Source organism: Granulicella mallensis MP5ACTX8 (genome assembly GCF_000178955.2).
Lineage (GTDB): Bacteria > Acidobacteriota > Terriglobia > Terriglobales > Acidobacteriaceae > Granulicella > Granulicella mallensis.
Genome location: NC_016631.1, coordinates 5,637,535 through 5,695,205 on the forward strand (window position 1 = coordinate 5,637,535; position 57,671 = coordinate 5,695,205).

General features: G+C 60.3%; 49 protein-coding genes (2 of these 49 only partly in view). 18 read left to right on the forward strand and 31 right to left on the reverse strand.

The features are described 5' to 3' along the window. A protein-coding gene (locus tag ACIX8_RS21810; protein WP_014267561.1) for a TetR/AcrR family transcriptional regulator crosses the window boundary here: on the forward strand, window positions 1-194 show its final stretch. It extends 379 nt beyond the left edge of the window; 194 of the gene's 573 nt are visible here — the last part of the coding sequence; its start codon lies beyond the left edge, outside the window; the stop codon is at window positions 192-194. A 13-nt stretch (window positions 195-207) separates the two neighbouring features. Here ACIX8_RS21810 and ACIX8_RS21815 read toward each other — a convergent pair whose 3' ends face one another. Next, window positions 208-726 carry a hypothetical protein gene (locus ACIX8_RS21815; RefSeq protein ID WP_014267562.1) on the reverse strand — a complete coding sequence of 173 codons (519 nt, stop codon included), beginning with the start codon at window positions 724-726 and terminating at the stop codon, window positions 208-210. A gap of 190 nt (window positions 727-916) precedes the next feature. Here ACIX8_RS21815 and ACIX8_RS21820 point away from each other — a divergent pair, with 190 nt between their 5' ends. Next, window positions 917-1,156: a FitA-like ribbon-helix-helix domain-containing protein gene (locus ACIX8_RS21820; protein ID WP_014267563.1), complete on the forward strand. Its 240-nt coding sequence runs from the start codon at window positions 917-919 to the stop codon at window positions 1,154-1,156. Next, window positions 1,153-1,572 (forward strand): type II toxin-antitoxin system VapC family toxin, encoded by a 420-nt coding sequence (locus ACIX8_RS21825; RefSeq protein ID WP_014267564.1) that lies wholly within the window; start codon window positions 1,153-1,155, stop codon window positions 1,570-1,572. Before ACIX8_RS21820 ends, ACIX8_RS21825 begins: the two co-directional genes overlap by 4 nt. Window positions 1,573-1,874: 302 nt before the next feature. On the opposite strand, the gene tgt is transcribed toward ACIX8_RS21825, so the two are convergent. The 7 genes from tgt to ACIX8_RS21860 form a co-directional block, all read right to left on the reverse strand. Continuing rightward, window positions 1,875-3,011 (reverse strand): tRNA guanosine(34) transglycosylase Tgt, encoded by a 1,137-nt coding sequence (gene tgt / locus ACIX8_RS21830; RefSeq protein WP_014267565.1) that lies wholly within the window; start codon window positions 3,009-3,011, stop codon window positions 1,875-1,877. Between the two features lie 420 nt (window positions 3,012-3,431). Continuing rightward, entirely contained in the window at window positions 3,432-4,004 is a 573-nt protein-coding gene (locus ACIX8_RS21835) for a DUF4252 domain-containing protein (RefSeq protein ID WP_014267566.1), read from the reverse strand. A 22-nt stretch (window positions 4,005-4,026) separates the two neighbouring features. Continuing rightward, on the reverse strand, window positions 4,027-4,416 hold the full coding sequence (locus ACIX8_RS21840) for a hypothetical protein (protein ID WP_190273719.1): 390 nt from the start codon (window positions 4,414-4,416) through the stop codon (window positions 4,027-4,029). Continuing rightward, on the reverse strand, window positions 4,403-4,927 hold the full coding sequence (locus ACIX8_RS21845) for an RNA polymerase sigma factor (RefSeq protein WP_014267568.1): 525 nt from the start codon (window positions 4,925-4,927) through the stop codon (window positions 4,403-4,405). Before ACIX8_RS21845 ends, ACIX8_RS21840 begins: the two co-directional genes overlap by 14 nt. 270 nt (window positions 4,928-5,197) lie before the next feature. Continuing rightward, on the reverse strand, window positions 5,198-6,004 hold the full coding sequence (locus ACIX8_RS21850; protein ID WP_150110710.1) for a hypothetical protein: 807 nt from the start codon (window positions 6,002-6,004) through the stop codon (window positions 5,198-5,200). Between the two features lie 441 nt (window positions 6,005-6,445). After that, window positions 6,446-7,939, reverse strand: coding sequence for an outer membrane beta-barrel protein (locus tag ACIX8_RS21855; protein ID WP_014267570.1), 1,494 nt, complete (start codon window positions 7,937-7,939; stop codon window positions 6,446-6,448). Between the two features lie 197 nt (window positions 7,940-8,136). Beyond that, entirely contained in the window at window positions 8,137-11,556 is a 3,420-nt protein-coding gene (locus ACIX8_RS21860) for a TonB-dependent receptor (RefSeq protein ID WP_223295414.1), read from the reverse strand. A 693-nt stretch (window positions 11,557-12,249) separates the two neighbouring features. On the opposite strand from ACIX8_RS21860, the gene ACIX8_RS21865 reads away from it, so the two are divergent. Beyond that, complete coding sequence (locus ACIX8_RS21865; protein ID WP_014267572.1) at window positions 12,250-12,828, forward strand: SRPBCC family protein; 579 nt, start codon at window positions 12,250-12,252, stop codon at window positions 12,826-12,828. A 140-nt stretch (window positions 12,829-12,968) separates the two neighbouring features. Continuing rightward, the gene (gene prmC / locus ACIX8_RS21870; protein WP_014267573.1) at window positions 12,969-13,811 is read left to right on the forward strand and encodes a peptide chain release factor N(5)-glutamine methyltransferase; all 843 of its coding nucleotides are present in this window, start codon (window positions 12,969-12,971) and stop codon (window positions 13,809-13,811) included. Window positions 13,812-13,920: 109 nt separating this feature from the next. Here prmC and ACIX8_RS21875 read toward each other — a convergent pair whose 3' ends face one another. From ACIX8_RS21875 to ACIX8_RS21910, 8 genes are all read right to left on the reverse strand, one after another. Then, the gene (locus ACIX8_RS21875; protein ID WP_014267574.1) at window positions 13,921-14,418 is read right to left on the reverse strand and encodes a DUF7670 domain-containing protein; all 498 of its coding nucleotides are present in this window, start codon (window positions 14,416-14,418) and stop codon (window positions 13,921-13,923) included. A gap of 239 nt (window positions 14,419-14,657) precedes the next feature. Next, window positions 14,658-15,920, reverse strand: a complete 1,263-nt coding sequence (glyA, locus tag ACIX8_RS21880) for a serine hydroxymethyltransferase (RefSeq protein WP_014267575.1) — start codon at window positions 15,918-15,920, stop codon at window positions 14,658-14,660. A gap of 451 nt (window positions 15,921-16,371) precedes the next feature. Further along, window positions 16,372-17,571 (reverse strand): alpha/beta hydrolase family protein, encoded by a 1,200-nt coding sequence (locus ACIX8_RS21885; protein ID WP_014267576.1) that lies wholly within the window; start codon window positions 17,569-17,571, stop codon window positions 16,372-16,374. Between the two features lie 177 nt (window positions 17,572-17,748). Continuing rightward, a complete protein-coding gene (locus ACIX8_RS21890; RefSeq protein WP_014267577.1) occupies window positions 17,749-18,123 on the reverse strand; it encodes a helix-turn-helix domain-containing protein in 375 nt (124 codons plus the stop codon). 18 nt (window positions 18,124-18,141) lie between these two features. Continuing rightward, on the reverse strand, window positions 18,142-18,489 hold the full coding sequence (locus tag ACIX8_RS21895; protein ID WP_014267578.1) for a type II toxin-antitoxin system RelE/ParE family toxin: 348 nt from the start codon (window positions 18,487-18,489) through the stop codon (window positions 18,142-18,144). Window positions 18,490-18,569: 80 nt separating this feature from the next. Further along, complete coding sequence (alr, locus tag ACIX8_RS21900; RefSeq protein ID WP_014267579.1) at window positions 18,570-19,727, reverse strand: alanine racemase; 1,158 nt, start codon at window positions 19,725-19,727, stop codon at window positions 18,570-18,572. A gap of 426 nt (window positions 19,728-20,153) precedes the next feature. After that, on the reverse strand, window positions 20,154-21,746 hold the full coding sequence (locus ACIX8_RS21905) for a metallopeptidase TldD-related protein (protein WP_150110711.1): 1,593 nt from the start codon (window positions 21,744-21,746) through the stop codon (window positions 20,154-20,156). Between the two features lie 380 nt (window positions 21,747-22,126). Beyond that, window positions 22,127-24,001: a metallopeptidase TldD-related protein gene (locus ACIX8_RS21910; protein ID WP_014267581.1), complete on the reverse strand. Its 1,875-nt coding sequence runs from the start codon at window positions 23,999-24,001 to the stop codon at window positions 22,127-22,129. Between the two features lie 275 nt (window positions 24,002-24,276). Between ACIX8_RS21910 and ACIX8_RS21915 the strand changes: the two genes are divergently transcribed. The 4 genes from ACIX8_RS21915 (at window position 24,277) to ACIX8_RS21930 (ending at window position 29,523) form a co-directional block, all read left to right on the forward strand. After that, window positions 24,277-25,644 (forward strand): M48 family metallopeptidase, encoded by a 1,368-nt coding sequence (locus ACIX8_RS21915; RefSeq protein WP_014267582.1) that lies wholly within the window; start codon window positions 24,277-24,279, stop codon window positions 25,642-25,644. A gap of 57 nt (window positions 25,645-25,701) precedes the next feature. Continuing rightward, window positions 25,702-26,043, forward strand: coding sequence for a histidine triad nucleotide-binding protein (locus ACIX8_RS21920; RefSeq protein WP_014267583.1), 342 nt, complete (start codon window positions 25,702-25,704; stop codon window positions 26,041-26,043). A 142-nt stretch (window positions 26,044-26,185) separates the two neighbouring features. Beyond that, window positions 26,186-26,812 (forward strand): peptide-methionine (S)-S-oxide reductase MsrA, encoded by a 627-nt coding sequence (gene msrA / locus ACIX8_RS21925; protein WP_014267584.1) that lies wholly within the window; start codon window positions 26,186-26,188, stop codon window positions 26,810-26,812. Between the two features lie 416 nt (window positions 26,813-27,228). Continuing rightward, window positions 27,229-29,523 (forward strand): patatin-like phospholipase family protein, encoded by a 2,295-nt coding sequence (locus ACIX8_RS21930; RefSeq protein ID WP_014267586.1) that lies wholly within the window; start codon window positions 27,229-27,231, stop codon window positions 29,521-29,523. 409 nt (window positions 29,524-29,932) lie between these two features. Here ACIX8_RS21930 and ACIX8_RS21935 read toward each other — a convergent pair whose 3' ends face one another. The 3 genes from ACIX8_RS21935 to ACIX8_RS21945 all read right to left on the reverse strand — a co-directional run bounded on the left by ACIX8_RS21935 (window position 29,933) and on the right by ACIX8_RS21945 (window position 33,406). Beyond that, a complete protein-coding gene (locus ACIX8_RS21935) occupies window positions 29,933-30,682 on the reverse strand; it encodes a metallophosphoesterase family protein (protein ID WP_014267587.1) in 750 nt (249 codons plus the stop codon). A 137-nt stretch (window positions 30,683-30,819) separates the two neighbouring features. Beyond that, the gene (locus tag ACIX8_RS21940) at window positions 30,820-31,671 is read right to left on the reverse strand and encodes an ATP-binding cassette domain-containing protein (protein WP_014267588.1); all 852 of its coding nucleotides are present in this window, start codon (window positions 31,669-31,671) and stop codon (window positions 30,820-30,822) included. 46 nt (window positions 31,672-31,717) lie between these two features. Next, window positions 31,718-33,406, reverse strand: coding sequence for a hypothetical protein (locus ACIX8_RS21945; protein ID WP_014267589.1), 1,689 nt, complete (start codon window positions 33,404-33,406; stop codon window positions 31,718-31,720). 278 nt (window positions 33,407-33,684) lie between these two features. Between ACIX8_RS21945 and ACIX8_RS21950 the strand changes: the two genes are divergently transcribed. The 4 genes from ACIX8_RS21950 (at window position 33,685) to ACIX8_RS21965 (ending at window position 38,032) form a co-directional block, all read left to right on the forward strand. After that, entirely contained in the window at window positions 33,685-34,851 is a 1,167-nt protein-coding gene (locus ACIX8_RS21950) for an LLM class flavin-dependent oxidoreductase (protein ID WP_014267590.1), read from the forward strand. Between the two features lie 39 nt (window positions 34,852-34,890). Further along, on the forward strand, window positions 34,891-35,838 hold the full coding sequence (locus ACIX8_RS21955) for a DUF2167 domain-containing protein (RefSeq protein ID WP_014267591.1): 948 nt from the start codon (window positions 34,891-34,893) through the stop codon (window positions 35,836-35,838). A gap of 23 nt (window positions 35,839-35,861) precedes the next feature. Continuing rightward, window positions 35,862-36,428, forward strand: coding sequence for a hypothetical protein (locus tag ACIX8_RS21960; protein ID WP_014267592.1), 567 nt, complete (start codon window positions 35,862-35,864; stop codon window positions 36,426-36,428). A 404-nt stretch (window positions 36,429-36,832) separates the two neighbouring features. Continuing rightward, entirely contained in the window at window positions 36,833-38,032 is a 1,200-nt protein-coding gene (locus ACIX8_RS21965; protein WP_014267593.1) for a geranylgeranyl reductase family protein, read from the forward strand. A 55-nt stretch (window positions 38,033-38,087) separates the two neighbouring features. On the opposite strand, the gene ACIX8_RS21970 is transcribed toward ACIX8_RS21965, so the two are convergent. Beyond that, window positions 38,088-41,471 carry a TonB-dependent receptor gene (locus ACIX8_RS21970; RefSeq protein WP_014267594.1) on the reverse strand — a complete coding sequence of 1,128 codons (3,384 nt, stop codon included), beginning with the start codon at window positions 41,469-41,471 and terminating at the stop codon, window positions 38,088-38,090. 600 nt (window positions 41,472-42,071) lie between these two features. On the opposite strand from ACIX8_RS21970, the gene obgE reads away from it, so the two are divergent. Beyond that, the gene (gene obgE / locus ACIX8_RS21975; protein WP_014267595.1) at window positions 42,072-43,172 is read left to right on the forward strand and encodes a GTPase ObgE; all 1,101 of its coding nucleotides are present in this window, start codon (window positions 42,072-42,074) and stop codon (window positions 43,170-43,172) included. Between the two features lie 370 nt (window positions 43,173-43,542). Here the strand turns inward: obgE and ACIX8_RS21980 are convergent, their stop codons facing one another. Further along, entirely contained in the window at window positions 43,543-44,925 is a 1,383-nt protein-coding gene (locus tag ACIX8_RS21980) for an aryl-sulfate sulfotransferase (protein WP_014267596.1), read from the reverse strand. 40 nt (window positions 44,926-44,965) lie between these two features. Then, complete coding sequence (locus tag ACIX8_RS21985; protein WP_014267597.1) at window positions 44,966-45,865, reverse strand: MBL fold metallo-hydrolase; 900 nt, start codon at window positions 45,863-45,865, stop codon at window positions 44,966-44,968. Between the two features lie 406 nt (window positions 45,866-46,271). Between ACIX8_RS21985 and ACIX8_RS21990 the strand changes: the two genes are divergently transcribed. The 3 genes from ACIX8_RS21990 to ACIX8_RS22000 are packed head-to-tail and all read left to right on the forward strand — an operon-like array spanning window position 46,272 to window position 49,201. After that, window positions 46,272-46,949, forward strand: a complete 678-nt coding sequence (locus tag ACIX8_RS21990) for a TetR/AcrR family transcriptional regulator (RefSeq protein WP_014267598.1) — start codon at window positions 46,272-46,274, stop codon at window positions 46,947-46,949. 30 nt (window positions 46,950-46,979) lie between these two features. Next, on the forward strand, window positions 46,980-47,927 hold the full coding sequence (locus tag ACIX8_RS21995) for an SRPBCC family protein (RefSeq protein ID WP_014267599.1): 948 nt from the start codon (window positions 46,980-46,982) through the stop codon (window positions 47,925-47,927). Beyond that, window positions 47,924-49,201 (forward strand): methyltransferase family protein, encoded by a 1,278-nt coding sequence (locus tag ACIX8_RS22000; RefSeq protein ID WP_014267600.1) that lies wholly within the window; start codon window positions 47,924-47,926, stop codon window positions 49,199-49,201. Before ACIX8_RS21995 ends, ACIX8_RS22000 begins: the two co-directional genes overlap by 4 nt. Window positions 49,202-49,217: 16 nt before the next feature. Here ACIX8_RS22000 and ACIX8_RS22005 read toward each other — a convergent pair whose 3' ends face one another. The 8 genes from ACIX8_RS22005 to trpB all read right to left on the reverse strand — a co-directional run bounded on the left by ACIX8_RS22005 (window position 49,218) and on the right by trpB (window position 56,813). Beyond that, a complete protein-coding gene (locus ACIX8_RS22005) occupies window positions 49,218-49,715 on the reverse strand; it encodes a hypothetical protein (RefSeq protein ID WP_014267601.1) in 498 nt (165 codons plus the stop codon). 105 nt (window positions 49,716-49,820) lie between these two features. Further along, window positions 49,821-50,693 carry a prephenate dehydrogenase gene (locus tag ACIX8_RS22010; protein WP_014267602.1) on the reverse strand — a complete coding sequence of 291 codons (873 nt, stop codon included), beginning with the start codon at window positions 50,691-50,693 and terminating at the stop codon, window positions 49,821-49,823. Window positions 50,694-50,733: 40 nt separating this feature from the next. Beyond that, window positions 50,734-52,095, reverse strand: a complete 1,362-nt coding sequence (locus ACIX8_RS22015; protein WP_014267603.1) for a glutamate-5-semialdehyde dehydrogenase — start codon at window positions 52,093-52,095, stop codon at window positions 50,734-50,736. Next, window positions 52,092-52,904, reverse strand: coding sequence for a glutamate 5-kinase (gene proB / locus ACIX8_RS22020; protein WP_014267604.1), 813 nt, complete (start codon window positions 52,902-52,904; stop codon window positions 52,092-52,094). Before proB ends, ACIX8_RS22015 begins: the two co-directional genes overlap by 4 nt. A gap of 369 nt (window positions 52,905-53,273) precedes the next feature. Then, window positions 53,274-54,317: a 3-deoxy-7-phosphoheptulonate synthase gene (aroF, locus tag ACIX8_RS22025; RefSeq protein WP_014267605.1), complete on the reverse strand. Its 1,044-nt coding sequence runs from the start codon at window positions 54,315-54,317 to the stop codon at window positions 53,274-53,276. 81 nt (window positions 54,318-54,398) lie between these two features. Further along, complete coding sequence (gene pheA / locus ACIX8_RS22030; RefSeq protein WP_014267606.1) at window positions 54,399-54,677, reverse strand: chorismate mutase; 279 nt, start codon at window positions 54,675-54,677, stop codon at window positions 54,399-54,401. Window positions 54,678-54,774: 97 nt separating this feature from the next. Next, the gene (gene trpA / locus ACIX8_RS22035) at window positions 54,775-55,551 is read right to left on the reverse strand and encodes a tryptophan synthase subunit alpha (protein WP_014267607.1); all 777 of its coding nucleotides are present in this window, start codon (window positions 55,549-55,551) and stop codon (window positions 54,775-54,777) included. 2 nt (window positions 55,552-55,553) lie between these two features. Beyond that, entirely contained in the window at window positions 55,554-56,813 is a 1,260-nt protein-coding gene (gene trpB / locus ACIX8_RS22040; protein WP_014267608.1) for a tryptophan synthase subunit beta, read from the reverse strand. A gap of 304 nt (window positions 56,814-57,117) precedes the next feature. Here trpB and ACIX8_RS26055 point away from each other — a divergent pair, with 304 nt between their 5' ends. Next, window positions 57,118-57,279, forward strand: coding sequence for a hypothetical protein (locus tag ACIX8_RS26055; protein WP_184257995.1), 162 nt, complete (start codon window positions 57,118-57,120; stop codon window positions 57,277-57,279). 374 nt (window positions 57,280-57,653) lie between these two features. Here the strand turns inward: ACIX8_RS26055 and ACIX8_RS22045 are convergent, their stop codons facing one another. Beyond that, window positions 57,654-57,671 carry the 3' portion of a phosphoribosylanthranilate isomerase gene (locus ACIX8_RS22045; RefSeq protein WP_014267610.1) on the reverse strand. It continues 687 nt past the right edge of the window, so the window shows 18 of its 705 coding nt (coding positions 688-705); its start codon lies off the right edge, out of view; its stop codon occupies window positions 57,654-57,656.

The following is a 57,671-nucleotide window of genomic DNA, read 5'->3' on the forward strand; positions in this document are numbered from 1 at the left end:
TGCGGCATATGATTCTCGATGGCGTGAGACAGCACCCGCCACCCTCGGGCGACTCGCCGGAAGTGATCGCCTCCATCATCAGCTGGGCGATCTTTGGCGCCGCGAAGGAGTGGGTGCGGACGCCGGACCGCGTTGCTTCCGAGGAGATCGCCGCCACGGTGGTGAGGCTGATTGGGCCGATTCTCGGAACGTAGGGGCGTTGGGAGTTTACGTACGATGATTCGGTAGACCCTGGCGAGAGCCGGAAGGTTTCGGCGAAGTGAGGCCGTAGACGTACCAAACGATCAGGGCGCTGATGAGCCACTGCGCGGCGATCAGCAGGTAGGTATTCCTCATAACGGTTGACTCTGCGACCACGCGCGGCATGGTGGCAGTCAACCGCATAAACGAGGAACTACGGTCCGTAAGGGTGCTGACCTGGGTGAAGAGGGAAAGACCGAGACGGATCGCCAGCAGAACAAAGGCGAGGTGGCGCAGCTGCCACAGAGCTATGGCACCGGCAATCGCGAGAGCGCAACTTACCCACGCTAACGGTGAGTGCGGCAGTACCGGGTGGAAGCTCAATGACGCATGGGAGCCATTGGACAAAGAGTGGAACCACCCAAACAGGTAAATCCAGAGAAGAGACAGCGGGACGAAGGCTGTGACGATCAGGTAGATACAGATGATGGTTGCCAGCGGAGGGCGTGTCTGCCTGGTCTCGTTCAAAATGACCCCTTCGTTCATTTGAAGATTACACCTGACAGATGACGGGGCGGCTGCAGGCACTATCGATAGGTTGGGCTTTCAGCCCTCTACTCTTATTCCATCCTGAACTCTTGGAAGGTAGAACGCCAGACTGGAAGATTACGCAAGCATCCCACCATAACGATATCAAAACCTCCTCCCTGATATCATATAACTGTGAGGTTGAGTTATGCCCGCTGTCACCATCCGCAATCTATCTGAAGAGACGCACCGCGCGCTGAAGCGGCGCGCAGCTCTGCATGGGAGCAGTACAGAGGCCGAGATCAGGGCCATTCTGGAAGAAGCTGTGCGGCCCAAAACCCGGACCATGATTGGAACGGAACTCGCTGCGTTTGGCCAGAACTTTGAAGGACTTCAACTGGATCTCACCCGTGATCAGACTCCAACGGAACCGGCAGTGTTTGAATGATCATCCTGGATACGAATGTTGTATCGGAACCGATGAGGCCCAACGGAGATCCCCGCGTTGGTGCGTGGCTTGACCGCCAGATGGCCGAAACACTTTATCTGACAGCCACGAGCCTCTCCGAACTGCTGGTCGGAGTTGAACTCCTTCCAGAAGGAAAGCGGAAGCAAGGGCTTGCCTCTGCGTTAAGCGATTTGATGAACAGGCTCTTCGGATCACGCATCCTACCCTTCGACCAACAGGCAGCGATCACCTATGCATCGCTGATCGGCCAAGCGAGAATTGGCGGGCATCATCTCTCTGTCGCTGACGGTCAAATAGCCGCCATCGCAAAGGTGCACGGCTTCATCGTGGCGACGCGAGACACAACCCCTTTTGTCGCTGCTGGGATTTCGATTCTCAATCCGTGGGAAGAATAGGGAGCTTTGCTTTTCTTATTTGTCATTCCCGCAGGGAATCTGCTTGATCCCGCTCTTTGTTCGTCCCCCCAGAAAGCATATGGTCTGGATCAGGCTTACTTAGGCTAGCGCCTATCGTTTGTGGCGGCACTGGCCAAAAACGGGAGACAGCAGGTTCCTCGCTGCGCTCGGAATGACAACCAGAAAAGCAAAGGCAAAGGCAACTGCAAAGGCAAAGGCAACTGCAAAGACAAAGGCAACTGCAAAAGCAGATTCCCTGCGGGGATGACAAACAAGAAAGGCAAGAGCAAAAGCAAAGGCAGCTACGCGCCTGCCAGATCAACTCTCACACGCTCCATTGTCTCCAGGTAGAACGACAGGTTGTGAATGGAGTTCAGCGTGGCTCCCAGTGGCTCTCCACTCGCAAACAGATGCCGCAGGTAGGCGCGGGTGTAGCGCTGGCACACGCTGCATTTGCAGCCTTCATCGATAGGACGCTGGTCCTGGGCGTTGTCCTGCTTCTTGATGTTCAGGCGGACCACGGCGCTTCTGCGGTCATTCGGGTCTTCGCGGATGAACAGCAGCCCATGCCGCCCGGCGCGTGTGGGCAGCACGCAGTCCATCATGTCGACGCCCATGCGGGCGTACTCCTCGATCTCGTCGGGGTAGCCGACGCCCATCACGTAGCGCGGCTTGTCTTTGGGCAGATGTTCCAACGTCAGCGCGATCATCTCGCGAGTCACCTCGCGCGGCTCACCGACGGCCAAGCCGCCGATCGCGTAGCCGGGAAGATCCATCTCCACGAGCCTGTCCGCGCTTTCGCGGCGGAGGTCGGCGTACATGCCTCCCTGCACGATGCCGAAGAGCGCCTGGTGCTGGCCGCCGCGCTCCTCGTGCCAGGGAACCTCGTGCCGGTGCGCCTCCCAGTAGGCCTTGGACCGTGCGGCCCAGGCGTGGGTCAGAGCCATGGAGTCGCGGGTGCGCTCCCAGCTGGCGGGCGTCTCCACGCACTCGTCGAAGACCATCATGATGTCCGCGCCCAGGGCGATCTGCACGGTCATGGAGTGCTCGGGCGAGAAGAAGTGTTTGGAGCCGTCGAGGTGCGAGCGGAACTCGACGCCGTCCTCGGTGATCTTGCGCAGCTTGGCCAGCGAAAACACCTGGAAGCCTCCGGAGTCGGTCAGCATGGGCCGGCGCCAGCTCATGAACTTGTGTACGCCACCCAGAGAGCGAATCAGCTCATGGCCGGGACGCAGGTAGAGGTGATAGGTATTGGCCAGGATGATCTCAGCGCCACGCCCGCCGAGGGTCTCCAGTGCATCCTGCGGAACGGCCTTTACGGTCGCCGCCGTGCCGACGGGCATAAACACCGGCGTCTGAACCACTCCGTGCGGCAACGAGAGGGCGCCGCGCCGGCCCCCCTGCTCCGTCGTATTTGCAACTTCGAATTTAAGTGACATCACCCTCCATTCTAGAAGGGCGTGGCATTGGGTGCCGTGGCACAGAACTAAGCCCCGAAGGGGCGACCCTTGTGAGCCGTAAATGCGTTGTATCGTGATGGCCTGTTCAAGACAGCGCGTAGCGCAAACCGTGACGCTTCAGCGTCGCGGGGCGGAGGGAGCCGTAGCCTTTAGGCTACGGAATTCAAGCTGGGAAAAGATGTGGCCTTTAGGCCCGGGCCTTCTTTCGGCTGCGGACAAAAGGCCCGGGGCTAAAGCCCAATTCTTGCCTGGCCTTGATTCCGTAGCCTAAAGGCTACGGCTCCCTCCGTATCCCTGACGCTGAAGCGTCAGGGAACGCGCTTCGCGCTATGCTCAACGGGCCATGATGGCTCACCCAAGAAGCTCAAGACAGTAGGGCCTGTCGTCGAGTGCCGCAGACTATTGATGGGGTACAGGCGGTATCGGCGGAATGGGTGGAACCGGGACGCCGCTCATGCCGCCGCCCATCTTGACGAGGTCGCCCATCGACATGTGTCCGCTCAGGTGGATGAAGGTCAACTCCTTCGCCTCGGCGGTCATAATGACCATCTCGTTGGACTCGCCGTGCTCTCCGGCCCGCGAACAGATGTCCGTCGAGCCATCCTTGTCGCGTGTATGGATAAAACAGTTCCAACTGCCGTCGGTCAGCTTCTTGCGGAAGACATCGATGTCTTCCATGCGATACATTCCGGGTTTGTCATAGGTGTACGAGTGGATCACGATGTAGTCCATCCTGCTCGCCATCCCTCCCCCGCCCTTGGGGACCATCCCGAGCATGCTCTTATCCATGTTCACTTCGGTTACGTCTTTCGCACCCTGCGCGAACTTCTCCGTGCCGGCGAACAGGTCGTCCTTTACCTGCGGCGCCTCGGCTCCGCTCGAAGAAACCCGTATCGTCACTTGTGCCCGCATTGGCAGTACCGCAAGCATCGCGGCCGCCAGCGTCAGATTCAAACCCAGTCTCTTTGTCATCGTTCTATCCCTCACGCCTCTCTCAGTCGCCTAACTTGAACCCTGCGCGTTCCAGGTGCGCGCGCGTCTGGCCGAGAGCGCGATCGGTGACGCGCATCGCCGTGTCAAACTGCTGTTGCGCCATCTCCGCCTTCTCCTGCTGCTGCCTGACGTGAATCCGTTCCGCGGCAAAGCATCCCAGCACCAGGGCCGCGGCCACCGCACCGCCTGCCCAGGCGTGCGGCCTGGCCAGCCAGACGGGCATCGTCAGCACCCTGGCACGCACCGGCGTCTGCTTCGCGGCAAGATCCAGCACGCGGAGCGCAAACCCCTCCGGGGCGTCGACCCTTTGCAACTCGCGCGTTAATAGCTCTTCAAACTCGTCCATCTTCCCTACTCCGAGCTCGTTCTTTTTTTCTTCAGGCCTGTCCACGAACATATCCCTTCATTGTCACTGCTGCCTTGACGCGCAGCAGTTGCAGTCCACGCTGCAGATGACTCTTTACCGTCGCTACCGGCTGGCCCAGCAGCTTTGCAATCTCATCCGGCAACATCTCTTCCTGGTACCGCAACACCACAGCCACACGCATCGACTCTGGCAGGGCCCGCAGCAGCTCTTCCAGCCGCGCTTCGATGCCGGCATCCAGCCGTGTGTTCTCATTCTCCACGTGCTGGTCTTCCATCCACTCTTCCGCGGCAGCTTCGGGCTGGCGCGACTTCCTCCGCAGAGCGTCGGTGGCGCGATGCACGGTGACCCGTCGCAGCCAGAAGCGCACATGGTCCGCGCTCGTCAGCCGCTCGGAGCCGCGATAGAGCTCTAGAAAGACGTCCTGGGCGACCTCCTCGGCCGCTCCGTACTCCCCGGTGACGCGCAGGGCGATAGAAAACACCATCTTCTGATGGGTCTCGACCAGTGTCCGAAACTGGGTTGCTTCCATGCTCATCCGCGCGCTTGCTTCCGTATCACTTTGCCTGCTTACTTCTCTATACGCAAAAAGAAGGCCGCCGGAATGCAAAATCTTTGCGGTGGGGAAAGATTTTTGGGAACCCCAGCTAAATGAGCAACTTATGGAGAACGGATGAATAGCTTATGGAGGGTGTCTCATTAAGGGCACGGCTTCATACACGCTTTACGACAAAACACGCACGGACAATATCTGCGCCATGATCATGCGCGCCTGACAAGCGCTCCCTTGGACCATTTACCGCCGGTTTCAGCGCAGCAGCAGGGCCGCTGCCTGTGGAACCGTAATGTTCTGGTCCAGAACCTGGAAGTCGCGCCGCCGGAGATCGAGGTTGTAATCGATCGTCTTGAAGAGCGCCGCCTTCCCGTGGACCTCCGTAGCGACATGCAGCGTGTGCCAGCGCCCATCGACGATCTGGCGGTCGCTGACGAAGGTCGTTCCGGTATGCACGTTCGCCAGCAGGCCGAAGCCGATACCGACGTCCTGGATCAGGTGAAACTCAAGGTGAATTAGCCGCAGGTCACGGGCGTCGATGGCGATTCGGCCAGCCATGCCATGCAGAATCCGCTCCTCGATGCCGCTGGGCGAGTACTGCATGTTCGGGTGGAAGTCCATGTACCAGACGCCCTGTTGCAGGCGAACGTTGTCGAACGTATAGTCGCGGGGCAGGACGTCGAGCATCTCGCGCGCACGCTTCTCTTCGTTGCGGGTGTTCTGCTCGTGGTGGATGAACTCTTCGGGATGCTCCTGGATGCGAGTCAGACGTGCGCGCTCCCGCTGGACTCGATCCGCGGAGAGGGGCTTGCCGTCCTCGGCGAGCAGAAGACGAACACGGCCGGCGTAGGTCTCCACGACACGCTCCGTCCACAGATGCCCGCCGGTACGGTCCGAATTCTCGTTGGAGACGTACTCGTAGCGCGCATGATCGTTCGAGGCTTCGCGCTCGTTGGCGATCATCGTCTTCACGAGCTGCAACGGCGTCTGAGGACCCGAGGTCTGCGCGGTGAGTGCGCCTCCAGACCCCACACCCAGCAGGGTAGCTGCCATCGTCGCCATGCCCAACATACGCCGAGCAGTCATCATTGACCGCAGTGTAGCGCTCTGCGCCTGCGCAGGATGTTTCAATTGTGTAAGAAGATTGTCAGTAGTAGAGAAATGCAGTTTTTCTTGTTGGAATCTTGCTGTGAGATAGAGATACCCCAGATGTTCCTGTTCATCCCCTCCACAAAATCGTCATCCTGAGCGCAGCAACTCGCGCACTTTGCGAGTTGCTGCGCTCAGGACCGAAGGACCCCGAGGGGTTGACCTCGCCTATGCTGTCGGAAACTTTCCACCTCAAGAGTCCAGGCTCGAGCTCTTGAGGTGGAGAAGGTGCGAAGTGCATGGGTAAGATAGCAAGCCTCGGGGTCCTTCGACTTCGCGTCCCAAAAAACTGGGACGCTTCGCTCAGGATGACGCCTCTGTGGGGAAATAAAAACGCTGCTATCTCGATTGCGGCTAGAACTTATAGATCACATCCATACCCGCAAAGAACTGGTTCCGCGCCGTGCCGTTGTTATAGCCCAGGCGGTCCCACGAGTGGTCGAAACGAATCTCCGGCCGCAGCATGATCGTGCTGCCGATGTACTTCGTCGCATACAACGTGTTCTCCGTGTACTTGCCGGCGATGCCGGTGCGCTGGCCCTTCTTGTCGTCGAGAAAGTCCGAGCGGAAGCCGAACATCAGCTTCGAGTTCACCTCACGGTTGATGTAGTTCACCACCGCATACTCCGGGGCATTGCAGGACGGCTCGTTGGGAGCGCAGAAGGCACCGTTAGCGCCAAGCTCTGTCGGAGCGGGATTGGCTACATTCCCGGCCACGTTGGGCACCTCTCGCTCGTACATGTACCAGGCCTCGGTCGCCATGTGCCACTTCGCGTTGAACTTGTGGTACCAGGTGCCGTCGTAATCCTGCAGGTTGTTGTACGCGTACTTGCCGTCGTTGATGCCGTTGGCGCAGGCATAGAAGTTGTCGTGATTGCTGCTGGTCGAGTAGTCGAGACACGCAATGACCGAAGGCTTGCGATCGTCCGACCATGGCGCAACGTCATGCCCTGCCGAGAGCCCCAACTGCACGATCCACTGCTTGTTCAGCTTTAGCGTGCCGATGATGCCGGTATCGGTAAAGGGGTCGATCGAATAGAGCAGCGAGTGCGTCATGTTGTAGTTGTTCGGAGCGAGCTGCGCTTCGATGCCGGGCACAGAAAGGAAACGTCCGATTCGGATATTCAGTCCATCCTTCACCGGGAAGTACAGATCGGCATACTCCAACACGGGGTCGAAGCCATAGCGGCGATTCTTCTGCAGCAACTGCTGGCTGAGGTAGTCCTTCGCCGTGGTGAAACGATAGTCGATGCCGTAGAACGCCGTGAGGTGATAACCGAAGTCGAAGTGTGTCGTCTGCACCGTATTCGGCAGGCGCTCGAGGTAGACCACCGCCTGGTTGAGCTCGATGCGGTTGGGGAAGATGTCGTACGTAACGGGAAAGTTATTCGTGCCCGACGTGCTGACATTGAAGCTTGGCGCGGCCCAGCCATAGATCTTGGTACGGCTGTTCTGCAGCTTGAGCGCGGTCATCAGCGGATAGACGTTGCCGTCAGGAGCACCGATGTCCGGCGAGCCGCCGTAACCCCAGTCCGTATTTGGGAACGGCGAGGAGTCGAGTGGCGCTTCGAGGGCGCGGCGCGCTGGTGCTGGGCCGGAGGGCAGTTTTCCTGTCCAGTCATCGACATAGAAGCGGCCTAGCCGCTGAAAGAAGTTGCCGCTTTGCAGCTCAGCCTGGTGCTGGGCAGCGGTATCGGCGGCTGCCTGCAGAAGGGCCGCTGAAGCAGTAGCATACGGCTGAAGATTCCCCTCGGGAATCTCCGTGGCGTGTGCGTAAGGAATAACACTAAAAGCAAGTAGGGCGGTTACAAAAACGAGTTTTGTGAATCGCGGGGCCGGGTCTCTCATACCTCTCCGATGACGACTGCAGCCCAAAGCGTTCGGGTGCAGATGCGCCATCGATAAGGGTAGTCACAGACACATAAAGAAAAGCTAAAGGATTGATAAAGAATATTTAGAGGCTGGCTGGTATCGGGCGGGCCGGAATTACATCTCTGTATCCCGGCCCACCCGATACCAACCGCTCTTTCTTCTACAAGTGCTCCTTAGAACTCAAGCCGGAGAGCGACCTGGCCTGTACGGTTGCCGGCATTTTCTGCCGTCTGTTGTGCGTTCAATACACCAAACTGAAGTGGTTCGCTGATGTTCGTCACTGGTGGTGCGAAGTTGGTGTGGTTCAGGATGTTGGTGAAGGTCGACTCGAAGCGAAGATGCAAATTATTCCGAATCTCGAAGACCTTAGCCAGGCCTGCGCTCACTGCAATGGTGCCGGGCCCTTCGAGGCTTCCAACACCTGCATTACCGATGCGTGCCGCACCTACTGGTGTTGGGGCAAAGGCGCAGAGGTTGAATAACGTTCCGGGCGTCGGCGTGCAGCTTGGATTCGCCGCAATCACACCCATTTGACGAGGATTGCCAACCCGGTCAGGACGGACGATCGAACCATCTCCAGAAGGATCCGTATTGGTCTGATCGTGGTTGACGCTGTCCGTCGGTGTCAAATAGGGTCCCGTTTCCAGCAACGTGATCGTGTTTACGTTCCAGCCCCCGAAGATAGTGCTCAGGGCACGAGAGTCAGCCAACCACTGCCGGCCCTTGCCGAAGGGCAGTTCATACGTGCCCGAAACCAGCAGACGCTGACGGCGCGTTCCAACTACATTGCCGTTGTTGGCGCTGATGTCGAAACGATTCAGATCCGCAAGGCCATAGCGAGTCTCGCCCTGGAACGTTGTAGGAGCATCGCCCTGGCCGTCGCTGACGTTATGCGCCCAGGTATAGTTCGCCTGATAGGACAGCCCGCGCGACGTTTTGTGCGAAGCTTCTAACTCCAGAGCCTGATAATCCTGGAAACCCAGATTCTCTGTAGAGAAGATAACTCCCCAGTTCTGGAAAGGGGCATTGGCAAAGTTGTAGGGCGTCGCGCTGGGCTTTGTCTGATTCAGGTTTACGGTGACGGGGAGGCGGTAGGAGTTCATACCTACGTAGCTCACACGAACCGAAGTATAGGAGGTAACCTCGCGCTCAACCGTAAGGTTCCACTGTTCCGACTGAGCATCGCGATAGTGTGGATCGGTAGCCTGTTCGAGTTCGCCACCACCAAACTGCAGACCCGCATTCGGCGGTGTAACGTGCGGAAAGGTGAAGATCGGCATACCTGTCGGCTTGCCGTTTGTTCCAGTGGGGTTGTTCTGCCAGGTGTTGACGACAGCCTGCGGGTTGCTTTCGTTGTTGTTCTGAAGTTGACCGAGGGCAGTTACCGTGAAGATGCCAAAGCCCGCACGAATCACCGTCTTATCGTCGCTGAAGGGACGATAAGCCAGGCTGATGCGCGGATCGAAGTTCTTGAAGTATGTCTGCCGGAGACCTGTGGCCAGACCATCCTGCTGATTGGTCACTACGGGCGTGCAGGTAGCGGCGTTGTAGTTCGGATTGACACCACCCAGTCCGCAGGCATTGAACGATGCCAGGAAGGCCGGAGCTGGTCCAAGTCCATTCAACAGTACGTTGTTGACGATAATGGCACCCTGTCCATTCGCGCCTACACCAGCATAGTTCGGATCGAAGTTAGCCTGGATTCCATTCTTGTCGACAAAGGGGGGAAGCAGTTCCCAACGGAGACCGTAGCTGATGGTCAGGCGATCGCTTGCCTGCCATTGATCCTGGGCATAGACACCTGTCTGCATTCCACCCGCATCGTCACGCGGTCCTGTAACGGCAAAGTAAGTCGTATTAGGAGCACCCAGCAATAGATCGCCGAAGGCATTTCCCGTAAAGGCACCTTGATTGAAGGTAAATAAACCGTAGTCGTCAGAAGGTGTCTCGATCTCCGGCACAGCAAAGCGAACCCAGCGAATATCTACACCGGCACGCATGGTGTGCCGGCCCCTGCTATAGGTCAGGTTATCCGCAAGCTGCTTGGTGGTAGATTGCGTCGGGCCAACGTGGTCTCTGCCGATCGGAGTGAAACCGGTACCATCCGAAAATACGATGGTGGGAAAGCCCTGGTCGGTAGGGTGATTTGAAACATTGACACCCTGGTTGCCATTGACCTGAATATTCAAGCCTTGAATAGCTGCCGCACCCTCAATGGGGAAGTTCGGAGACAGGATGGTATCCGTGAAACCATAACGGAACTCATTCAACAGCTGGCTGCTGATGATGTAGTTATGAGAGACCAGGAAGCTACGGTCGTGCTCGGTATCGACATCGTTCGGCAACAGCGGATTTACAGTATTTACCGTAAGGTTCTTCCGATTGAAACGAGCATAGACCTGCTGCTTCGAAGTAAGGACCTGGTCGATACGCGCATCGAAGCCATCTGTATTCGATGGGATCGGAACGAGCGTTTGATAGTTGAAACCGTTACCGTTCGGAGCGTTCGGCAAAGGATAATACTGGTTCAGGAGTGCCGAGGCAAAAGGACTTACCGGGATGTTTGTGTTTGCCGGATAGGGTTGCCCCGTCGCCGGATTGTTCAGCACCTGGCCGAACTCGGACAGATTGCCTGCCCGTTCAAGCGCGTCAGGCACGGTATACTGCTCTGCCTGCGAAGTCCGTCTCCGGTTACCTTCATAGTCGAAAAAGAAGAACGTCTTATCGTGGCCGTTATAAAGATGCGGAATGATGACCGGACCGCCGATGCTGCCGCCAAAGGTATTGAAGTGCTTGGGCGCCTTCTCCGTAAAGTTCAGAACGCGAGCGTCGAGGGCGTCGTTCTGAAGATATTCGAAGACGTTTCCATGGAAATTATTCGTTCCGCCCTTGCTGGTGAAGGTTACGTCGGCCACCTGGGAGAACTCTGCATTGTTATTGAAGGCTGTGACCTTGAGTTCGCCGATGCCTTCAGGCGAGGGATAGGGGTTCGTTCCAGCAGCGCTGTTGAAAATGTTCGCCGTCGAAATACCATCGACCGAAAATCCGATCTGGTTTGCCGTAGCGCCACCGATGGCGACGTTGCCCGAGCTATCCTGCTGCACGTTCGGAGAGGTCTCTAACGAAGCGAGCGGGCTGGTAGTCGAGGCACGGAAGTTGAGGGGCAACTGGCCGATCTCGGCGGTTCCCTTCGAATCGCCAATGATTCCGTTTTCCGTATTGATATGGTTGGCCGAGGTGGTTACCTGAACTTCAGTTACCTGTGTCGCAACAGGCATCGTGAGAGTAATACGAAGGTCCTGGCGGGCTGCAATGGTAATACCGTTGACCGTCGTTTCAGCGAAACCCTCGTGCTGTCCGCGAATGGTATATCTGCCGGCAAGGACGTTCTCGAGGGTATAGCTTCCGGTGTTATCGGTCTTCGCGACACGGTCGGTATTTTTATCGATGTCATGCAGTGTGATCTGCGTGTCCGGCACGGCGGCGCCGGTGTTATCCAGGGCAAGTCCACGAATGCTTCCGAAGGTGGACTGTGCAGTTGCCTGAGGGGCGGCCATGAAGAGCATCCCGAACAGAACAACGAGGGTGCTCAATAAATGACGCTGCTTGAAAACTAATTTACGAAGTGAAAAGGAATTTGCTTGATCCCTTTTGCGCGAGATTTCTACTTGATGCTCCAACAAGATTACTGCCTCCAAATGCAAACACAACAAAGAATGCGAAACTACCGGCGAAGCGGGTTGTATGGCTCCTCTAGACGAGGCCATGGGGGTTCTCCAATCTGTCAGCACGACTGACGGCGTATGTCTTATGAAAGCCCCGCAGCCATAATGGCGGCATAATGAAATGCAAAAAACACATATGGTTTACTTATGAATTCTTAAGGCACTTATGAGTTCTTTATGTTTTGAAAAGGGCCAGCCTGTTGACTTCGTGGTAGCTGGATAAATAACAGGGAGCTTAGAGGACAATAAGCTCGACTAGCCTTTGTTTTTTTGTTGTCATTCCGAGCGTAGCGAGCGAACCTGCTGTCTCCCGCTCTTCGTTCGTATTACCCGAGAAGATGTGGTCTGGAACCGGAGCGTTTGAGTTGACGCACAGCGTTTGTGGTGGCACGGGCAAAAAACGGGAGACAGCAGGTTCGCTCGCTGCGCTCGGAATGACAACAAGAAAAGCAAAGGCAAAGGCAACAACAGAGGCAGAGGCAAGAGAAAGAGAAAGAGCAAAAACATAGCATCGCCACTGCAGGGCTTAGCGATGTGCCCGTTCTCCAGAGCGCATGCCCAATGCCTGAGCCTTTCCGAAAACGAGTCCGGGCAGCTACCATCGGGCACATGGTGCAATTGCGCGAAGTCACGGTAATCGCCGCTCCCCTTGAACGCGTCTTCGATCTCGCGCGTTCCATCGAAGTGCATTTGCTGGACAACATTCACTTCGGGGAACAGGCCACTGCGGGCACTCGCACAGGGCTTCACGGCATGGGCGAACAGGTGATGTGGCAGGCGCGGCACTTCTTTGTGCGGCAGACTTTGGTCAGCCTGATTACGGCCTTCGACTCGCCGCGCTACTTTCAGGACACGATGCTGCGCGGAGCGTTTCGCTCCATGCAGCATGACCATTTCTTTCGCAAGGTTCAGCCTGCAGATGATGGCTCGCCGCGTACCGAGATGACGGACGAGTTCCGCTTTGCCGCGCCGATATTGGAAGGTGGCCTGCTGGCTGAGTTCTTTGTGCTGCGCCGTTATATGCGCAACCTCTTGCGGGAGCGCAATGCGGTCATCAAGCGGGTTGCGGAATCGGACGAGTGGCAGCAGTATCTGCCATCGGTACCGGCACATACTGAGACCCAAGGGGTGACGCCATGACCATGCGAACGGGAAGCAGATTCCCTTCGGGAATGACAACCAGAAAAGCAAAATCAACGACAGATGCCGTGGCCACCCGGCACCCCGCACCGATTCTTCGCCTTCACACCTAACCCGCTCATCTATCCTTGAGCTATCTCATGACGCTTCGTGACACCCTCGCCGAAACCTCCGCCCGCATCCTCCGCCGCGATGCCGAGACGCTGCTCGCGCATGTGCTCGGCCATCCCCGTGCGTGGCTCCTCGCACATCCCGAGGAAGAGCTCGATGCCGCGCAGGCAGAGACCTTTCTCGGACTTGCAGCCCGCCGCGCAGCGGGTGAACCGCTGCAATATCTGACCGGCGTGCAGGAGTTCTACGGTCTGTCATTGCGTGTGACGCCCGAGGTACTGATTCCCCGCCCCGAGACCGAGCACCTGGTCGAAGCCGTTATCCTCTGGGCCACGCAGTTTCACGATGGCCGCATCCTGCGCATCGCCGATGTCGGGACAGGTTCGGGCGCCATCGCCATCGCCCTGGCCACGCATCTCGCAGGGGTGGCGCTTGTGGCCATCGATCAATCCGAGGGAGCACTCGCCGTCGCCGAAGAGAATGCGCACGCCCTGGGATGCAGAGAGCGCATCACCTTCCTGCGCAACGATCTGCTCAAAGACCTGAGCAGTGCTCTTCCCCACTATCCGCCGTTCGATGCCATCGTCTCCAACCCGCCGTACATCCCCCTTGGCGATGCCGCGACGATGCAGGTGGAAGTGGTACAGCATGAGCCTCACAGCGCCCTCTTTGCAGGTGACGACGGGCTTGCCATCTACCAGCGCTTGATTCCCCAGGCGCACGCCGCCCTGCACCCCTGCGGTCTGCTCGCCATGGAGATCGGATTCGGACAGCGGCCTGCACTGGAGGAGTTACTCGTGGATTGGAGCAACGTGCGCTTCGTGGATGACTATGCGGGCATACCGCGGATCGTGCTGGCGGAGCGGGTTTAGAGATAGCACGATGTGTTTTTTATCTTTGATTACCCCAAATGTTGTCATCTCGACCGAAACATGACAATGTTTGGGGTAGGTCGAGATGACTACGATATGGGTGATTCTGTTAGAAGAACGTGCGAGCGGCAGCGGCTGCATCTTTGATATCCACATGAATGCGATGCGCAGCCACTATGGCAAATATCAAGGCCAGAGCCGATTCTGCCAAGGCAACAGGAAGATCGCGGCCTACGCGCCGGGCCAGATACATACGCAGATGATAGCCGCCGTAGGTGCCGATGAGCGCGCCGATGCAGCAGAAGAGAATGCCGCCCGCAAGTGGCTCCTGGAATGAGGCTGCCACCATCGCACCCGCGAGTGCGGCAGCGATCAGCCGCGCGGACACGCCCAGAATCCTGGTGCGGCTGGACGTCTGCGGCAGCGTGTCGATGTAGTACTCGCTGAGCGCGCACAGCGTAAAGATGATCACGGAGACGATCTTCGCGGCCCAGAAGGTCCAGTTATCGACCGGCAGCAGGGCCAGGGCCATAAACCAGCAGAGCACAGCGAGCGGCGTCATCGTGCGCATGCCGGTGGCGATACCGAGAATGATGATCCAGAACATAGCGGCTCTCTTCGTAACAGTACACAGGCTAACCCATGTACCAAGAGAATGTAGCGCATAGTTTGGTCTGAAGTCAGCCTGGGTGTTGAAAGTACCCCTGGCTTTTGCTACCAGTCTGCGCTGAGAGCCGAAGCCCCCGCATCTGTGGTGGTCCCAATGCGGGGGTCCTTCGGCTGCGCCTCAGGATGACGGCGAAAAACAAGCAACGGCAAAAACAGACAACGGCAAAGACAAAGCGCCTACGCGCGCAGCCAACCATACAGCGGGAACTGCTCTGCCAGCTCGCCCACCTGGCCGCGAATCTCGGCCAGCCTGGCGGCGTCGGAGCGGTGTTCGAGCGCGGTGGCGATCCACTTGGCGATCGTCCGCATCTGGTCTTCCTTCATGCCGCGCGTGGTGAGCGCCGGGGTGCCCAGGCGAATGCCGCTCGGCTTCATCGGAGGGTTGGTGTCGAACGGGATCGCGTTCTTGTTGACCGTGATGCCCGCCTCGCCCAGCGCGGACTCGGCCTCGGAGCCGAGGATGCCCTTCGCGAAGACGTCAACGAGAATGAGGTGCGTATCCGTGCCGCCCGAGACGATGCGGAAGCCCTCGGCCTGCATGGCCTCGCCCAGCGCCTTGGCGTTGGCAATGGTCTGCTTCGCGTAGGTCGAGAACTCCGGCTGCAACGCCTCATTGAAGGCCACAGCCTTGGCCGCGACGACGTGCATCAGCGGGCCGCCCTGCTGGCCGGGGAAGACGCTGCGGTCGACAGCAGCGGCGAACTCAGCCTGGCAGAGGATCAGGCCGGCGCGTGGTCCGCGCAGTGTCTTGTGGGTCGTCGTGGTGACGATGTGGGCGTGCGGCACGGGCGAAGGATGCGCTCCACCGGCGACGAGGCCGGCGAAGTGCGCCATGTCCACGACGAAGTATGCGCCGACCTTATCGGCGATCTGGCGCATGCGCGCGAAGTCGAACTGGCGCGGATAGGCGGAGCCGCCGCCGATGATCATCTTCGGCTTCTCGGCGATGGCCTGCGCTTCGAGTTCGTCATAGTCGACGACCTCGGTGTCTTTACGGACCTTGTAGCCCGCCACCTTGTAGAGCTTGCCGCTGAAGTTCAGCTTGTGCCCGTGGGTCAGGTGACCGCCGTTGGCGAGGTCCAGGCCCAGGATGGTGTCGCCGGGCTGGATGAGCGCCATGTAGGCGGCAGCGTTGGCCTGAGAGCCGGAGTGCGGCTGCACGTTGGCGTGGTCGGCCCCAAACAGGCGCTTGGCGCGGTCGCGGGCGAGGTTCTCGACGACGTCGGCGAACTCGCAGCCACCGTAGTAGCGCTTGCCGGGGTAGCCCTCGGCGTACTTATTGGTGAAGACGGTACCGGCGGCTTCGAGCACGGCGCGTGAGACAAAGTTTTCGCTGGCAATCATCTCGAGGCCGTCATGCTGACGCACGACCTCGTTCTCAATCTGGGCTGCAATGTCAGGGTCGGCGACCGCAAGCGGTGCGTTCAGGTCGATAGGCATTCGTTAATTTTACGCTGGTTCTACCGGTCCGAATCTGCCCGGCGAGGGCTATAAGTTTGGTGCTTTGAATTTGTTTTATGTCTCCCCACAGAATTGTCATCCTGAGCGGAGCGTCCCAGCTTTTGGGGACGCGCCCGTTCGGCTACGCTCAGGGCCGAAGGACCCCGAGGGGTGCCCTCTTGCCTACGCCCTTTGGAGCTTTTCTACTTCGAGTGATCGAGCCTGAATTCTCGTGTTGGAAAAGGACCCGGAATCCTGGGTAAGATCAAGTTCTTCGGGGTCCTTCGACTCCGCACCTCGCAAAAAACGCGAGGCGCTACGCTCAGGATGACGACTCTGTGGGGGAACAAATAGGTAATGCGCTGTTGCCCCCGATTTGCAGACACTACCTAAAGCCCCACCCGTTCAAAACAAGCCCATGGGAAGGCACAGGCCCAGGCTGCTGTCCGGCTTACGATCCCTGCCCCAACTGCTTGAACGTCCTCCACACGAACGACCCGAGATACCAGCCGTCGAGGTACTTGTACGGCGTCTCACCCGTGGTGTAGTGGCCACAGGGCAGCACCTTGGAGGTGTACTCAATCTGGTGAGCGTCGAAGGACTTCAGGACCTCCAGCGAGAACTCGCGCACGAACGTCAGGTCGTACGTCGCGTGGACGACCAACGTATGCCGGGGTGTCGCCGCGAACTGCGCCATGTACGACATCGGGCTGACGGCAAGAAACAGTTGCCGAACCTGGTCCTGCGTGAGTCCTGCATGCTCGAACGAGGAACGAATGTGGCGCGTGCTCTGCCCCGTCCAGACGACGTCGCCGAACCACGTCGACGCGTAGTTGAACGCACAGACCTGAATGCGCGGGTCCATCGCCGCGGCGATGAACGCGTAGCAACTGCCGAGGCTCGTACCCAACACGCCGATCTGTTCGTAGCCCTCGGACTGCAGCCAGTCGATGCAACTGCGAATATCCACGACGGCCTGGCGGCAGGCGGACATGGTGCGCCCGATGTTCGAGCTGACCGCGTAGTCGGAGCGCTCGAGCTCCAGCGGGCGGCGGACGTCATGGTACGGCTTCGACAGCCGCAGGCAGGAGATGCCGAAGCGATTGAACATCGTGCAGAAGGCATTGTGCGAGAAGGCATCGGCGTTCCACTGCGGCATCACAATCATTGCCTGCTTTGGCCTTCTCTCTCCCGTTCCCTTCTTCTTGCCCGGCTCCGCCGGATACCAGCGTGCGTTGACCATATCGTTCTCGGGATACGGCGTGCGCACGGGCGAGGTAAAGCGCAGGAAGGGCTCGCGGCGCAGCTCGCCGACCTCAGCCTGGCGCTGGTACTCGCGCTCCTGTTCGAGCGTCTCGGGACGAACGTTGGTCGGGAAGAGTTCGGGGTAGCGCTGCTCGATGCGGAAGTCGGTGGGAGTGGCGTAGTCGAAGAAGCTGTGCGGGTCGGCGGCGATGCGCGCATTGAGTGCGGTCATCGCGGCCAGCGGTGTGAGTTCGCCCGAGGCGACTTTTTGCTCGGCCTCTTCGCCGCCAAAATCGGCAAGATAGTCGAAGCCCCACTCAAGAGGACGCTCGATGCGGTTTTGATCGCGCGTGGTGAGCGCGGTCTCCCATGCGTACATCCACTTGGCGTAAAGCTGAGAAAGCATGCTTCCAGTTTATCGTTCCGGCGGGTGTAGAAGTCGCCCCTCGCAGTATTCGAGAGGAAGAGGGATTAGAGCAAATTTCCTGTTACCGTGAAGTTGCATCGGGCGTGCAGGATCGTTTTTCTGGCAAAAACAGCCATAAATGTCGCGGTTCCGCTATACACCTACGGGAAATTTGCTCTATCGTGCCGTCCGCGTCGTCTTCTTTTTGGAGTGGCGTCTCTTCTCTGTAACTTGAGAGGTGACAAGGATGATCGGTTCCTGGTCTGGAAACGTTGCAATCATGGTCAGATGACCGCCCATGGCCGCTACCGTACGTTGCATCGTGGACAGACGCGGGTCCTTACGTTTTTCGAGGCGCGAGATCTGCATTTGGCCCACCCCCAAAGCCTCGGCGACAACAGCCTGGCTGATCTTACGGTCTTTCCGCATCTCTCCCAGGGTCATGCGCCGCTCCACCGCCGCGAGCAGCTCGGCCCCTCTTGCTTCAATGGCCTTCCGCCGATTCTTCGGCAGCGAAGCCATTACTTCATCTGCTGCAATCAGTCCACGCATGGGTAGTCTCTCCATTGGCTAAAGGTTGTCGAGATGTTCCTTGTATCTTCTATCAGCTTTATCAATCAGCCTCCTGTAGAAGGTCTTTTCGCTAACACCGGACTTATCACCCGCTACCAGCAAAATGGCATCCCGCTCCGGGTCAAAGGCAAAAGCAACACGCCACACTCCTCCAGAGGCCTTAAACCGCAGTTCTTTCATGTTTGTATATTTCGAATCCTTGAGGGTATCCACCTCAGGACGGCCTAAAGTGGGGCCATATGTTCGCAAAGGTATGAGCAAGGCCAGCAATTCGTCCTGCGCTGCCACCGGAAGCTCATCAAACTCGGCCTTGAACCTGGGGTGGAAGTAGGCGTTCCAACTCATGAATAAATTATGCTCTAATACGCATTATGCTGTAAAGAGCATAATGCGTATTGCGCTTCGCTTGCCCGTAAAGTTTTGTACTATCGCAGCTCAAAGTTCGCGCGAATGCCGCACAGAATGTCATACGCAATTGTGCCGCTCCAGCGGGCCTGGTCTTCGGCGGTAACGCCCTCTCCCAGCAACACGGCCTCCATCCCCTCCTGCACGTCCGCGTGGCCGCTGACATCCACCACCGTCAGGTTCATCGACACGCGGCCCACAACAGGCGCACGCCGGCCCGCGATCATCACCCAGCCGTTGCCCACCCCGGAAGAAGCGGCACGGCGATAGCCATCGGCGTAGCCCACCGGCAACAACGCCAGGCGCATCGGCTGCGTCGCGACGAACGTTGCGCCATAGCCCACTGTTGCCCCAGCAGCGACGCCGCGCAGTCCGATGATGCGCGTCTTCCAGACGAGCACCGGAGACACCTTTGGCGCGAGCGCTCCCGCATGAGCATGCTCGCCTTCGATCTCCAGGCAATGTCCATAGATAGCAAATCCGATGCGAACCATAGCCCGCGCGCCGAGCGACTTTGCGGTATCGCGAATCCACTGCATCGTGCTGCCCTCGTCCACCGCCGAGGTATTGGCCAGATGCACGAACTCGGGGCGCATGCCCGCGGCGAGAGCCTGGTCGAGCGCCGAGGCGAACCGTTCGCGCTGCTCCTCGGTGATCTTCGCCTCTGCGGATTCGGAGCAGCACAGGTGCGTCATGATGCCTTCACAGCTCACCCATCGTGAATCAGCAAGAGCTTCCAGTGTGCGTGCGAGGTCTTCGCCGGGAGCCGCTCCCTGGCGTCCCATGCCGGTATCGACCTCGAGATGCACCTGGATACGATGCCCTGCGGAACGCGCGGCGCGTTCCAGAGCGGCAATGTGCTCGGGCGTCCAGACGACAGGCGTAAGACCGTGCGCCACCAGTGCAGGCGCGTCCGCCAGTTCCATGCCGCACATGACGAGCACGCGTATGCCACTGTGCGGAAGTGCCGTGCGAACAGCCTCGCCCTCCGCCACATCGCTGACACCAAGCCACTGGGCACCGGCCTCCGCCAATACCGGGGCGCAGATCGTCGTGCCGTGGCCGTAGGCGTTGGCCTTGATGACGGCGAGTGCTTCCACTCCCTGCCCCGCGACGGCCTGTATCGCGCGAAAGTTCTCCGCCAGCCTCGCGCTTGAGATTTCGATCCAACTCTTCAAAAGTTACCTACCCGCCTTGTGTCCATTATCTTTCAAGCTCAGCGCGAGGTTGTGTGTTTCAGGACGGAGGGTGGCATACGAAGCAACAGCGGCAACGCATTTATTTGGGCGCAGGGGAAGAGAATGAGATGCCTCAACATTTTCACTTTGCCCTTTCCACAAAACCGTCATTCTGAGCGAAGCGTCGCGCGCTTTTTGCGAGACGCGAAGTCGAAGAACCCCGAAGAGCTCCTCTCGCCCCTACCGCTCGAACCGTTCCAACCGAAGAGGCAGAGGCCCGAGCGTCAGAGGTGGAAAAGGTCCGGAGGGTAGGGGCAACGTAGAAGGTTTCGGGGTTCTTCGACTGCGTAGCTCGCAAAGTGCGCGAGCTACTTCGCTCAGAATGACGGTTTCGGTGGCGGTCGAAACCTTCTGAATCTCTCCCCACTACTTCTGCCCATCCCCAATCGCAGGCGGAGCATAGTACGGCAGCTTCTGCTGTTGCTCGCTGGCGCGTTTGACCGCGATATCGGCGAACAACAGGCTTGGCGCGATGGTGGTCTCGGGCACGGGGCTCAGGGTCTGTGCGACCCAGGGCTTGCCTCCAGCTGCCAGCAATCCGCTGCGTAATGAGCGTTGATCGAGCTCGTCGAACACCGCTCCGCGCACCAGCGTGCGTTTGCCGCTGGGTGACACGCGGTACAGCAGCCGTGGTGACAGCTCCCCACCGAGCGTCTCCACCTCGTATACGTCGCGGCCCTGTTCCTTCGCCAGCGCCAGCAGCTTCGCGCGCATCTCCGCCGCCGACAATGGCTGCGTCGACTTCACGACGACCACACCGGCGCGTGAGTGCGCTGCCTGCCCCGGAGCCGCGCGGCCATGGCCGTTCGACTCGGGAAAGTCCTTCACCGGCTCACGCCCCAGCAGATAATCGATCAATTTGCCATGATCGACTACCGTCACCGGCGCGACCGGAACACCTTCATCGTCGACAGAGTAGGCGCCGACCAGCGACTGGCCTTCAAAGGTATGCAGGCCGGGATCGTCGACGACCGTGAGGAAGGACGGCAGCACCGGCGTGCGCAGGCTCGACTGATACGCTCCCTGCGTGCGTGCGGTGGTGCCCATGTCGGGGCGGTCGGCCTCGACGTTCGGCACGAAGAGCCGGTTGATGACATCGGCGCTGGCATCGCCCGAGAAGAGCACGGGACCGTGATAGTCCTCGGCGTCCACGACCGGGGCCTCGCGCAGATCCTTCAAGCTGAGGAGATTGGTGATCGTGCGCTTGTGCAAAGCCTCTGCACTCTCGAGCCCTTCAGCCGTGGCCGCGGAGGAGCCGTTACTGCGGCTGAGCTGCATGCCGTCCGCCGCCTGTCCGCCCACACTGATGACATCGTTATAGCCTGCGTAGCCGTGCCGCAGCACCGTGCCGTCGGTGTTCACCGTATAGCGATTCACGACCACGGCGTCGATGCTGGCGCTCGATGATTGCACCTCCGCTGCAAAGCTGCGGACCTCGGGCGCGGTCTGGAAGATGCCGCTGGCTTCGATGATGCGCTGCTTCCACGCATCGCGATCCAGCTCGAGCGTCTTCAAGGGTTCGATCAGGGTAACGGGCTTGGCCGGGGTGAAGTCGTTGGCCGTGGGCGCGCTCTGGAACTGCTTGAGCGCGGCCTCCTTGGCCGAGTACGCCCGCAAGGCATTCTTGTAGGCCTCATCGGTCGCGGTCCAGAGCGCGTACTTCAGCGCGGCGGGATCGTTGTCGTTGGGGGCGAGCTGCAGAGAGCCGTCTCCACGCGAAGAGCTGGAGTCGGTGGTGTAATCGCCGATGCGTACTTCGACGCGCACGATGCGCTGGCGGTTCTCGCTTTCGCCAGTCAGTGCGCCGTAGTTCGCGACGGCCTCGTAGGTCTGCAGATCTTCGAGCCGGTACTCCATGAAGTAGGGCCGCTGCAGGCCGGGCAGAATGAGCAGCGACTTCTCGCGCGCGAGTTCCTGCTGCATCGCGGTGAGGAGTGGGTCGGGGGTGTTGGGTGCCATTTGGGCATGCAGGGACACAGGAACAGACAATATGACAGCAATCAGGCCCGATGCGACGAACGAACGCTGTTGTTGTTTTGGTCTCACAATCACCTCTGAATCGTCATCCTGAGCGGAGCGTTTCGCGCACTTTGCGAGACGCGGAGTCGAAGGACCCCGAAGCAGCTCATGTTGCCGATACCATCCGCCCTTTTTCAACCCGGAGCTCCAGTGCCCCAGCAGTCTCGCGTGAAAAGGTTCTATCAGCCTGTGTAAGACAGAACCCTCGGGGTCCTTCGACTCTGCAACTCGCAAAGTGCGCGAGCTGCTGCGCTCAGGATGACGATTTTTGGGTGAGGTAGAAGAGACGAAATCTTGTGGCTCTCGAAAGAAGAATCGCATTAGCGGCCCCCTTTCGTTGCAGCCGAAACAGGCGTCGCAGGAGCATCCGTTGCATCACCCAATGGCGGCGGCTCGACGATCGGCGGGCGTGCCGTTCCCTGCGCCTGACGCTGGGTTTCGATCTCGCTCACCAGCATGGCCGGGGCTACGGCGCTGACGGGAATCGTGCCCGACTCCGCGCCGCACTCGCCGTTGAAGATGTCCTGGTGGTCGCCCGTCGCAACGATGCGGTTCAACGCGGCCTGCGGCGTTCCGACGATGCTCACACCGCGCACCAGCTCGTCCGGCCTGCCGTCCACGTACACGCGATAGACCACCAGCGGAATCACCTGGAAGGCCTGCGGCGAGCGGCGTGTCGTGACCGCGAAGCCCGAGGAGATGTCCTCGAAGAACAGCCCGTAGGCCTTGCCCTGCTTCTTCGCTTCGGCCTTCAGCATCTCGCGCAGCTCGGCGTCGGAGACTGTCTTGGTCGAGGTCACGATGAGATTGCCCTGTCGTCCTGTGGGCATCTTGCCCGTCTCGGCGCGGCCGTGGCCGTTGGACTGCGCGAAGCTCGCGACCGGAAGGCGGGACATGAGGAAGGTCTTGAGGACGCCGTCGTCGACCAGCTGCACGCGCCGTGCGGGCTGGCCTTCGTCGTCGAACGCGTAGTGGCCGCTGAGCGGATGGCCGTTGAACTCTTTCAGCGTGGGGTCGTCGGCAACCGAGAGGAAGCTCGGCAGGATCGGTTTGTTCAGCAGCTTGGTGAAGGTCTGGCCCTCTTCGTCGCCGCGCTGGCGCTGGCCTTCGAGACGATGCCCCAGCACCTCGTGGAAGAAGACCGCGGCCGCGCGGCCGGAGAGGATCGCCGGGCCGTTGTAGGGCTCTGTGATAGGAGCGGAACGCAGATCGTCGAGGTTCTTCGCCAGCGCGACGGTCTTCTCCAATACCGTTGCCTGGTCGGGAAGATGGCCGGTTGTGTCGGCCTCAAAGGTCTCGACGCGGAAGAGGTCCATGCCATCGGCCGCGCGCGTGCGGGCCACTACGACGAGCCGCGCAACCTGATTCGGTGCGGCTACGTGTGCGCCTTCGCTGGAGACGAAGTAGTCCGTCTCGTGCGAGGTCTGCATATACGCCGTGTCGTAGAAGATGTGCGGATAGCCGCGGAAGACGGCGGTAATCTCGCGCAGACGCTGCTCCCAGGCGGAGCGGTCGAGCTCCAGCTTGGGCGCGGGGGGCAGATCGGCGCTTGCCGGCTTCTCCGTGGAGAAGTCCGCCGAAGAGTCCTCTTCCTTCGCGCGCACCTGCTGCTCGGTCTTTACCTTCTCCAGCGCGTCGAGCGCCTTGCCGTAACCGCGATTGGTCGCGAACCAGAGCGAACGCTCAATCGCGCTGCGGTCGTCCGAGAGCGGCAGCGGCATGGTGGTCAGCGCGCTGGTGCGATGGTCGCCGTGCGAGTTGTCGAGGTCCGGCGAACCGAGCCGCACCTGCACGTCGGCAATGCGCGCGTGCCGGGCGCTCGAGTTCGTAATCGCGCCGTACTGCGCGGTGATGTTGACGTTTTCAGCGTCGGCCACCGAGTAGCTGAGGAAGTACGGCCTGGGCTGCGGCGTCGCGTTGGCAGACACGGCAGCCGTGCCCAGTGAGGACATCGCGCGGTTCAGCTCAGCCGACATCGCCTGCATCAATATTGGATTGCTTGCAGCCGCTTCTGGATCGTTCGCAGCTGGATTACTCGCAGCAGCATTCACAGCAACCGCCGGATCGCCCGGTTTAGGGTCTGAGGCCCTTGCCTGCGTGAGAGTTCCGGCGGCCAGTACAAACGCGGCCAGCCCCAGGGACGAAATAGAACGATGACGGCGAAATAAAGATTTGGGATAAATCGGAGGTGTCAAAGAAAGCCCGCTTCTTGCACGAAGGATCGTAAGCAGAGTGTACCGAAGATGCCGATGTTCGCTCGCGGTATCTATACTCTTGGACGGACCACGAGCCGGAAGGCACGTTTGAAACCGTATCCTTTCTAACTCCTGGCACGTCCAAAAATGTGCAAACGATGAAAGCGAACAAGGGCTCAATGACCAGGATCATCGCTGCTCGCGAAAGACCGACCTGCTCAACTTGCGGCGTCTCGGACCATCGTGCAGACTCAAAACACTACGAAAGGATTTTGATGCACCTCCTCCGGCACGCTGTGTTTCTTTGCCTTCTCTTTTCCTTTGCAATCTCTGCACGAGCCAGCGAGACCCCAGCCGAGCATACGGCGAACGTCTACGCACAACAGGAGATGACCGCCGCCCCTCGGCACGGCAATCTTCCCGACTACTCGCTCTCTCCGGACAAACTGGCGAAGGCACAGCACCTCGCAAAGGTGAGAATTACACTGCACTTTCTGGATGCGGTGTGGAGCATCGTTCAACTGGCCCTGTTGCTATGGCTGGGCGTTGTGGCCTGGATGCGCAACCGCGCGCTGGGATCGAGCGGAGGTCTGCGCGAACAGGGCCGATGGGTCCTGGCCTTCTGGCAGGAGTGCCTCGTCTTCACCTTTCTGTTCAGTATCGCGAACACCCTGCTCGACCTGCCGTTGAGCCTCTACAGCCACCGGCTCTCCGTCCAGTACGGGCTTTCCATCCAGAGCTGGTCAAGCTGGTTCAGTGACCTGGCAAAGGGCTGGGGCGTTACGCTACTCGGCGAGTTCCTGCTCTGCGCGCTGCTGATGTGGATCATCCGCTCGCTGCCGCGCACCTGGTGGCTGGCGTTCTGGGCGGTGATGATGCCCCTGACGATCATCGCCATCTATGGAATGCCGCTGGTGATCGACCCTCTGTTCAATACCTTCGAGCCCCTGCAACAATCGCAACCGGCGCTGGTGGCCCAACTGGAGAAGGTCGTCGAGCGCGGACATATGAACATCCCGCCGGAACGCATGTTCCTGATGAAGGCCAGCGCCAAGACGACAACGATGAACGCCTACGTGACCGGCTTCGGCAACTCCAAGCGTGTCGTGGTCTGGGACACCTCGCTCGCCAAAGGCACGCCGGACGAGATCCTCTTCATCTTCGGGCATGAGTCCGGCCACTACGTGCTGGGACACATCCTGCGCGGCATCGTCATGACCTTCCTCGGGCTCTTCGCCGGGCTGTACCTTGCGTTCTTCCTGGTGCGCTGGGCGATTGCGTACTTCGGCAGGCAATGGAGAATCCCTTCCCAGGCGGATTGGGGGGCACTGGTCGTGCTGCTCCTGGTGTTTACGATCTTCAATACTCTGGCGGAACCCGTAACCGAGAGCCTGACCCGCATGCAGGAGCACGCCGCCGATGTGTACGGGCAGGAGGCCATTCACGGGATCGTAGCCGACCCGCAGACGACCGCGAAGAACGCCTTCAACGTGCTGGGCGACAGTTCGCTGGAAGATCCGAACCCCAACCCGTTCGTTGAGTTCTGGGTCTATAGCCATCCAGCCGTCGGACGTCGAGCGGCCTTCGGAAAGGCTTACGATCCCTGGGCCCCAGGCGTGGAGCCGAAGTACTTCAAGAAATAGTCAGAGGGCGACACCAGCCTTGACCCTCTCCTGCCGACTATTTACTGTCAACACACCATGACCGATTGCCTGTTCTGCAAGATCGCCGCCGGAACAATCCCCGTAAAGCGGCTGCATGAAGACGAGCAGGTGCTCGCCTTCCCCGACATCAACCCCCAGGCCCCGGTGCATGTGCTGGTGATCCCCAAGCGGCACCTCGCCTCGCATGCCCACGCCACCACGGAAGACGCCGCGATGCTGGGCCACCTTCTATCCGCCGCGGGCGAAGTAGCCCAGGCGCAAGGACTCGAAAACGGCTATCGGCTGGTCATCAATACCGGCCCCGACGGCGGCCAGACCGTCGACCATCTGCACGTGCATCTGTTGGGAGGAAGGCACTTAGGCTGGCCTCCGGGCTAACTTAACACCCCTTCCGGCCTAACACTTCAAGTACAGGTTGAGGTGGGGTTAACTACCATGGTTCCACGTGGAACATGAGCCCTTCGCATCGAATACAGGCCGGCTGCGTCCAATGACAGGCAGCACAGACTGGAGATTTTCAATGGCTATCGAATCTAGAAAAGAACCCATCCCCGCCCCCCTGCACGATATAGCAATGCCCGAAAGTGGCTGGGAGGCCGGGCAGCACGAGACGGCGGTCTTTGCCGGTGGCTGCTTCTGGGGTGTTCAATCGGTTTTCCAGAGGGTTAAAGGCGTAATTCAGACGACGGTCGGCTACTCCGGCGGTGCAGCTGAAACCGCCGATTACAAGACCGTCTGCAGCACGGAGACCGGCCACGCTGAGGCGCTGGAGATCGTCTTCGATCCTGCAAAGGTGAGCTACGGAACGCTGCTGCGGATCTTCTTCTCGGTGGTCCACGACCCCACCCAGCTCAATCGACAGGGCGGAGACATCGGCACAAGCTACCGGTCGGCGATCTTCTACACCGACGACCAGCAGAAGAAGGCAGCCGAGGAGTACGTGAAACAGCTCAACGCGGCACACATCTTCGGCAAGCCGATCGTCACGCAGATCGTTCCGCTGGAAACGTTCTACCGCGGCGAAGAGTACCACCAGGACTACGCGATCAAGAACCCGCATAACCCGTATATCCAGGTGTGCGATATTCCGAAGATCGGCGCGCTTCAGCAGCAGTTTCCGGAGTTGTTTCAGGAATATACGCGGTAGACTCCGTATTTTGGCATAACAGAGATGCTTCACAGCCCCAGAGGGCGGCCTATCCCTGGACTGGGATAGGCCGCCCCTTTGGGGCTTTACTCTTGCTCGGCTTGCAACGTGCTTTTGCCTTTGCTTTTCTGTTTGTCATTCGCTCGCTACGCTCGGAATGACAAATCAGAAAAGCAAAGACAACAACAACGGCAAGGGCAAAGACAACAGCAGATTCCCTGCGGGAATGACAAGCCAGAAAAGCAAAGGCAACAGTAAAAGCGTCCTCGGGAGATATCTATTTGACTCGATGCTGGTTCCCCCTCTGGCTTACATCGCGTAGTCTTCATCGTGCGTCTAAGGACACATACCAGCAGGTGGTGTGCCCCAGTGTGTTTTAAGACTGGAGCAGAAACGGAACGACCTTGAGAACGACCTTGGAACAGCTTTGGGCACGCCCGGCTACCCTGCTGGCGATGGCCCTGATCATGGGTGTAGCTGCACACGGGCAGGATTCCAAATCATCCTCCAAGCCTGCCAGTGCAGGCGAGGAGTCGGCCAGCACCAGGCAATTGAAGCTGGGTCCGGTTGATCCTTCCGTTCCCCCGATCGACCTGCCGAAGAATCGCCCGGTCATCGGCGTAGCTCTGGGCGGCGGCGGCGCACTGGCCATGAGCGATATCGGCGTGCTGCAGTGGTTTGAAGAGCACCATATTCCTGTTGATGTCATCGCGGGAACCAGCATGGGCTCGATCATTGGGGCGCTCTACTCCACCGGCCATACCACCGAGCAGATGACGCACATCATGACCGACGAGTCGGTTGCCAGTGTCTTCCGCATCGACTCCGCCTTCTCGTCGCGCAGCTTCCGCCGCCGCGAAGACAGCCGCGAGATCCCCAACGCCGTGACCGTCGGGCTCAAGCACGGCGTCTCCTTTCGCAACTCGCTGCTAACCGATACCGGGCTGAACGAGCTGCTGGACAAGGAGTTCCTGCGCTACAACGACCAGACCGACTTCAACAGCCTGCCCATCCCCTTTCGCTGCCAGGCCACCGACCTGAACGACGCCAAGACCGTCACCTTCGCGCGCGGCTCGCTGCAGGACGCGGTGCGCGCTTCGGCCTCGATCCCCGGCGTCTTCCGCCCCTTTCAGCTCGACGGGCATGAGTTCGTCGATGGTGCAATCCTCGAGAACCTGCCGACAGCCGACGTGAAGGCCATGAAGGCGGACGTGATCCTCGCCGTCAGCCTGCCGCTGCAGCCCGTAGGCAAAGGCGATCTGGATTCGATCCTGGGCGTGTTGCAGCGGGCCTTCTCGGTCGGCATCGAGGCCAATGAGATCCGCGACCGCAAGCTGGCAAATGTCGTCATCATGCCCGAAATTACGGGCTTCGGCCAGGCCGACTACCTGAAGACCGCCAAGCTGGCAAGAGTCGGCTACGACGCCGCTGAATCGCAAAAGGACCAGTTGCTGAAGTATGCGCTCAACCAGGCCGATTGGGATGAGTACCTCGCTCACCGCCGCGCGAAGGAGCGCGGCCCGGCAGGCTCCGTCGTATTGGTCAAGATCAAAGCACCGAACGAATCGGTGAAGGAGGCCGTCGAGCGCAAGTTTGGGCCCCTGGTGAATCAACCCGTCAACACCGACCAGGTGGAAAGTCTGCTCGCGGACGTCCGCAGCGATGGGCGCTATGATGCCGACTACACCGTCGGTTATGACTCCCCCGATTCGACGCGGCCCATCCTGCTGGTGACCGTGAGCGACAAGAAGACAGGGCCTCCGTTCATGGATCTCGGTTTGAACCTCGCCGCACAGACCGGCGGCGTCACCCGCGCCACCATCAGCACGATCCTGCTGGACCAGGACTTCGGCGGCTATGGCTCGGAGCTGCGCGCGAAGATCGACTTCGGCTTCCTGACCCGGGTCGAGACGGAATACTACCGCAAGCTGAACTGGAAGGGCCTGTTCGCCGCCCCCCGCGCCAACCTGACGCGCGAGCCGTTCTACATCTACAGCGGCTCGACGCGGCTTTCGCAGCGCCAGTCGCAGCTCGTCGAAACAGGCGCGGACATTGGCTGGGGCGATGGAAAGCAGCAGGAGCTGCGTGCCGGCTGGCAGTTCGAAAACGTGCAATGGACGACCACCACCGGCTCCGACGGCCTGCCGAACTATAACGGCAACGCGCAGACGGCGCGCATCCGGTATGTCTACGACTCCCAGGACAGGGCGCTGGTACCGCAGTTCGGCGTACGCGTCGTGACGGACCTCGGCTACCTGTATGCAACGCCTGGAAGCCCAAGTGCCCCGCAACTCTTCGGCCAGATCTCGTTCGCGCACACAATCGGCAAGAAGAACATCGTGCTCGCCAACGGCGAAGGGGGAACGATGTTCAACCGCAATGTCGCACAGCCCTTCCGCTACACGCTGGGCGGACCGCTGCGGTTGAGCGCCAGCGCCATCGACCAGTATCGCGGCACCGACTACTTCCTGATCACCCCAGGCTACCTGCGGCGAATCGCAACCCTGCCCGCGCCACTCGGCCAGAGCATCTATGTCGGACTGACCTATGAGGCCGGCCAGATGCGCGCGCCCGATGCGTCGACGATCACCCGCCAGGACGTGTACTTCGGCCTGGTAGCGGAGACTCCGCTTGGCGTTATCACCATCGCTCCTTCTATCGGCGACGGCAACGAACACAAGTTGACCTTTACGCTGGGGAGACTGTTTTAGGAGCAGAGCGAGTCAGCGAGTCAGCAAGTCAGCGAGTCAGCAAGTCAGCAAGTCAGCAAGTCAGCAAGTCAGCAAGTCAGCAAGTCAGCAAGTCAGCAAGTCAGCAAGTCAGCAAGTCAGCAAGTCAGCAAGTCAGCAAGTCAGCAAGTCAGCAAGTCAGCAAGTCAGCAAGTCAATGGATGATAGATCAAGGGCTGAAGGCCCGGCATATCTCGCCAGTGCAGACGAGATATGCCGGGCTTTCAGCCCTTGATTTGTTGTGTGGTTTTGTTCCTGGGGCTTGCGCCCCAGGCTGGGATATGCCGCCCCTTTGGGGCTGGGTCCCGTGCCGCTTCAAGGCCGGGTTGCGGTCTACTCGCTCGTCCGCGCTGACTCGCTGACTTGCTGACTCGCTCTCCTACTCTCGCCTTTACCGTCCTTCGCTTAACCGTGCTGCCAGCCGTTCCGGCAGGGCCGCCTTGCGGATTGCGGCCTGTGCTCCGGCGACGTCGTAGGGGATGCGGCAGAAGGTGATGCATTCGGCCTGGTCGTCGTAGATCGCATAGGCTGCGCGCCAGTCGCCATCGCGGGGCTGGCCTACCGAGCCGGGATTGATCAGGTGCCGCGTACCGACGGGGACCTCCATCGTGACCTGCTCGGGGGTATCGCGTTCGAGGTACTGAGGACGATCCTCTTCCCACTCCTGCTCGCTCTGGGAGAAGCCTCCCTGCACATGGGTGTGGCCGAAGAAGGTGATCTCGGTCTCCATCCGTTGCAGCGGCGTCCAGGCGTCGCGCATGGAGATGATGTAGTGGTCTTCATGCAGCGGCGAACCGTGGGCACACATCGCCCGCGAACTCGCGCGTACCGGCCCCTGGGGCATGGAGCGCACCCACTCGAGGTTCTCCGGCGTGAGCTTGCGGTGGGTCCAGTCCGCGGCCATGGCGGCTATGGGATTGAAGCCCTGCGAGCTGGTAAGGCCGCAGCAGACACGATCGTGGTTGCCGCGCACGTTCACGGTTGCCAGCGGCCGAATTAGGTCGATAACCTCATTCGGATTGCCGCCGTAGCCGACCGTGTCGCCGAGGTTCCAGAGAGCGTCGAAGGCTCCTGCCGCAGCGAGCACGGCCTCAAGTGCCTGAAGGTTGCCGTGAATGTCAGAGACGATGAGAACGCGCATGAGACGAAGGGTCAGTCTACTCCATTAGCGGCAAGATAGGGATAGAGACTGCCCCTGCATACGCGATTTAAGCTTCGAGTTGCGAGTAATGAGTTACGAGTTGCGAGACTCGTAACTCACTGCTCGTAGCTCGAAGCCTACACCGTCGCCAGAGGCCGGTCGCGCGGTGTCGTCATCGAAGGCGCGGAGGCCAGCAGGCTGCGGGTATAGGCATGCTGGGGATGCGTAAAGATCTGCGTCGCGCTGCCTTGCTCCACGATCGCTCCGTGCTGCATGACGGCAACCCGATCAGCCACCTGCGAGACCACCGTGAGATCGTGCGAGATGAACAGCATCGACAGATTGTGCTCTGCTCGCAGGCGTTTGAGCAGCGCGATGATCTGCGCCTGCACGGTGACGTCGAGCGCGGTCGTCGGTTCATCTGCGATCAGCAGACGCGGCTTATTGATCAGCGCCATCGCAATCACGATGCGCTGGCGCTGGCCGCCGGAGAACTGGTGGGGATAGTCATCGATGCGGCGCTCGGGATCGGGCAACGCGACCTCGCGCATGGCTTCGAGCACGCGTTCGCGGACCTCACGGCGCGAGGTGCGCGGAGCATGTGCCAGCAGGGCCTCGGCGATCTGCTGTCCGATCTTCATCACTGGATTCAGCGCGGTCATCGGCTCCTGGAAGATCATTGCGATCGAACGGGAGCGATGCCGGCGCATGGCCTCCTCCGACAGATGCAGCAGGTCTTCAGGCTCCTTCCCCGTGGGCGCGAAGGCGATGCTGCCGCCCACACTCGCACTGGGAGGAAGAAGCCGCAGCAGCCCCAGCGAGGTGGCCGACTTGCCCGAACCGGATTCACCGACCAGGCCAAGCGTCTCGCCGTGCGCGAGGTCGAACGAGATGCCATGCACGCACTCGCGTCCGGAGAAGGCGATACGAAGGTCGCGAACCGAAAGCAGATTCTGGATGGCCGTGGGTTCGTTCTCCGAAGGGTTCATCGTTGTAACGAGAATAGCGAATGCTGCGACGAAAAACAGGCAACGACTACTTCGGCAGAATGTTCAACGTGCGCCAGGGGCTGATCTTCATCTCGCCCTCAGCGCCTACGCTCCACACGCGCCAGCGATATCGTCCCTGGCTGTTGGCGAACTGCGCGGTGACCCGCGTCTGCAGCTTGGGGTTGTGGTCCGGAGCCAGGTAGAGGTGCGCATCCAGCCAGCCGCCGCGCGACCGCTGCCACTCCACTACCTGCAGCCCGGCGCCTCCGCCGTTATCCCACCACAACTCCGGCACCGGAGGGCGCGAATCGCCATCCAAGGGAGAAGCCTGCGAGATACCCACCACACCAGCGTGCCGCTCCGCCCTTGCCGGGGGGCTGGTATTCGCCAGAGCCAGGCTCTCGCTCTGCTGCTCGACCTCCGGCAGATTCAGCGACACATGCAGAACCTTCCAGGCCCCGCTGTCCGCCCGGCGCAGCACCACCAAAGGATGGGCCAATCCAAAGACGCTGTCCGACGAGACCATCACGCGCAGCGCCACAATCGCCAGGTGCGCAGCCGTCGAAACCTGTATCACCTCGACACGAACGGCTCCGGCATCGGCCACACCGTTCCCGCTCGTCGCGAGCATTCCCTGTCCCAGCCTCGGCGAAAAATCCGCCATGGAGGGATCGGCGACCTCCCCCAGGTTCTCTCCGCGCAGCAGATGTCCTATCGCGCTTACGGCTACGTCCGCCGCATCCTGCGACCGCTTCGACGAGCTCTGCTGCACACAACCCGCACAGCTATCTCCCTCGCTCATCCACAGCGCAAACGCCTTTGCGGTCTCCATATGCGGTGCCCGAGCAAGGATTGCAAACTCCGGAGCGAAGGATTCTCCGTAAGGCAAACCATCCGCCAGGAAGGACGCCGGCTGCAGCATTGCCAGGCCAAATCGACCTTGCAGCCCGCTCCACCACTCCGCCGACAGCGGTCCGATCAGCAGGTCCGGATAGGCTGCCGTTCCTTTGACGGCCACCAGGTCATCCTTCAGATCGTCCACATACACATCGACGAATTGGACCTGAAGCTCCGGAAAGAGATCCTGCAGGTCAGCCGAAAGCCTCTCCTGCAAAGGATCCGGCTTTGGCGCATTGGCGGCACTCGTTCCGGCCTGCGCGATCGTGCTCAGCGAGTTCCCGAAGCTCCCCGCATTCTGGCCATGATTACTCGCGGCGGTGCCGTAGGTGCTTGCGGTTTGCCCATAGGTCCCGGCGGTCTGGCCATGGTTGCTCGATGCCGTGCCAAAGCTGCCGGACGTCTGGCCGAAGCTTCCGGCGGTCTGTTCCTTGTAGTCGCTCGCTTTACTGGACGGGTCCGCAGGGGTCGCTGCGGTGTTGCCGTTTGAGTTCTGGTCCGTGGACGGCATCACGTTTTCAGCGCTGATGGTGGGGCTGCTGGAGGCCACTCCATAGTTGCTGGAGGCTGTCCCATAGTCGCTGGCGCTCTGGCCAAAGCTGCTGGCGCTCTGCTCGCGATAAGTGATCTCCGCCTGGTCACGATTTCCGGCAGACGCGCCCCTTAGACGATGCCCTGTGGACGGCCTCAGAACCCAGATGACCAGACGCCCCTGTCGCAGCGCGTCTAAAGAATCTCCAGGATCTCCGGCGGAATCTTCAGACTGCGCCCGCGCCAAACCCGCACAAGCCAGCAGCACGACCATCGCACACCACGTTGCCCATTGCTTCGCGCGCACGATGCCCCTCCGCTGGACTTCTGGCCTTCTCGGCAAGTTTACAGTCCAATGAAAGATTGGACGGTTAAAGCGGGGAGAAGTAGCGACTATCTTCTTGGTGGCTCCTGCTTTCGTTCTTGCTTTTCTTGTTGTCATTCCCGTAGGGAATCTGCTTCCTCCCGTTCTTCCCTCGTACCACCCAGAAAATACGTGAGCTGGAACTAAAACTGGTGCAAGCTCACGCGCAACGTTTGAGGCAACACTGGCAAAAAGCGGGAGACAGCAGATTCCCTACGGGAATGACAAACAAGAAAAGCAAGAACAAGGCGGGTTCAAACAAGCTCGCAACCACCTTGCCGATCGATCCGCGTCGAAGCAGCGTCTACGCTCATCCAATAGATATGAGCAACACCCTTCGCCTCTCCGTGCTCGACCAATCCCCTGTCCTTGCAGGCTCGACGCCTGCCCAGGCACTGGCCAACTCGCTCGACCTCGCGCAGCATGTCGACCGGCTCGGCTACACGAGGCTGTGGTACTCCGAGCACCATGCGATGGATCTGCTTGCCTGCACTGCACCGGAAATTTTGATCGCGCGGGCTGCCGGAGCGACGAAGCGGATTCGCGTTGGGTCCGGCGGAATCATGCTCCCGCACTACTCGCCTCTGAAAGTAGCCGAGGTCTTCCGCACTTTGCATGCGATGTTTCCCGAACGCATCGATCTCGGGATCGGGCGCGCACCGGGCGGCGGCCAGCTCGAAGCTTACGCGCTGCGGCGCAACCGGCAGGGAGCCCAGACGGACGACTTCCCCAAGCAGTTGGCCGAGCTCCAAGCCTTTCTGCACCCCGAGCGCTTCCCGGACGATCATCCCTTTCGCAACATCCGTGTCGCTCCCGATGCCCCCGGCGCGCCCGACATCTGGCTGCTGGGCTCGTCGATGTGGTCGGCGGTGACAGCCGCGCAAGAGGGCTTGCCCTACGCCTTCGCCCACTTCTTTTCCCCGATCGCGACGCGCCAGGCCATCGAGCATTACCAGCGCAACTTCCAGGCCTCTTCCAGCCGCGCGAAGCCCGAAGCCACGCTGGCCATCGGTGTGATCTGCGCGCCTACCGAGGAGGAGGCGAAGTATCTCCATGCTTCGGTACGCCTGCTGCAACGCCGTATCCGCATGGATGACCGCCGTCCCGTCGCCAGCCCCGAGGAAGCACTGCGTGAGTTGGCCGCCGTTCCTACAGCGCCCAATCCGCTGCTGTCGTTTACAGCCGGAAGCCTCGATGCGCCGGAAGAGGGAGAGTGGCCGCGCTACGTCGTCGGCACCCCGGAACAAGTCGCCTCAAGACTGCGCTCGCTGGCGGAAGAGCTGCATTTGAAAGAGTTGATCGTGAACACCATCACGCACTCGCATGAGGCGCGGTTGCGATCTTACCAACTGCTTGCGGAAGAGATGCATCTTGAAGTGACTGCATAATGCATGTGCTATCCTCTGTTGGAATTTCAGAGGATAGTTATGGTTTGGCAGCGACTCATGGGGCAGCGGCCCTTCTATTGCGCGCTCGTTTTGGCGATCGGTCTCCTTCTCCCCTCTGTCAGCCTGGCGCAGGGAAAGGTTGTTGAATCCGCCCCCGCCCCGATCGAATGGCACCACGGACCGTACGTCGCCCACCTCGGCTCGGTGGCCCAGATCAACATTCCAGAGGGCTACCGCTTTGCGGATGCCGCGGGCACTCGCAGATTTCTTGAGCTGACACATAACCCTCCGTCCGAGCAGGAAGCCGGCATCATCACTCCGATCCTGTACAAGGGTGACCCCGACAATAAGTTCTGGTTTGTCCTCTTCGATTTCGACGAGACGGGATACGTCAAGGACGACGAGAAGTCTTCCATCGATGCCGACAAGCTCTTGACCTCGATGAAGGATGCGACAGAGCGGGAAAACACCGTGCGCAAGGAGCGGGGCTGGACGGGCTTCCATCTGATCGGCTGGCAGACGCAGCCCTTCTACGATCCCAAGACCCACAACCTCACGTGGGGGACCCTGGGCAACTCCGACGACCCCAAAGAGGGCCAGAGCGTGAACTATTCCACCCGCATCCTCGGCCGCCACGGAGTCATGAGGATCGACCTCGTCCTGGACCCCGCGCAGACTACTGAGGTCGTACCCAACTTCAATGCGCTGCTCTCAGGCTTCAAGTTCCTTCCCGGCAGCCAGTATGCCGACTTCGTCAAGGGAGACAAGGTCGCCGAATACGGCCTTACGGCACTTATCGCCGGAGGAGCGACAGCCATCGCTCTCAAGACCGGGCTCTTCGCCAAGCTGCTGGCTCTTCTGGCCGGCCTCTGGAAGCTGATCGCCGTCGGCGTTGCGGCTCTTCTCACGCGCATCAAGAACATCTTTGCTGCAATCAAGAGCAAGTTCCAGCGCGACAAGCCGGGTCCCCAGGGTGATCTAAGGTAAACCGGCAACGGGCCCATCCCACAATGACTCGAATTGAAGTTGAACTGCTCGGCGCACTCTTCCTGATCTACGCCTATGAGTGCGTGCATTGGATCGGACCGGAAGCCGAGGCCTTTACCCGGGCCTCGGCTTCCGAATGGAAGCGCCACCAGCGCGGCCCGCTCAGCTTCACGCTGCTGAACAAGACTCCCCTTCTGGTCGACCCCTTTCTCCTCCTTCCCGGCTACATCCAGCGGCAATCCCCGCTACCGTTGCGGGCCCCTGAACGTGCACTGCAAAGGGTCTCGAAACGCCTCAATGCGCTGTGGCTCCTTGAGATGCAGTGCCGCATCCAGGCCATGCTGCTTCTGCTCTTTTTGCCATGGGTGATCTGGAGCCAGCGGCTCACGACCATCTGGCCTTCCCTGACGATCGCTCTTGTCACCAGCCATCTGCTGATGATGGTCTCGTTTCTCTTCGCTCTGCGCCGCTATCCCTGGTCGCGAAGACTCTCCATTGCAGCGCCCTTCTTCCTGAATCCCCTGGGAGCTACGCGGCTGCTTGAGGTGGTATCCCAGGTCAGCTTCGAGGAAGAGATCGAACGGGGCTAACCGAAATCAAGATAGCTTCACCTGTAGTGTTTACTCCCCTACAGAGACGTCATCCTGAGCGTAGCGTCCCGGCATTTGGGGACGCGGAGTCGAAGGACCCCGAGGGTTGACCTCTTGCCCAAACCTCTTGCACTTTTTCGACCTCGAGCGCTCGAGTCTGGACTCTCGTACTTGAAAAGGTTCCCGCAGCATGGGAGAAATAAAGTCCCTCGGGGTCCTTCGACTTCGCACCTCGCAAAAGCGCGAGGCGCTACGCTCAGGATGACGATTTTGCGGAGGGGTAAAAAAAGCATATCGGACACATCGATCTTTAGTTCTGCGTGAACATCTTCTTCACAATCCCTCTCTGGCATCGCATCTTTGTGTTCAGTTTGGCTCGACAGGCTCTAAACTGAACACAAATCATGCTCTCTTACGATGTCCTCATCCTCGGCGCAGGGCCAGCGGGATGCTCTGCGGCTTATGACCTTGCCCGCGCAGGCAAGCGCGTCCTGATGCTCGACAAGCGCATGTTTCCGCGCCATAAGGCCTGCGCCTGCGGACTTACGCGCAAGACACTGAAGGCTCTGCGCTACTCCGTCGAGCCGGTCGTCGAACGCGTGTGTCATGAGATTGTGCTGCGACACATCGCATCCCACACCGCGCAGCGTGTCCTGGTGCGAACCCGCGATCCCATCTGCGCCATGGCCGTGCGCGAACGCTTCGACGCCTTCTGCCTGCAGCAGACACTCGCAGCCGGGGCGGAGCTGTGCAAGGTTGAAGGCATCGTTGCGCTGCGCGAAGAAACGGATCGAATAGAAGTCGACATAGCGACCGCAGCCGGCATCGAGACACTGGAGGCTCCCGTGGTGATTGGCGCCGACGGCTCCAATGGACAGTCACGACGGCTCGCCGAGGGGTTGCGCACCGGCAAAGAGGTGAGGGCTGCGGCACTGCCTGCCGAGCCGCAATGGTATGCGCGCGGGTTTGCGTTGGAGACCACCGTCCCTTACGCGATGCTGCCCATAGCTCTTCCCGGCGGCGACACACCGCAGGATCTCGTCTTCGATTTTGCGCCTCTACCCGGCGGCTATGGCTGGCTGTTTCCCAAGGGAGACCATGTCAACATTGGCGTCGGAGCCTTCGCGCCAACTCCTACGGGAGATGCCTGCCTGAAGAGCGTGACACGCGCCTTACTGACCGAGTACACAGAGGCAAACCTTGGCATCACAACTCTCCCGAATATCACGGGGCAATATCTTGGCATGGGTGGACAAGCCTATGTGCCGCATGGGCGCGTGCTGCTGGCCGGGGATGCCGCCGGCCTCGTCGATCCGCTGACCGGAGAAGGCATCTATTCGGCGATCGTAAGTGGCCAGGCTGCGGCGGCAGCGATTCTGGCCTGCGACGCTACAGACCTCACCGAAGAGTATGCGCGACGCTTGCAACCCTTGCAGAAGACCCTGGCCTTTTCGCGTCGCGCGGCACAGGCTTTTTATGCGCATCCGGAACGCGGGTTCCGCGTGATGCGAACGCCGCTGCTGCGCTCGCTCGTGCTGAAGACCTACTCCGATGGACTGCCTCCCACGAAGTTGCTCGGCATTCTGTCGAAGATCTTCGCGTAGACAAAAAAAGGGCGATGGCCGAAGCCATCGCCCTTGAGAGGAGCAGTTACTACCGTTAGAACTGGAGGCGAAGCGCCAACTGAATCAGACGCGGACTGTAAGCGTAGTTCGAGTTCACGCTGGAGACCGCGGCAAACGATGGTTGATAGGTCAGGTTGTTGACGGTCGTTGCCGCTGTCTGTCCCTGTACGGTCGAGATGGCATAGCCTGTGGTGCCTACGCCAGTAACGTTCTGGTGATTGGCGAGGTTGAATGCCTCGCCGATCAACTGCAGGTTGTAGTGCTCAGCGAAAGTGAACTCCTTCTGCGCCCGCAGATCGACGACGATCGTACGCGGAAGCTGGAAGGTGTCACGTCCCAGGAACGGCAGGTAGGAGGACGCCGCTGAGGTTCCTACGATGCCGCTTCCAGCAGCCTCATAGCAGTTGACTCCATAGCATTGGTTAGGAGTCGTACCGGTTGTAACCGCGGAGTATGGCAAACCACTCTGCATCTGAACGAGCGGCTTGATCGACCAACCGTTCGCGAGATACTTGAGGGCGCTGTCGCCATGGATGCCGGGAGCATTCAACACGGCCCAACCCACAACACGGTGACGCACATTCAGCGCTGAATTGCCATAGTTCTCGCGTGGGTTGGCATAGGGGTCGAGCCAGTTCTCCGTGCTCGCCGCCGTAAAGCCGCTCGCGCTGAAGTCCAGAGCGTGTGACCAGGTGTAGTTCGCATCGAACGTAATCCACTTGAAGGTGCGGTTCGTTAGATCAAGCGAAAGTGCGTTGTAGCTGGAGTTGATGTTGCTGACAACGTCGGTGACATTGCCAAAGTTCGGATTGATCAGAATGTTGTTATAAGTGCTGGACTTGGCACCAGTCTGCTGTTTGCCGGCATAGGCTGTGACCGCGTAGGAACCGCAGCTCACCGGACCGCAAGTGCCATTCGTTCCGGGAACGACGTTGTAGTTGATCGTGTACGTCTTGGTCCGGTCGAGGTTGAAGTTCAAGTAATTCGGCAGCTCGCGGCCGAGCGTACCCAGATAGCTGACAGAAATTACGTTGGAGTTACCCAGGTTCTGCTGCACGGAAAGATCGAACTGCTCCGTGTAGGGATTCTGCAGATGCTTGTCCAGGTAGTACGCGCTGGCTGTTCCTGGAGCAGGACCCGTAGGAGGCGTCTGCAGGGTGGGAGCATTGGCCGTCGTCGAAGAGTAACTCGGCGTCGACTGCGAGAGTGCAGAACCCGTATTCAGATAGGCGTTCAGAATGACTGCATTGGGAATACGGCCGTAGTACATGCCGAAGCCACCGCGAACAACCGTCTTGCCGAGACCGAACGGATCATAAGCAAAACCAAGGCGAGGGCTGAAGTTGTTCTTGTCGCTGGGATGAGAAGTCGTGATGGGCAGCGTGCCGGCCGCCGCGCCGCTCAGATTCGCATAGGGGCTGGGGATGGCCTCGTAGTCATAGCGAACGCCAAGATTAAGCGTCAAACGAGAAGTCAGCTTCCAGTCGTCCTGAGCGAAGAAGCCATAGTCGAGCGTGGCCAAATCGAAGGTTGACGGACCAAAGCCTGCAGCATAGCTCGAGTAGCAGGGATAGAAGCCACTGGCAGACGATCCGACACCGCTACCGGAAGCATCGCAGCTCTTTCCCTTCGCGATCAGATCTGAGAAGTAATTGACGGTAGAACCGTAGGTAATGTAGCCATTGCCTTCATAGACATTGTCCTGCAGATCGTAGTTATGGATGATGTCCTCTCCAAAACGGATGGAGTGCTTGCCCCAGACATAGGTAGCCGTATCGCCGACCTGCCACTTGCGCTCGTCAGGATAGGCGACACGGAAGGAGTAGTAAGGCATGCCCAGAAAGAAACCGATGCCCGTATTCAGAGCAACTTCCGGAGCCAGGCCGGTGCTGTTGAGGAGGTTCGCCTTGGTATAGGCGCTGGTGGGCTGCAGGCCTTCGTCGTTCAACTCGCGACCGTACTGGTAGCGCACTTCATTGGTGAGATTCTGCCTGATGAGCGAATCGAGCTTGACCAGGGTGTAGTCCAGCTTGACGAAGTCCGTGCCGAAGCTGTCGATCGCGTAGTTGTTGGTTCCCTGCGTCTGCACGCCACCGGGCGAGTCCCAGCGAAGGCGATGGTAGAGAACGCTGAGGTGTTCCTTGTCGTTGACCTGCCAGTCCAGCTTCGGCGTATTGATGAGCTGATTACCAAAGCGCGGCACAGTGCCGAGGTCCGTAAGCAGGGCCTGGAGCTGCGTGCTGTAAGCCGTTGCGCCAGCAGCATAGGAGCTGTAACCAAGACGTGCAGCCAGCAGGCAGGCTGCGCTGTCTGTTGCGCTTGCAACGGCGGTCTTGGAAGGAGTGGTAATTGTGCCGGTCGCCGTGCTGCAGGCGTATCCCGCGCTCAGAGCCGCATCCGGCGAGACGAAGAAGCTGCCGGGGTTGTTGGCCTTGGCGGTGCCGGGGAAGTTACGGCGATACGCGTCGAAGGCATAGAACCAGAAGAGCTTGTCCTTCTTGAGCGGACCGCCGACGGCGAAGCCATATTGATTGCGGTTGTCCTTGGGACGGTAAGGCGAGGTGATGTACTGATTGGTCACCGAATTGAAGACCGTGTTGGACGCGCCAGGCTGGAAGGCCGAGCGGCTCGAGTTGCGGTTGTAGAAGTAGAGCTCGCCGTGCAGCTGATTACCACCACTCTTCGTCACCGAGTTCACCACGCCACCCACGGCACGGCCGAACTCAGCCGAATAGACACCGGTGTTGACCTGGAACTCGCGGACAGCGCCCTGCGAGGTGGAGTAACCGGCGCGGGTACGGCCGCGCTCTTCCGAGAAGAACGCCTGGTTGTCGTCAGCGCCGTCGATCTCGACGTTGTTCAGCACGGACGGAATAGCGCGGAAGCTGAGCAGACCGAAGCCGTTTGAATCGTTCACGACGCCGGGCGTAGTCAGAGCAAGGGTCGACCAGCGGCGGTTGTTGACCGGGATCGCTTCGATCTCTTTGTTGTCGAGGTGGCCGCCGAACTCGGCGGAATCGAACTTGAGGACGGGAACATCTGCCGTAACCTCAATCGCCTGGGTCGTCTGGCCGGTGGTCAGATGGGGATTTACAGACGTGACTTCGTTCACCTCAACGATGACGCCATTCTCCTTCTCAGGAGCAAAGTTCGGAGCGGTGATCGTAACGGTGTAGGTGCCGGGAGCGAGCTGCGGGGCGCGGAAGATGCCGCTCTCGTTGCTCTTGACCGTCAGGTCGGATCCGTTGGCGTCGTTGTGAATCAGGATGGTCGCGCTGGGAATCGCGGCGTCGGTTGAATCGAATACTGTACCGGAAATAGCACCCTGGGTTGTCGACTGAGCGTAAGCACCGCCAGTGGCAAGTGCCGCCGCAGCGCAGAATAGCGCCAGCCGGCGATTGAATTTTGTGCAGATCATGAGCCCTCCTCGAAAGGTTATGCGGTCGCCCGGATCAGCCTTGCTTCGGTGTTCTGTAAGCCGGTTGGCCCCGCAAATGTGGTTCTTAAATGGATCTCTGCATCGAGATTCTCCGCCCGTGCGTCATGAACGCAGCGAGGTCGGATTTTCCATAGCAGAATTGTCCAAATGTTTGTGTAAAGGTAGTCTATCAGCCGCCCCAGGGCTGCCCACAATAAAATCGGGTGACGATTTCAGGCTTAAAATCTGGAATCGGGGCCACAACTCACATCGCATCAATAAGTTACCTCTGCGCCTGAGAGCCTTTACTCTTGTCTTTGCTTTTCTGGTTGTCATTCCGAGCGTAGCGAGCGAATCTGCTGTCTCCCGTTCTTCGTTCGTCGCACCCCAAAAATACGTGGACCAAAACCGAGGCGTGGTCTGAACTGACGGACAACGTTTGTGGCGACACTAGCAAAAAACGGGAGACAGCAGATTCGCTCGCCACGCTCGGAATGACAACCAGAAAAGCAAAAGCAAGAACAAAAGCAACTGCTTCTCTGCGCTGCCCCTGCCTATCGGCAAAGAACCCTTATACCCAGTCCGATACACTGTTAATAAATGTTCATTGATGAAGCACGAATCCGGATTAAAGCAGGCGATGGCGGCAACGGCTGCATGGCCTTCCGGCGCGAAAAGTTTGTTCCGCGTGGCGGCCCCTCGGGCGGCGACGGAGGCCATGGTGGCGACATCCTGATGACCTCGTCACTCAGCCACAATACCCTGGTCCACTTCCGCTTCAACCCGGAGCACAAGTCCGAGCGCGGCGGTCACGGCCTCGGCTCCAATATGTCCGGCTACGCCGGCGAGCACACCGTCCTCAAAGTCCCCGTCGGCACCCTGCTCTACGACGACGACACCGGCGAACTCGTCCACGACTTCGCCCACCCCAACGAAGAGATCGTCATCGCCCGCGGTGGTCGCGGCGGCCGCGGCAACCAGCACTTTGCGACCTCTACCCATCAGGCTCCCCGGGAGCATGAACTCGGCCGCCCAGGCGAGGCACGCAACTACAGGCTGGAGCTTCGCCTGCTGGCCGACGCCGGTCTCGTCGGCTACCCCAACGTCGGCAAGTCGACGCTGATCTCACGGCTCTCAGCCGCCAAGCCCAAGATCGCCAACTACGCCTTTACGACGCTCGAACCAAACCTCGGCGTCGTGCAGGTCGGCGACGCCCCGTACGAGCAGTCGTTCACGGTCGCGGATATGCCGGGCCTGATCGAAGGCGCGCATCTCGGCGCCGGACTCGGCGTGCAGTTCCTCAAGCATATCGAGCGCACCAGCGTGCTCGTCCATCTGGTTGACGTCTCGGATGCCAGCGGCAGACCCGATCCGGTAGAGGACTACAACGTCATCACCGCCGAGCTCAAGTCGTTCGACCCCGCGCTGGCTGCCAAGCCGACGATCCTGGTCGCGAATAAAGCCGACGTTGCTAACCCGGACAAGCTGAAGAAGCTGACCGCCATGGCCAAGCGCAAGAAACTACCGCTGTATACGATCTCTGCCGTCAGCGGCGAAGGTCTTCCGGCACTGAAGTTCGCCATGGCCGAGGCCGTTGCCATGCACCGGCAGATTCCGTTGGAAGGCCCCGGTCCAGTCGTGCCCGCCAAGCGCAAGGCGCACTATCCGCCGCCTGCGCCGAATGCGCGAGGGCGAAGGTAGGACGCTTTAGCGTCGCTGCGCAGGGATTCTTTGGCCCGAAGGCCACAGAATCTCATGGTGTTTATATCCCCCTCCACAGCGGCGTCATCCTGAGCGTAGCGTCCCGTCTTTGGGGGACGCGGAGTCGAAGGACCCCGAAGGTTGCAATCTTGCCTATGCACTCTGAACCTTTTCTACCTCAAGCGCTTGAGCTCAGGCTTTCGTACTGGAAAAGGTCCCAACACCATAGGCAAGATCAAGTCTCTCGGGGTCCTTCGACTGCGCGCCTCGCAAAAGCGCGAGGCGCTCCGTTCAGGATGACGTTTCTATGGGAACGTGAACGAAACATAGGCGCTTCACACAACGGGATGACACGTACAAGGCCTGAAGGTCACGGCACCCGGAACGTCGTAACATCCAACTCCTTCACCGCTTTCTCCGCATGCGGCGTGCCTTCCGGCACCCAGTCATACGGCACGGCCTGCGCCCGATAAGTCAGGCTGTTCGCAAACGGCTTCCCGTCCACCGTCGAGCGGCCCACGTAAGGCATCACGTACTCCCAGACGATATCGCCCTCGGGAGTGACCTGGAACAGCCGCCCGTACATGCCTTCGTCGATGAGCGTATTGCCGTTCGGCAGCCGGCTCGCGCTGCTGACGAAGGAGCTGAAGAAGCTCCAGACCGGCCGTCCGGAGTTCGCCCCGGTGTACTGCCAGACGATTTGATTCTTGACCGGGTCGATCTCCAAGATGCGTGAGCCCGCATAGATGCCCAGCGCCGCCGGAGGAAAACCCGCTCCGCCTTCGTCGTCGAACAACAGCAGATTGCCCGCGCCGGGCAGGCCCTTCGCGATGAGGTGCGCGTTGTGCTGGCCGGAGATCTGGTCCACGGGCCTCGGCAGGTCCTTCTTCATGATCCGCTGATCGGGAGAGTACTCGCTGCCCGGAAACTCCGGCCCCAACCGCCAGACCACCTTGCCGGTCCTCTTCTCAATAATGAGAACGACGTTCCCCTTGCGGGTATCGATCATGATGTTCTCGGGATCGAAGCGCTTATCTCCCGCGTCGAACCAGCGATTGGCCCCCAGCACCTGCATGTCGTTGATCTCGAGGTATCCATACGGCTCAGGCGGATTGCGCGCGACACGCTCGCGCAGATAGTTCATGCCCTCCGGCGTCCAGCCGAACTCCTTGAGATGATCTCCCGCAGTCCAGCTCCACACGACCTTGCCCTCAGGAGTGACCTCGTAGATCGCCTGGTCGCCGATCTCCTTCGGTCCCAGCCCCGGCACGGCGCGCGGCACAGCGACCAGCAACAAGGTATTGCCGTTGGCCAGACGCGCCCAGTCGTGGTTCTGCCGCGCGGCTCCGCCGGGGGCCTGCGAGCCCCACTCCCAGACGGTCTTGCCGTCCCAATCGAGCTCGCCCACCGTCTTGTTGGTGAAGATGCCGCCGCGGCTGTCCTGAATATCCGACAGTTGCAGCAGCACGTGTCCACGCTGGCCGCCAATCAGCTTCGGGTCGATCACCTCTCCGGGATTGCCCGGATGCGGCCACCGATGAACCTCGTTGCCGTCCATGTCGATCAGGTGCATGATGCCGTCGGGACCGCTGAAGCCGACAAAGCTGTTGTACGCGCGCAACGGGTCGTAGATCGTAACCCCGGTGGGATAGACACGCGGAGGGGCGCTCAACGCCGTCGCGGTGAAAAGCGTAAGAAGCGCCAGCGCGCCGGCTCTGCGTACGCGAGGCAAGGATCGGCCTGCAATCTGCATGGTTGTTGGCTCCAAAGCGATGTCGGAAGAGATGAGAAGCTCAATCCAAATGATAGCCGGAGCGCCAACTCTCACCTTCGATAAGCGGGTGGATGCGGTCGCCCACACCCGCCTTTGCCGCAGCGGCGAGCAGACGCGGGAGCGGCTCGTCCATCGGCTCGCGTCCCAGGCGAAAGGTGTTGTAGTGCATCGGCACCATCGCCTGCGCGCCGAGGTCGAGGAAGCCTCGCAGCGCCTCTTCCGGGCTGGTGTGGACGGCGCGGTAGCTGTCCGGATAATAGGCGCCGATGGGAAGCAGAGCGATGTCGGGCCGCAGCCGTTGGCCGATCTCGGTGAACCCGCCGAAGAAGGCCGTATCGCCCGAGTGATAGATGCGTGGCGACGCCGGAGCCTCAATGCAGTAACCGCCAAAGCCGCGATGCGTGTCGTTGAACAAACGCGCACCCCAGTGCTTCGCGGGTGTCGCCGTAATGCGCAGGGAGTTCAGTTCCACTGACTGCCACCATGCCAGCGCCTCGACGCGAGCGAAGCCAAGATCGCGCACCAGGTCTTCGACCCCATTGGGAACAACAGCCACCGGTGCAGGCAGCTTGCGGCGACGCATCTCGCGCGTAATGGCCCGCAGCGACGGTCGGTTGAGGTGATCCATATGCGCGTGGGTGAGCAACACCGCATCGATGCGTGGAAGGTCCCGCACCCGAACGCCGGGATGCCGCTGGCGACGCAGGAGAATAAGGCGTGTCGCAAAGACCGGATCGATGAGGATCGCGCAACCCGCGATCTGAAGCAGAAACGACGAGTGGCCGATGAAGGTGATGACCGTCTCGCCGGCGGCGGCCTCAGCAGGCCTCTGAGGCTGGCCCTGCATCGGTTGCGCGTGGCTCTCGCGAACGAGACGCTCTAACTGCCGCAGCTTGGTGATCCAGAAAGGAACGGTCATGGGGTCTCTTCAACTGCCTCTGAGGATACAGATGCGCAGATAGATGAAAGGATTGGCGAGATATCCATGTTTGTGTCGTTGCTCGTTTTTCGCCGTCATCCTGAGCCATGGGCGAAGGCCCCCGCATTCGTGGCGACATTGAAGATAAGGCAGACCTCAGTCGAAGGTGATGGCTTTGCCCATGCTGTAGACAGGTATATTTTGCTTCTCTAGCTGTACAGGTAGTCCCAGACTTTGCTGGTCTTGGTTATGCCCTATGTTCTGTGGTTAGCCCAATGCGGGGGTCCTTCGCCTACGGCTCAGGATGACGACGAAAAACAAGCAATGACGAAAACAACCCCATTTCATTTTTGACCGGGTTCAAATTTAACTTGACGCACACTTTCGCGAAGAGCAGTATTTGACCATGTTCAAAAATGAGCCCGCGACGACCAAAGGCGAACAGACCCGGGAGCACATCTTCGACTGTGCCCTGGAGCTCTTTCGAGAAAACGGCTTCGATGCCGCGACCATGCAGGATGTCGCTACACGTGCCAACGTCGCCAAGAGCGCGGCCTATTATTACTTTCCAGGCAAGGAAGCGATTATCCAGGCCTATTATGAGGCCGTACAAACCCGGCAGGAGCAGCTTTGCGCCGAAGTCTTCGCTGAAACAAAAGACCTCAAGAAGCGCCTGTACGCCGCGATGCATACGAAGTTCGACCTTGCTCAGGATGACCGCAAATTACTCGGGGTTGTCTTCCGCTATACCGGAGAGCCACAACATCCGCTCTCCTGCCTCGGCAGCGGCACCGCAGAGATTCGCCGCCGCAGCATGCAGGTATTCCAGCAGGCCCTTGCCGTCGAGCGTTTGCCGAAGGACCTTGAACAACTGCTGCCCCTGGCTCTCTGGTCTTTGCAGATGGGCCTGCTCGTGATGTTTCTCTACGACACCTCCGCAGCACAGAAGCGTACGCGCCAGCTCGCAAGCGGTTCTCTCGACTTCACGCTGAAGATGATGACACTCGCCAGACTTCCCGTGCTCAAGCCCATCCGCAGCAAGATCCTCTCACTCCTGCGTGAGGCCGATCTACTGCCCGAATAGAACTGAACAATGCTCTAACAGGAGGTTTTCATGGACGAATCCACTGAACCAGCCGAACCCAGTAAGTTACCCAAATCCACTCGGGAGATCAGCAATGCGCAATGGATGCTCGCAGCCTTCCTCGTCGTAGCCTTCGGGCTTGGAGCCGTTCTCTATAAGTTCACCATCCACGTCGGTCTGGGGCACACCTCAGCGATATTTATCGGCATTCCGGCGATTCTCGCTCTGGTCCTTGCACTCGCACCACGCGCCAAAACCGTCACCGGCGGCATTCTGCGTGGCATCACGATTGCCCTTCTTGTCGTTGCACCCCTGCTGGGCGAAGGCTACCTCTGTATCCTCTTTTCGGCTCCTCTGTTTTATCTCGTGGGCCTGGGCGTTGGCTCACTTGTCGACTACTACCGCAAGAGCCGCAGCACCACGCTTAGCTGCATCGCCATCCTGCTCCTTCCGATGTCCCTCGAAGGCGTCGTGCCGCAACTCACTCATAACCGCGCCCAGAGTGTCACCGCCACCCAGATAGTCGATGCTCCCGCATCCGCTGTAGAGGCAGCTCTCGCGCAGAGCCCGCATATCGACACGGCGCTCCCCCATTTCCTTCGCATCGGCTTTCCCCGCCCACTCGAAGCACACGGCGAAGGCCTTGACCTCGGAGCTACGCGCACGATTCACTTCGCGGGCGCAGAAGGTGATCCTCCGGGCGACCTCGTCATGCAGGTCACCGACCGCCATCCCGGCCATGTTCGCTTCACGACGATCAGCGACTCCAGCAAGCTGACGCAGTGGGTGCGCTGGCAGACCTCGGAGGTCACATGGACGCCTCTCGACGCCACGCATACCTCCGTCACGTGGAGCATTGCCTTTGACCGTCAGCTCGATCCCTATTGGTACTTCGCTCCGTGGGAACAGGTCGCTATTCGCGAGGCTGCAAAGTATCTCATCACCGCCAATGCCACTCCTACAGGGACAGCACGTTGAATCACTCGCTCTATGTGCGCGCCACCGCGATCTATCTTCCGCTAGCCGCGGCGGCGCTCGCTGGGCTGCTTCGTCCGCGGCGTTCCCGCCAACTGGCCGCATGCCTTCTCAGCCTCTTTTGGACGCTATGCACCCTGCTGGTATTGCAGCGCCTCAACCAACTCACCGGATGGTGGGCGTTCTCTCCTGGCGGCCTGCTCTTTCGTGAAATGCCTCTGGAACTCTACTTCGGTTGGGCCATGCTCTGGGGACTCGTACCACAGCTCGCCTTTCCCAAAGGTTCGCTCGTCTGGGTGTCCGCATTCATGGTCGCATTCGATCTCGTCGCGATGCCACTCTGCAAGCCTGTCCTGTATCTCGGCAACCACTGGCTCGCTGGGGAAGCTCTCGCCGTATTGCTCGTCCTGTTGCCGGCACTTCTCCTCGCACGCTGGACGCTAAACGATACGCACCTGGAACTACGTGCAACGCTGCAAGTCGTCCTGTCCGTGATGCTATTTCTCTTCCTCGTACCAGAGCTCGTCTTCGCAGTGCGTCCCGGCGACGGCTGGCTTCCCCTGCTGCACAGCCCGAGTTGGCAACGTCAGCTCGGACTTCAACTCCTGCTCCTGCTCGCACTCCCCGGCGTCAGCGCGGTCGCGGAGTTCGCCCAACGCGGCCACGGCACTCCCCTTCCTTACGATCCTCCTAGACATCTGGTCACCAGCGGCATCTATCGCTACTGCGCCAACCCGATGCAGCTCTCCTGCGGCCTCGTGATGCTGCTCTGGGCCGCCATGCTGCACAATCTCTGGCTGCTGCTGGCAGCCTGCATGTCGATCCTCTACAGCGCAGGCATCGCCGAGTGGGACGAGGGACGAGACCTCGCAGAGCGCTTCAAAACCAGCTGGCAATACTATCGCCGCGCAGTCCCAAGCTGGAGAGTTCGTTGGCTCCCCTACCACTCCGGTACATCGGCGCGTCTCTACATCGCGCGGACCTGCGGTCCATGTAGCGAACTCCGCCTATGGATGGAAGCCCGGCATCCAATAGGCTTCGATCTCATCGATGCGGAGACTCTTCCTTCGGGTTCCATCCAGAGACTACGCTACGATCCCGCCGATGGAAGCGCCCCGGTAGAGGGTATTCGAGCCCTGGGCCGAGCCATGGAACACCTGCATCTGGGGTGGGCTTTCTGCGGTGCAGCTCTTCGGCTTCCGCTCGTCTGGCAAAGCGTGCAGTTGCTGATGGATGCCAGCGGCCTGGGCCCTCGCATCCTGGGCGACATGACATAAGATTTGCGACACCTCCCTAGTGGCAGGAATCGAACTTGAGATCGCCTGTGGTGTGTGACTCGGGTGCGCTCGTCTCACAGTCGAAGCGCGCGTGGCCTTCCATCGCCCAGATGTCGTTGTAGCTCGAATTGGTGCGCTGGACATCGACGTCCCACACCTTACAGTCGCTCTTGTTGTAGCGGACAGCAAAGTCCGTGCCGGGCACGTTCAACACCACATGCGGTTCGCCGTCCTCCGGCAACGCGATGCGGCCGCCTGTCTGCGGCTGCGATTCGTCAAAGAACCCCACTCCAAAGTACTGCTGGCGCTGGCCGGATTGGCAGGTATTGACGTGCATCGTCCAGTTCTTCGACTCGCGGCTGAGGGTCGCCGTACCAGTGGCTTTGCCCTTGCATCCTGTCAGGGTGAAGAGAGCCGACAGGGACAGCAGCATCACAAGGGCGCTTCTGAGCTTCAGCGCTACGCCGGGCCTCAACGCTGCGCGTTCGGTGGGCTGATGGAGGTCGTTTCTCATGGCATCCAGTTTAGCCAGAGAAGGGTGAAGTAAGAGTTTAGTTTTTGCCTTGAAGGCGCGCGCCCCTTCAAGGCAAACTCTGGCTACGCAGTTTGACACCACGCCTTAGGACTTCTTCGTAGCCCGGAAGCGGTTCGCCGTGGCGAACTCTTCGCGCAACTCCGGTGTGCGCAGGTTCTCCCGCAGGTGCGCGAGGCGCTGCTCCAGTGCGTGCAACGTCTGCGCGATGGGCTCGGTGTTCGTGAGCGCGATATCGCGCCACATGCTGTAGGGGCTTGAGCCGAGGCGCGTGGTCTCGCGCAGCGCTCGGCCGCCAATAGCCTGCACCGCGGCGAGGCCGTCGGGATCGGCGCTGAAGGTGTCCTGCAGCAGCGCGGCCAGCGCGGTCGAGAGCATCTGCGGAAGATGCGAGACCCAGGCACAGACTTCGTCATGGCGCTCGGCCCCAAGATCCTGAGTCTGCGCGCCCATGCCTGCTACCAGTGCGCGCCAGTGCGCTTCCAGTGCGCACTCGTTTTGATCGACAGGCGTGAAGAGCCAGGTCGCGCCGCAAAAGAGTTCGGCATCGGCCAGCGCGGCACCGCCGGACTCCTTGCCCGCCATCGGATGCCCGGGCAGGAAGCGAGCTTTGCCCGGCTGGTTGTAGAGCTTTGCCGCAAGCTCCACGATCTCGAGCTTCGTGCTCCCGACGTCCGTGACAAGCTGCTGCTCGTTCAACACGGGCGCGAGCCTCTGCATCCAGTCGAGGATAGGCAGAACCGGCGTCGCCAGCAGGTAGATATCGGCTGCGTCCGGAGCCAGCACGGCTTCGCGGCCCGGCAGAGCTTCGTCAATGGCTCCGACTTCGAGGGCCTTCGCGAGTTCGGCGGGGTCTGCGTCCCAGCCGAGGATTTTACTGTCAGGCGCGGCAGCTTTGAGCGCCAGCCCAACTGACGCGCCAATGAGGCCTGTTCCGAGGATGAGAATGCGGGTGGACATCGGTATTTAGTGTAGCCGTCAGATCAAAGGCACGTTGTCTTTAGCTCTTCTGACCGCCCTGGTCGTTGGCGCGCCGATGCGTAAAGGCACGGGCATTCGCTCCGCGATAGTCGCCGGCAACGTGCCCCTGCCCACGCAGAACATACTTGTAAGTCGTCAGGCCATCGAGCCCGACCGGGCCGCGCGCATGGAATTTGCTGGTGCTGATGCCAACCTCCGCCCCGAAACCGTAGCGGAAACCGTCTGCAAATCGTGTGGACGCGTTGTGGAAGACGCCTGCGGCATCGACCTCGCGCAAGAAGCGCTCCGCCGTGGCATCGTCCTCGGTAAGAATGCTCTCTGTGTGCGACGAGCCGTGCGTGTGAATGTGATCGATGGCCTGCTCCAGCGAGTCGACAACGCCGATAGAGAGCGCCAGCTCGCCGTACTCGGTGTGCCAGTCCTCTACTGGAGCACCCGCACCCAGTAGCTTGCGCGTCGCTTCATCCCCATGCAGCGCAACACCGCGCTGACCCAGGTGCGCCGCAAGCTTGGGCAGAAAGTCCTTCGCGATATCGCGATGCACCAGCACCGTTTCGACGGCGTTGCACGCAGCGGGATAGTCGATCTTGGCATCGCTAATCACCCGCAGCGCAAGCGCTTCATCGACACAGCGATCGACATAAATATGGCAGACACCCTCCGCATGGCCCAGCACAGGAATACGCGTGTTGGCCTGTACGTACTCCACCAGCGCCTTGCTGCCGCGCGGGATCACCATGTCGACAAGGCCATGCATGCCCAGCAGTTCGTTGACGCGCTCACGCCCGAGCACGAGCGAGATTGCATCGGCAGGTAGACCTTGCCTGACGATGGCCTCGCGCAAAACACGCACCAGGGCTGAGGCTGTGCGCTCGACCTCGCGGCCCGGCTTGAGGATGACCGCGTTGCCGCTCTTGAGCGCCAGCGCAGAGATCTGCGTTACAGCGTCGGGACGAGCTTCGAAGATTACCGCCAGCACACCGAGCGGAACGCTCAGCTTTTGCAGATGCAGGCCCTGTGTACCGGCCACATCTCCGGGATTCCTGTCGTCGAGTTCAATCGCATCGAGTGTGCGGCCCAGCGGATCGGGCAGCGCCGCGACGGAGCGCACCTGCTCGACCATCTCACGCAACTTGGTTTCATTGAGCTTCAGCCGCGAGAGCGTTGCGGGCGAGAGCTTCTCGTCTCCGCTCATCGACTCGGCGATCTTAAGGTCTTCCGCGTTGGCGGCGAAGAGCTCCGCGCCTGCGGCTTCGAGTGCCTGCGCCATCGCCTCAAGCGCGGCATTACGGCGCGGTTCATCGAGTGGGGCAAGCGTGCGCGAAGCCTGTTTCGCCGCCTCGGCTGTCGCGCGTACAGAGGACTCAGAAGCCTCGCTCATTTCGCGACCTCTTGCACCACCGGCGAGAAGCGAGTGCCCAGGGCTTCGCCATCGATGATGCGCTCCAGCACCTGCGGCGTACGCCCGTTGGCGATCACCACCTGTTTGCCGGCCCGCAGCGCGATACGCGCCGATTCGAGCTTCGAGGTCATGCCACCACGGCCCCGTCCGTTGCTGCCGTGCGCCAGCGCCAGGATGCGGTCATCGACGCTGCCCACCAGGCGTAGCACTTTCGCGCCTGGGTCTGAAGGGTCGCGGTCGTAGAGTCCGTCGACATCCGACAGCAGTACGAGCAGGTCGGCGTTGATGTGTTTCATGAGCAGAGCGGAGAGCTTATCGTTGTCCCCGAAGATCCTCTCGCGCGGCGCGGACTCGGTGGGGCGATCGAGCTCTACGGTCGAGACCGTATCGTTCTCGTTGACGATGGGAATCACGCCCAGCGTCAGCAATGCGTCGAGCGTGGCGCGCAGGTTGGCATGACGCACGGGATCGCGGAAGTCGTCTTCAGTGAGCAGCACCTGCGCGATGGGGCAACTGAGGCGGTCGAAGGCATCGCCATAGAGGGCCATGAGCCGCGACTGGCCGATGGCCGCACAGGCCTGTACCTGCGCCACAACCGTCGGGCGAGCCGACAGACCCAGCCGCTCCACGCCCAGCCCTACAGCCCCGGAGGAGACCACCAGCACTTCCATTCCCTGGTCGCGCAGGGCCGCAATCTGCTCCACCAGCCCGCAGAGGAGGCCGAGCGCCACCTTGCCGTCCGGACGCATGATGACATTGGTGCCGAGTTTAACGACGATACGATGCATGAAGCTAATCCTTGCTATCAGGCTCTGCGGCCTGCTTCATTGAGGTTTCCATGATGGTAGCAAGTTCGGTGTTGTCGCCGCGCGTGTGCGACAGAATCGACGCCGCTACCATCTTCTCTGCTTCGAGATCGAACTGTGCAAACCGCTTCCCCTGACACGAATCGGAAGTGGGCCTTGTACAGTCTTGGCAGCATCGAGGAAGGCAATTCAGTCGTTGCGGCTACGCCTTCACTCCAGCCTTCGGCAGAAAGGTATGGCCTTTGGCCTGCTGTTTACGGCATGGCTGAAGCCATGCCCTTAACGAGACAGTGCTACAGCAAGCCGTTTGCACAGTCCAACTTCATCCCAGACACAAGCTGATGGCCTACCTTACGCGTGCACCTTCGCTACAGCCGAAGCAATGCTGCGGTCCACCACAGGAGCCAGCAGACGCAGCTTTTCAACGAGCTTCGTAAGCTGGTCCGGGAAGAGCGACTGCGCTCCGTCGGACATGGCCTTGTCGGGATTGGGATGCATCTCCATCAGCAGGCCGTCCGCTCCGGCAGCGACGGAAGCCAACGCCATCGCCGGTACGAGATCGCGCTTGCCTACGCCGTGCGACGGATCGCCCAGCACCGGCAGGTGTGTCAGCTTCTTCAGCACCGGAATCGCGGAGATGTCCATCGTGTTGCGCGTCGCGGTCTCAAAGGTGCGAATGCCGCGCTCGCAGAGCATCAGATCGTAGTTGCCGCCGGAGAGAATGTACTCGGCCGAGAGCAATACCTCTTCGATCGTTGCCGAGATGCCGCGCTTCATCAGCACGGGCTTGCGCACATGGCCGAGCTCGCGCAGCAGGTTGAAGTTCTGCATGTTGCGCGCGCCGACCTGGAAGCAGTCGATGTAGGGCAGCATGGCTTCGATCTGCGAGATCTCCATGACCTCGGTGATGACCAGCAGACCGTTCTCGTCAGCAGCCTCGCGCATCAGCTTCAGGCCTTCGACGCCCATGCCCTGGAAGCTGTACGGCGAGCTGCGGGGCTTATACGCGCCGCCGCGCAGGAACTGTCCACCGGAGGCGGCCACCTGCTTCGCGCTGAGATGGATCTGGTCGCTGCTCTCAACCGAGCACGGACCGGCCATGATGACGACCTCGTCACCTCCGACCACAAGCCCGTTGGGGAATGTGACGCGCGTGCCCTCAGGGCGGAAACCGCGGCCCGCCAGCTTGTACGGCGAGGAGATGCGGTATGCCTGATGAACGCCGGGGAGCACCTGGAACTCAGTGACCTCGAAGTGCTCAGGAGTGCCGACACCCGCGAGAATGGTCTGGGTCTCCCCCGTGGTTCTGTGGACGTTGAAGCCGAGTTCCACCATGCGTTCAATTACGCTTTGAATCTGTTCATCGGTGGCCTGGTTCTGCATGGCGACGATCATCACTGGAGTCCTTTGCTGACTGCTTGGAATGGGGTACTGCGTCGCAGCATAGAAAAACAGGGCTGCGAAAAATCTTTACAGCTAAGCCTTTGCATCCGGATTCGCGGGGCGCTGGAGCGAACGCATGACGTCCATGATGCGCTCGTAGAGGTCCTGGATCTGCGCGCCTGTGAGGGGGCCAGGGTTGACCTTACGCACGTGGTCGAAGACGATCTGTTCGCGCTGCGGTTCATAGATAGGGGACGCGCTCTTCTGTTTGAGCTGACCGATAGCGACTGCAGCGGCAGCGCGTTCGGAGAGCAGGAGGACGATCTGCTCGTCCAGTTGATCGATCTTCTTGCGCCAGTCAGCAATTTCCATGTTTCCTCGGGCTGCAAACCAGGGGTTCGCGATGAGTTAGGGCACTGCAGTCTCTTCGACATAGGCCCCTCCTCATGATACGGGTTTGCGGCGGTTTTCATGCGCCGGTTGTTCCCTTCCGCAGGCTGCGAACAAAGTCTCCAACAGCCCGCGGGGCCTCTGCCGCCGGGGTCTTCTCCACCAGCCCGACGATGGCACTGCCCACAACGGCAGCATCGGCAAAGCCAGCGACCGTCTGCACATGCGCCGGCGTCGAGATGCCGAATCCCAGCGCGATAGGCAGCTTCGTGAACTGCTTCAGCCGCTTCACGAGTTGTTCCGCATCGCTGGCAAGCTCGGCCTGCGTGCCCGTAATTCCCACGCGCGAGATCGCGTAGACGAACCCCCGGGAGTTTTCTGCGATAGCCTTCAGCCGCTCGTCAGGGCTCGTCGGGGCGGCCAGAAAGACGGGAGCGAGATCGTTGGCCCGCATCGCCGCAAGGTACTCGGTGGCCTCTTCGACGATCATGTCGGTCAGCAGCACACCGTCCGCGCCGGCGTCCTTCGCTGCCTTCGCAAAAGCTGCCATGCCCAGCCGCACGACCGGGTTGAGATAGCTGAACAGGATGATGCCCGCCTGCGGTCGCGCTGCACGAATCTCCTTGCAGATCACGAGCACATCGGTCAGGCGTGTGCCCTTGGCGACGGCACGCTCGCTGGCGCGCTGAATCACAGGGCCATCGGCCAGCGGGTCGCTGAACGGCACGCCGAGTTCGATGACGTCGGCGCCATTGTCGATGGCGGCAATCGCCATGTCGCGCGTCGTGCCGAGGTCAGGATCGCCTGCGGTGAGGTAGATCACGAGGCCCGGTTTGTTTGGAAAAGTAATGGGCATGCCTACGCGCTCACCTTCTGCGCCGTAGCGCCGCTCAAGTTCATCTCGCGCGTCATGATCCCAATATCCTTGTCTCCACGACCGCTCACATTCACCATCAGGATCTTGTCCTTGCCCATCTTCGGCGCAAGCTTGATGGCCTCGGCCACAGCATGAGCCGACTCCAGTGCGGGGATGATTCCCTCCGTGCGGCTCAGTACACTCACCGCGTTCAAGGCTTCGGCATCAGTAGCGCTGGTGTAAGTCGCGCGGCCCGAGTCATGCAGCATCGCGTGCTCCGGGCCGACGCTGGCGTAGTCCAGGCCTGCCGACACCGAGTGCGTCGTCGCAACCTGGCCGGCGTCGTCCTGCAGCACATAGCTGTAGGTGCCCTGCAGTACGCCGGGGATGCCGCCGCCGATCTTCTGGAAGCGTGCCGCATGCTCGCCGAGTGCGGTGCCGCGTCCACCCGCCTCTACGCCGATCAGCGCAACGTTCGGCTCCGGGATGTACTCGTAGAACGCTCCGATCGCGTTCGAGCCGCCGCCGACGCAGGCGACGATAGCATCCGGCAGACGGCCTTCGTGCTCCAGAATCTGCCGCTTGCTCTCCTTGCTGATGACGCGATGGAAGTCGCGCACCATCGTCGGATAAGGGTGCGAGCCCAGTGCCGAGCCGAGGATGTAGAACGTCGTCCGCACATTTGTAACCCAGTCGCGCATGGCCTCGTTGATCGCGTCCTTCAGCGTCGCCGAGCCCGAGGCCACGCCGCGCACCTCCGCGCCCAGCAGCCGCATGCGGAAGACGTTCAGCTCCTGTCTCCGCATGTCTTCCTCGCCCATGTAGACGACGCACTCCAGGCCGAAGAGCGCGCACACCGTAGCTGTGGCGACGCCGTGCTGGCCCGCGCCGGTCTCGGCGATGATGCGCTGCTTGCCCATGCGCCGCGCCAACAGGGCCTGGCCGAGCGCGTTGTTGATCTTGTGCGCGCCGGTGTGCAGCAGGTCTTCTCGCTTCAGGTAGATCTTCGCTCCACCCAGGGTCTCTGTAAGCCGCTTGGCGAAGTACAGCGGCGTAGGACGGCCGACGTAGTCCTTCAGCAGGCCATCGAGCTCTGCATGAAACGCAGCATCAGCCTGGGCCTGCTCGTACGCATGGTCGAGCTCGAGTAGCGCGGCCATCAGGGTCTCCGGCACATAGCGGCCGCCGTAGATGCCGAAGCGTCCGGGAGTCGCGCTCACCGGCGCTGCAGAGGTAATCGTGGGTATTGCGGTCGAGCTCATCGCGGTGTCCTTCGTAGTTTCGTCAAAAGTCAGTCGTTACAAACACAAAAGCCGCAACCTTGGCGGTCGCGGCTCGGGGAATCTTGAGAATCGCAGGTAACGCTTGGGTCCCGCGAGACTACTCCGCCGATGCCGCTACGGTACGCCAGTAGCGGTAGGAGGGAGTAAATCGCGGTGTGAAGCAGAAATGCATAGTTTTCTTAACGTACACCCGAGGAAGTCCATGGGGCAAGCAACCCCTGCCGCAATTTCTGAATCTTTCGCCCCCCTTGGTGTGTCCTATATGCAGTTAGGAGGTGCTGAGATGAAAGTTCAATCATTTCGCATCATCGTTGCAGCAGCTTTGGCACTGGCCCCCGCTGTAGCCTTCGCGCATACGCCTACTGAGGTACATGACCGCACTCCGGTCGTTCACACACATACCCCTCAGGCGCACATCAGGACTGTAAGCGTTCATCGCTCGTAAGTAAGCGGTAAAGAAGTCCCGCACCGACACGGCCTGCGAAACAGCAGGTCTTGCCCTTTAAGAAGCAAGATAAGTGCACCAGATGTTTTAGATGTTCTCGCTACTATCCCCACAGAATCGTCATCCTGAGCGGAGCGCCTCGCGCTTTTTGCGAGGTGCGGAGTCGAAGGACCCCGAGGGCCTGATCTCGCCTGTGGTGTTGAGACCTTTTCCAGCATAGAAGTCCGGGCTCGAGCGCTTGAGGTAGAAAAGGGGCGAAGGGTATAGGCAAGATAGCAACCATCGGGGTCCTTCGACTGCGCGTCCCCAAAAGGGGGGGACGCTTCACCCAGGATGACGTTTCTATGGCGAGATAAAAACTACAAGATCGAGCTCTAACGCACCGCATCCCG

Coding starts and splice junctions, on each gene's coding strand:
- prmC (WP_014267573.1), top strand. CDS start 12,969: ATGACGCTTCGTGACACCCTCGCCGAAACCTCCGCCCGCATCCTCCGC.
- ACIX8_RS21960 (WP_014267592.1), top strand. CDS start 35,862: ATGACTCGAATTGAAGTTGAACTGCTCGGCGCACTCTTCCTGATCTAC.
- ACIX8_RS21935 (WP_014267587.1), bottom strand. CDS start 30,682: ATGCGCGTTCTCATCGTCTCTGACATTCACGGCAACCTTCAGGCACTT.
- ACIX8_RS21965 (WP_014267593.1), top strand. CDS start 36,833: ATGCTCTCTTACGATGTCCTCATCCTCGGCGCAGGGCCAGCGGGATGC.
- ACIX8_RS21815 (WP_014267562.1), bottom strand. CDS start 726: ATGAACGAAGGGGTCATTTTGAACGAGACCAGGCAGACACGCCCTCCG.
- ACIX8_RS22005 (WP_014267601.1), bottom strand. CDS start 49,715: ATGAGAAACGACCTCCATCAGCCCACCGAACGCGCAGCGTTGAGGCCC.
- ACIX8_RS21850 (WP_150110710.1), bottom strand. CDS start 6,004: ATGGCGACGATGGCAGCTACCCTGCTGGGTGTGGGGTCTGGAGGCGCA.
- tgt (WP_014267565.1), bottom strand. CDS start 3,011: ATGTCACTTAAATTCGAAGTTGCAAATACGACGGAGCAGGGGGGCCGG.
- ACIX8_RS21905 (WP_150110711.1), bottom strand. CDS start 21,746: ATGGCACCCAACACCCCCGACCCACTCCTCACCGCGATGCAGCAGGAA.
- aroF (WP_014267605.1), bottom strand. CDS start 54,317: ATGATCGTCGCCATGCAGAACCAGGCCACCGATGAACAGATTCAAAGC.
- obgE (WP_014267595.1), top strand. CDS start 42,072: ATGTTCATTGATGAAGCACGAATCCGGATTAAAGCAGGCGATGGCGGC.
- ACIX8_RS21915 (WP_014267582.1), top strand. CDS start 24,277: ATGCACCTCCTCCGGCACGCTGTGTTTCTTTGCCTTCTCTTTTCCTTT.
- ACIX8_RS21885 (WP_014267576.1), bottom strand. CDS start 17,571: ATGCTTTCTCAGCTTTACGCCAAGTGGATGTACGCATGGGAGACCGCG.
- ACIX8_RS21920 (WP_014267583.1), top strand. CDS start 25,702: ATGACCGATTGCCTGTTCTGCAAGATCGCCGCCGGAACAATCCCCGTA.
- ACIX8_RS21985 (WP_014267597.1), bottom strand. CDS start 45,865: ATGACCGTTCCTTTCTGGATCACCAAGCTGCGGCAGTTAGAGCGTCTC.
- ACIX8_RS26055 (WP_184257995.1), top strand. CDS start 57,118: ATGAAAGTTCAATCATTTCGCATCATCGTTGCAGCAGCTTTGGCACTG.
- ACIX8_RS21835 (WP_014267566.1), bottom strand. CDS start 4,004: ATGACAAAGAGACTGGGTTTGAATCTGACGCTGGCGGCCGCGATGCTT.
- trpB (WP_014267608.1), bottom strand. CDS start 56,813: ATGAGCTCGACCGCAATACCCACGATTACCTCTGCAGCGCCGGTGAGC.
- ACIX8_RS21875 (WP_014267574.1), bottom strand. CDS start 14,418: ATGTTCTGGATCATCATTCTCGGTATCGCCACCGGCATGCGCACGATG.
- proB (WP_014267604.1), bottom strand. CDS start 52,904: ATGCATCGTATCGTCGTTAAACTCGGCACCAATGTCATCATGCGTCCG.
- ACIX8_RS21890 (WP_014267577.1), bottom strand. CDS start 18,123: ATGCGTGGACTGATTGCAGCAGATGAAGTAATGGCTTCGCTGCCGAAG.
- msrA (WP_014267584.1), top strand. CDS start 26,186: ATGGCTATCGAATCTAGAAAAGAACCCATCCCCGCCCCCCTGCACGAT.
- ACIX8_RS21950 (WP_014267590.1), top strand. CDS start 33,685: ATGACAAACAAGAAAAGCAAGAACAAGGCGGGTTCAAACAAGCTCGCA.
- ACIX8_RS21990 (WP_014267598.1), top strand. CDS start 46,272: ATGTTCAAAAATGAGCCCGCGACGACCAAAGGCGAACAGACCCGGGAG.
- ACIX8_RS21955 (WP_014267591.1), top strand. CDS start 34,891: ATGGTTTGGCAGCGACTCATGGGGCAGCGGCCCTTCTATTGCGCGCTC.
- ACIX8_RS21940 (WP_014267588.1), bottom strand. CDS start 31,671: ATGAACCCTTCGGAGAACGAACCCACGGCCATCCAGAATCTGCTTTCG.
- ACIX8_RS21980 (WP_014267596.1), bottom strand. CDS start 44,925: ATGCAGATTGCAGGCCGATCCTTGCCTCGCGTACGCAGAGCCGGCGCG.
- ACIX8_RS21845 (WP_014267568.1), bottom strand. CDS start 4,927: ATGAGCATGGAAGCAACCCAGTTTCGGACACTGGTCGAGACCCATCAG.
- trpA (WP_014267607.1), bottom strand. CDS start 55,551: ATGCCCATTACTTTTCCAAACAAACCGGGCCTCGTGATCTACCTCACC.
- glyA (WP_014267575.1), bottom strand. CDS start 15,920: ATGCCTATCGACCTGAACGCACCGCTTGCGGTCGCCGACCCTGACATT.
- pheA (WP_014267606.1), bottom strand. CDS start 54,677: ATGGAAATTGCTGACTGGCGCAAGAAGATCGATCAACTGGACGAGCAG.
- ACIX8_RS21865 (WP_014267572.1), top strand. CDS start 12,250: ATGCCTGAGCCTTTCCGAAAACGAGTCCGGGCAGCTACCATCGGGCAC.
- ACIX8_RS21820 (WP_014267563.1), top strand. CDS start 917: ATGCCCGCTGTCACCATCCGCAATCTATCTGAAGAGACGCACCGCGCG.
- ACIX8_RS21825 (WP_014267564.1), top strand. CDS start 1,153: ATGATCATCCTGGATACGAATGTTGTATCGGAACCGATGAGGCCCAAC.
- ACIX8_RS22010 (WP_014267602.1), bottom strand. CDS start 50,693: ATGTCCACCCGCATTCTCATCCTCGGAACAGGCCTCATTGGCGCGTCA.
- ACIX8_RS21895 (WP_014267578.1), bottom strand. CDS start 18,489: ATGAGTTGGAACGCCTACTTCCACCCCAGGTTCAAGGCCGAGTTTGAT.
- ACIX8_RS21970 (WP_014267594.1), bottom strand. CDS start 41,471: ATGATCTGCACAAAATTCAATCGCCGGCTGGCGCTATTCTGCGCTGCG.
- ACIX8_RS21995 (WP_014267599.1), top strand. CDS start 46,980: ATGGACGAATCCACTGAACCAGCCGAACCCAGTAAGTTACCCAAATCC.
- ACIX8_RS21855 (WP_014267570.1), bottom strand. CDS start 7,939: ATGAGAGACCCGGCCCCGCGATTCACAAAACTCGTTTTTGTAACCGCC.
- ACIX8_RS22015 (WP_014267603.1), bottom strand. CDS start 52,095: ATGAGCGAGGCTTCTGAGTCCTCTGTACGCGCGACAGCCGAGGCGGCG.